The following is a 56,893-nucleotide window of genomic DNA, read 5'->3' on the forward strand; positions in this document are numbered from 1 at the left end:
GGGAATGCCGTGCAGCGGACCGCGCAGCTTGCCGGCCGCGCGTTCACGGTCGAGCTCGGTGGCGATGGCGACGGCGTCGGGATTGAGTTCGATGACCGCGTTCAGGCGCGGCCCGGCCTTGTCGAGGGCCGCGATACGCGCCAGGTAGCGCTCCACCAGCTTGCGCGAGCTGGTCTTGCCGGCCGCCATGGCCGCGCCCTGCTCGCGTACACCTGCCTCGAGCAAGGCGTCGGTGGCGCCGGCCGCGGCTGCCTTCGGCTTGGCCGCCATGGCCCCGCTCGCTCCGGCAACCGCACCCGCCGCCACGCCCAGCCGAACAAAATCCCTGCGATCCATGTGTCCCCCAATTATTTATAGTGAAGCAATAGGATAGCAGTGCTTGCCATTCGACACCATTTGCACCTGGACAGGCGGTGCGCGTCCGGGACAGCGAATGCTGGCGGCGAAAAAAAACGCTGCCATCGCGGCAGCGTTTTTTGTACAACGCAAGCAGGTGTCGATCAGTTACGGACGACGCGCTTGTATTCGTTGGTGCGGGTGTCGATCTCGATGGTGTCATCCTGGCTCACGAACAGCGGCACCATGACGATGTGCTGGTGGGCTTCGATGGCGTTCTCGATCTTGGCTTCCTTCAGGACGTTGCCCGAAGTATTGCCTTTGACCGCAGGCTCCGAGTAGACGACCTGGCGGGCGATCGTGGTCGGCAGTTCGACCGAGATGGCCTTGCCGTCGTAGAACACGGCTTCGCATTCCATACCGTCTTTCAGGTAGTGGAGCGCGTCGCCCAGGTTTTCTTCTTCGATTTCGAACTGGTTGTACTCTTCGTCCATGAAGACGTACAGCGGATCGGCGAAGTACGAGTAGGTTACCGGCTTCTTGTCGAGGACGACGACGTCGAACTTGTCATCGCCGCGGAACACGTTTTCCAGCGGTGCGTTGGTCAGAAGATTCTTCATCTTCCACTTGTAGGTGAAGCCCGTGCGGCTCGAGCCGTTGACATCGGAACGCAGGACGATAAAAGGCTTTTCATCAACCATGATGATGTTGCCGACACGGATCTCTTTTGCGGGTTTCATAAGATTAAAAGTAATCAAAAAAAGTGGTTGCAGTAACAGGGCATGATACCACGTAACGGGGGCCTTGCCTAACGAAGTGAGGAGGCGAAAGCAAGCAGGTTCGATGCGAGGTCGCCGTTTTCCAACATCTCGGCCTGCCATTCGGCTGCGCGTGCCTCAATCGCCGGCATCTCGGCCTTCAGCGCCGCCCACAAGCCGGGCCAGTCCGCGTCCGCGGCCGGGAGGGCGCTGTTCCAGCAGAGCGAGAACGCACGGGTTGCTGCCTGCGCAGCATAGCGGTCCAGGAAAGCGCGCAATTTCTTGTGGTGCAGGTTTTCATCCTGCGGATAGATATGCCAGACGAAGGGTTTGCCAGCCCACTGGGCGCGCACCCATGAGTCTTCCCCGCGCACGAAGTTCAGGTCGCAGGACCACAGGAGACGGTCGTAGTCGGGCTGCGACACGAAAGGCAGCACGCGCACGGTCAGCGCGCCGCGGGTGGCGACCGCGCCGGCCTCTGCCGCGGTTCCGAGGAAGTCCTCGACGGCGGCGCGCGCCACGCCCTCGGGCACCAGGCAGGTCAAGGCTCGCCCCCGGCCTGCCAGGCCGCGAACAGGGCGGCCACAGGGGCGTGCGGATAGCAGAACAGCGAAACCTTGAAGGCGTCCAGCTCGGCGGCGCCCAGGCCCAGGCGACCGAGAAACGCGCGCGCCGGCGCGGGCGTGGCCAGGAAGTCCTGGCGCAGGTCTTCCAGCGCGCCCTCGCGCAGCAGGCCGCCCGTCCTGTTCGTAAATCCCGGAAAGAAGAAGTGCTTGGTCAGCTTCAGGCGCGGATGCATCGAGGGCAGGCGGTGGCAGCCTTCGACCCACTCCTCGGCCGTCAAGCCTTCCAGGTTCAGCCAGACCGGGCGCGGCTCGCACCTGGCCATCGCCTCGATATAGCCAGGTGGAATGTCGCAGGCAAAGAATTCGATGACGATATCGGCCACGTCGCCTGGAGCGTAGCTGCCTTCCTGGCCTTGCCAATGGCGCACCACGACGCCGCCGACTTCCTGGCACGCGGCCGCGACGTCCACCTCCGGACAAATGCGGCGGAAGCTGGCCAGGTCGTCGACCCAGAGGGTGACGGCAAGGCCGTGCTCCGTGCACAACTGGCGTGCCAGGCGCCAGCAAATGCCGATGTCGCCATAGTTGTCGACGACCTTGCAGAAGATGGCGAGGGACAGCGGACGCGCTTCGAGGTGATGGGCAGACATGGTGGAGTTGGATAGGTGGCGTCGGCGGGCAAAGCCCTTCGAGGGGCCGGCACCGGCCGGCGGCAAGGGCGGGATTCTAACCGATCGGGCAGCGATCTTGCATGACGTCCATGGCTTGTCTTGAATATCGGCCGCGCGCGGCAGGGTTTTCCGGGCGCGGATTCCCGTTCATCTGCGTTAGCGCAAACCACACCAGCATATTGCGGAATGATCACCTGGAGGCTCAAACTTCGCCGCCGGCGTCCAGTCCAAATCCTACCTGCAGGGAGAGCGGACTCGGTCGTCCGCCCTGCACTGCGTCCGCTTTCCGACCTTACCGGGAGCGGGCGTCCACTTTCGCGGCCGCTTGCAGCGCGTGTAAGGGAAACGCAATCAGCCAGGCATGCCGTCGCGTGCGCGGGCTGGCGTCGTTGCCGGCTGCCGCACCCCAATGGAGGAGTCGAGCATGAATGAATTTCAGCAACCCGCAATTGGGCAAGCTCAGTACGCGCCGCAAAGCCTGTTCGGCGGCATGTTCGGTGCACCGCTCGGCGGCCTGATCGGCCGCGGCATCGGTGGCATCTTCGGCAACCCCAACCTGGGCAGCCGCATCGGCGAAGTGGCCGGCGGCATTGGTGGTGGCCTGTTGCCGTTCGGCGCAGACCCGTCCGCCATTGCTGCCCAGCCGCAGCAGCTGCAGCAGCTGCAACAGCTCCAGCAACTCCAGCAACTGCAACAACTCCAGCAACTGCAACAGCAACAGCAGCAAGCCCAGCTTGGCCAGCTGACGCCGCAAGGCGGCTTCTTTGGCGGCCTGATCAGCCAGTTCGGCAAACCTGCCGGCAACCTGATCGGCAACCTGGCCGGAAGCGGGACGCTGGGCAATATTATCGGCAGCGGCCTGTCCGGTCTGGGCAGCCTGCTGCCCTTCTCGGCCGATCCGCAAGGTGGCCAGGGCGCGGTAGTGCAGCAACTGCAGCAACTCCAGGTGCAACAGCAGCAATTACTGCAGGCGCTGCAACAGATCCAGCAGCAGGCAGCGGTGCTGCAGCAACAGCTGACGCAGCAACAGGTCAGCCAGCAACCGCTCGGCCAGCAACAGGGGCAGGGCCAGGTGGCGCCCCAGGGCTGGCTGGGCAACATGATCGGCAAGGTTGCGGGCCCAGCCGGCGGCTGGATCGGCAGCCAGTTCGGCCACCAGCAGCTGGGCAGGACGATCGGCGACTATGCCGGCCAGCTGGGCGGCATGCTGCCGTTCTCGGTTGACCCATGGAGCGCCTACGCCCAGCAGGTACAGCAAGCCCAGCTGGCGCAACTGGCGGGCCAGCAGACGGTCCACTGACCGGGCGCGATCCGCATTGTCCGGCCTCCTGCCGGCAACCAGCCTTCCCGCCGCCGGCGGGGAGGCTTCAATGGAGAACATTCATGCCAGTTTCCGCTACCACAGGCCCCGGCAGCCGCTACATCGTGCGTGCGGCGGGCGACGATGGCGCCCTTGCGCGCTTCCTCGACAGCATCGGCGCCGATCCGGCGCTGCACGTTCTCGAGACCATCGGCCCGGCCGCGGCGCCCCACACGCTCGTCGTCGAAGCCGATCCCGCCGCCATCGACCAGCTCAGGCAACGCACGCTCAACCAGTTGATGATCGAACCGGACCGCCCGCTGTCGCTGTTCTGACGCGCCTGGCCCACCCATCGAAAGGACAAGCATCATGCCCAAGAATCCCCAAGGCGGCCCCGGCGATCCGCAAGACCGGAGCGGCCAGCCGCCAGACGGCGCCGACAGGCTCGGCGACGGAGCCACTGCCCCCACCGCTGCCGCCGCCGCCGCCGCCGCCGCCGAGCAGCGTGGCCGCCCGGTGGCCGAACGCAAGAAGAAATACCGGTGGCGCCACGCCAGCCCGCGGTCCTGGGGGCCTTTGGCCTCTCCGGCGCCGGCCTGCCTCCCCTGCCCCTGGCCGCCGTCGAGCGGGCCCTGCGTGCCACACCCGAAATCGAGGTGGTCGACACTATCGGCACCCGGGGCAGCGTGGCGACCGCTGGACTCGACGGCGGCAGCGAGGGCATCCTGGTCGCACGCATGACCGATCGCCAGGCTGGAGAACTGCACCAGCGCGGCGGCGGCCGGCTGCTCGTCGAGCGCGACCAGCACCTGCACCTGCTCGATCCGATGCTGCGCCGTCCTGACCTGGTCAGCTCGCTCACGCCCTACACCGGCGCGGCGACCGAGGTCGCCATCACCGTGCTCGGCAGGGACGGCGCGCCGCTGGCCGACGCCGAGGTCTCGCTGTTCGGCGGCATGCTCCCGGCTGCGGCTGTTACCGACGCCAGCGGCACCGCACACATCCGCATGTATGGCGACGACCCGCGCGCGATCAGCGGGCTGTACGTGAAGCCCCGTGCCGACTACTGGAGCTTCTTCCAGCGCGATCCCGAGCTCGACCCGAACCAGGCCAACATCGTGGCGCTGCATCCGCTGTCCGAATCGCCGGCCTTGCAGAATTTCCCGCGCCAGCAAGCACTCGGCTGGGGCGCGCGCGCCATGCGCCTGGACGCCGTCCCGCCCCAGTTGCGCGGCCAGGGCGTAAAAATCGCTGTCATCGATTCCGGTGCGGCCACCAGCCACGCCAACCTGGCGCGCATACGCAACGGTTTCGACATCATCAACAAGCGCACCGACCCCGGCACCTGGACCGAGGACACCCTCGGGCATGGGTCGCACTGCGCAGGCGTGATCGGGGCGGCCGATATCGCCTGGGGCATTCGCGGTTTTGCGCCCGATGCCGAAATCCATGTCTGCAAACTCTTCCCCGGCGGCCAGGTCAGCCAGTTGATCGAAGCGCTGGAGTATTGCATCGAGCAGGGGATCGACGTCGTCAATATGAGCCTCGGTGGCGGCGCGCCCTCGGAGGCACTCGAACGGCAAATTGCGCGCGCCAAGGCGGCTGGCGTCGCCTGCATCGCCGCTGCCGGCAATTCCGGCGGTCCCGTCCAATATCCCGCCGCCTCGCCCAACGTGCTGGCGGTGGCTGCCATCGGCAAGCTCGGTGAATTCCCACCCGACAGCTATCACACCGAAACCCTCAGCTCCGATGTCGACGGGCTGGGCTATTTCACCGCGAAATTCAGCTGCTTCGGTCCGCAAGTGGACGTGTGTGCGCCCGGCGTGGCGATTGTCTCGTCGGTGCCTCCGAATAATTTTGCGGCCTGGGACGGTACCTCGATGGCGGCGCCGCATATAACCGGCCTGGCGGCACTCATTCTTGCGCACCGGCCGGAATTCCAGGGGCTGGGCGGCATGCGTTCACCCGAGCGGGTGGAACGCCTGTTCCAGTTCATTCGCCTGAGCGCGCGGCGGGTCACGCTGGCCGATCCGACACACATCGGGAGCGGCATGCCCGATGCGCTGGCGGCACTCGGTTTGTCGTCAGCGCCCAGCCCGCAGCTTGGCGCCTGGCAGCCGATGTTCGGTGAACTGGTGGGCGTCGGCAACGGCAACGGCGGTCGTGCGCCGCTCTATGCGGGGACGAATCCCTATCTGCTCGGCACTGCTCTGGCGACGCAGGGCTTGCAGCTGGGTCTTCCGCCTGGCGGCATGGGACTGTCTGGCTGGTGAGTTTGGCGGCTGGGGCGCGAGCGTGCACGCGCGCCTGGCGGTGCGCGAGCACGTTCGCGTGGCCGTGCGCGTGCACCTTCGCGTCGCCGTGCGCAAGCACCGCCACTGAACTGACATTGACACAGGGGGATGCCCATGCACGATGCCGGCACGAACGGCAGCCCTGGCTGACGCTGGTGCCGTATGCCGATCCCCCACGCGTGCGAGCGATGGCAAGGTCACGACGAGGACGAGGACGAGGAAACGCGTAACGGCGAGCGGGGGAAGATGCGTGCGCTACGGCGAATGCGCGAAGTCGAATGAGCGACGTCGAATGCGCGGAGACGAGTGCGCGAAGTCGCATGCGCGGAGACGAGTGCGCAAGGACGAACAGGCAAATAAGCGAGCAGGCGAAGACGAGCTGGACGGCAAAAAGCAAAAAACCGCTCGAAGGCGGCTTTTTGCTTTGACTGGCGTCCCCACGGGGATTCGAACCCCGGTACTCACCGTGAAAGGGTGATGTCCTAGGCCTCTAGACGATGGGGACCTAAAACTGTTTGCACTGCTCAGATACTGCTGCTGCCAAATTCTTGGCGTCCCCACGGGGATTCGAACCCCGGTACTCACCGTGAAAGGGTGATGTCCTAGGCCTCTAGACGATGGGGACCCTGGAACTACCGATACTACACATTGCGAATTCTTCTACGTGGTGGAGGTAAGCGGGATCGAACCGCTGACCTCTTGCATGCCATGCAAGCGCTCTCCCAGCTGAGCTATACCCCCCACGGGGAAACAACATCATACCATACTGCCTGTACTTCCACTACTGCTGCCGCTGGCGCAGCTTGGTGGCAAACCACTGCCAACCCTGGCGTCCCCACGGGGATTCGAACCCCGGTACTCACCGTGAAAGGGTGATGTCCTAGGCCTCTAGACGATGGGGACCCTGAACTACCGAACTACACTTCAACTTGGTGGAGGTAAGCGGGATCGAACCGCTGACCTCTTGCATGCCATGCAAGCGCTCTCCCAGCTGAGCTATACCCCCGTGCTGCTGAAGTGCGAGCATTATAGCGGGGGTTCTTGCATTACGCAAATACCGATTTGACGATCATCATGCGAACCGCAAACGGTGCCACACAAGCGGCATCACCAATGGAAATCAACAGCCGGATTCCGATCCCCCAGTCACAGGCCCTTTGCCACGCGCGCCAGTACGGTGTCGCGCCCGAACAGCTCGAGCACGGCATCGATGGCGGGCGTTTGCAGCTGGCCCGTGACGAGCAGGCGCAGCGGCATGGCGATCTGCGGCATCTTCAAGCCATTGGCCGCCAGCACTTCCTTGAGCATGGCTGCAATCGCCGCCTTGTTCCACTCGACCGTCTGGCAGCGCTCGGCAAACTGGGCCAGCGCCGGACGCACGGCGTCGGTGAGGTGCTGGGTCATGAGGGCCGCGTCCGGCTGCGGCTGGCGATAGAACAGCATCGCAGCGTCCGCCAGCTCGTTGATGGTGTTGGCGCGATCCTTGACCAGGGCGAGTACGGCCGGCAGCGCCGGCGCGCCGTCGAACTGCGCGCCCTCCATCTTGGTGCGTACCAGGCCGGCCAGGCGCTCGTTGTCGGCCGCCTTGATGTAGTGGTTGTTCAGCCAGGCCAGCTTTTCCGGATTGAACTGGGCGGCCGAGGCCGTCAAATGCTCGAGGTTGAACCACCCGGTGAACTGTTCCATCGAGAAGATCTCGTCGTCGCCGTGGCTCCAGCCCAGGCGCGCCAGGTAGTTCAGCATCGCTTCCGGCAGGTAGCCCTGCTCCGGGTATTGCATCACGCTGACCGCGCCATGGCGCTTCGACAATTTCTGGCCGTCCGGGCCGAGGATCATCGGCAGGTGACCGTACTCCGGCAGCTCGGCGCCCAGCGCGCGCAGGATATTGATCTGGCGTGGGGTGTTGTTGACGTGGTCGTCGCCGCGCAGCACGTGCGTGATCTTCATGTCCCAGTCGTCCACGGATACGCAGAAGTTGTAGGTCGGCGTGCCGTCAGGGCGGGCAATGATCAGGTCGTCGAGTTCCTTGTTGGCGATCGTGATCGGGCCCTTGACGACGTCGTTCCAGGTGACTTCGCCATCAAGCGGATTCTTGAAGCGCACGACGGGCTTGACGCCTTCGGGGACCGGCGGCAGGGTCTTGCCCGGCTCGGGACGCCAGGTGCCGTCGTAGCGCGGCTTTTCGCCAGCGGCACGCATGCGCTCGCGCATGGCCTCAACTTCTTCCGGCGAGCAATAGCACAGGTAAGCGGTGCCGGCTTCCAGCATGCCCTTGACGACCTCACGGTAGCGGTCCATGCGCTGCATCTGGTAGAACGGGCCTTCGTCGTGCGACAGACCCAGCCACTGCATGCCGTCCAGGATCGCCTGCACCGCTTCCGGCGTCGAACGCTCGAGGTCGGTGTCCTCGATACGCAGGATGAAGGTGCCGCCGAAGTGGCGGGCATAGGCCCAGGAATAGAGCGCGGTGCGCGCGCCGCCGAGGTGGAGGTAGCCGGTCGGGCTGGGGGCGAATCGGGTACGGACGGGGGTGCGGACGGTCATGGCGGAAAGCGGAATGATAAAACGGCTATTCTACCTCCATGCGCCCGCCACAGGCAGCGTCGACGTCGCGGCACATGGCGTCGGCGTGACTGCTGGCCGGCTGATTCTCGGCCTCGTTGAAGGTCGATCGCGGCACCGCGTTCGACCTGCCATCGCCCCGCCGGCTTGCGGTCCGGGCCTCTGGCAGCGCCCTCCCCGTTGCCACCGGCGCTCAGGATGCACTCCGACGTTCAGCCACTCGCCCAGCGCGCGTTCCGGCTGCGGCGTCGTATATCGTCAGCCCGGCGCCACGCCAACTGATTCTTCCACCAGCGCGCCCGGGCCGTCGCGCAGGCCGTCCACGTACTGCGCCAGCGCGCGCGCCGTGGGGTAGTCGTAGAGCAGCTCGGCGCTGACTGCCACACCACAGGCCGCTTCCAGTTCCAGCGCCAGCGGCACCGAAGCCAGCGAATCGATGCCGAGGTCGCCGAACGAGGTATCGGCATCGACCGCCGGCATCACCGCGTCGCCGGCGCCGCCTTCGCGGAACCATTTCAGAATGCAGCCCAGCACTCGCTCCAGGCTCGCTGCGGACACCTGTCCCGCAGCGTTGGCCGCTACCTGCCGTGATGCCTGTTCATGTCCGGCGGGCTCAAAAGATAGCGGCGACGGTGCTGCGACATCCTCCGCGCCGGGTTCAGCCCCCCGGTCCTGCTTCGTCACGCAGTTGGCAAATGGCGCGAGCATGGCCTCGTACTGACTGTCAGCCACAATCGGCGTCCGTTCGCGCGCCAGCATGGGGTCGATGCCTTGCGCTTCGCCGGGCGACACCGCGTCGCCGTCCCCGATGCTCGCCGCGTAGCCGGCAACCCGGGCCAGCACTGCCTCGGCCGCTGGACAGTTGCCTGCCTGCGCCGTTTCACTCTCGATGCGCCGGCGCAGGGCGTCCAGGCGCTGGCGTACCCAGTGCGCCGATTGCAGGGCGCCGCCGCGGTCAGCAGGGTCCAGGCCGCGAACTCGCCATTGCGTCCGTCCTGCCACTGCCCGGGGCTGGAGCAGGCAGCCTCTCCAGTTGCCGGGCAAGCGCGGGCGCGCCGAAGCGGCTGCCGACGGTATGCGCGAGGCGGTTGCCGGGCAGCCGCGCCAGCGCGCCAAGGTGGGCATACAGGACTTCGCTCGGCCCCTCGAGAATGCGCAGCGCACGGGCATCGCGCAGCAGTTGCGGCGCCAGGTTGTTCTCCAGGTAGCCGCGCCCGCCCAGCATCTGGACCAGGCGATCGGCACTTTCCCACAACAGTTCCGACAGCACGCACTTGGCTGCGCTGCAGGCATCGAGCGGCAGCGCCCCGCCCTCGTCGACCTGTGCCGCCAGAGCGGCGACGAGCGCCTCGCCCGCCGCGATGGCGCAGTCGAGCTCGTGCAAGTGCAGGCGCGTCGCAGGATTGTCGAGCAGCCGCCCTCCGGCCACCTCGCGCCGCGCGGCGTAGCGCGCCATCAGCTGGGCACAGCGTTTCATCGCGCCGACGCACAGCGCACCGATGCCGAGGCGGGCGAAGCCCATCGCGTCCTTGGCCACTTCCATGCCGCTGCCGGGCGCGCCCAGCACCTGCGCATCCGGCACGAACACGGACTCCAGGCGGACGGCGTTCTGGACGATGGCGCGCATGCCCATGGTGAGCGCTTCCGGCCCCTGGAGGAGCCCCGGCGCATCCTCCGGCACCAGCAGCGCGACCGTGCCCAGCGCCCTGCCCGCCGGGTCGAAGGCCCGGGCAAACACGGTCAGTCAGCACGCCGGCCCAGGAGGCCAGGCCGATCAGGTGCTTCTCGCCGCTGACGCGCCAGCCGCCATCCACCCGCAGCGCGCGGGTACCGATCGCGCGCGGGTTCGAACCCGCCTGGGGCTCACTCATCGCGAAGGCCGCCAGCTGGCGCCCGCCAGCGAGCAGCGGCAGCCAGCGCGCACGCAGCGCCAGCGGCGCATGACGCATCAGGGGACGCAAGCCGAGGCCGTTGTGCACGCCGACCAGGGTCGCCAGCGTCAGGTCGATCGCGGCCAGCTGCTGCATCACCCGCACCAGGTCGACGGTCGCCAGCGCCAGCCCGCCCGTCCCCAGCGGTGCCTGCAGGCCGAACAGGCCCTGTCGTGCGAAGTCGAGCAGCACATGCGGCGGCAGGCTGCGACGCTCGTCGGCCAGGCGCAAATCGAGGCGGCGCGGGGCGTACTCACGCAGCCAGCGGATCGCCGCGTCGGCGCGGCCGGCACTGCCTCCACCATGCGTGCTGCCGATATCGCCTGCGCCCGGTGCTCGCGCGGGGGCAGCAGGGGCAAGGCACCACCGAGCAGCAGCGCCTTGCAGCGGCCGCGCCGCAGCTTGCCGCTGGTCGTGCGCGGAAAGCCGCCCGGTGCGGCGAAGACCAGTGTATCCAGGGTCACGCCAATACCGTCGGTGACGGCTGCGCGGATGCGTCGCCCCAAAGCCGCCAGGTCGGCATGGCGCGCCAGCGTACGCGAGGCCTCGACCGCCAGCGCCAGCCGCTCGCGGCCCTCGCTCTCGACGGCGAAGGCTGCGCAGCTGTTCGGTGCCAGTTCCGGGAAGGCGCTTTCGACCAGCTCTTCGATATCCTGCGCGTGGAGCTTGCGCCCGTGGACGATGACGATGTCCTTGCGCCGCCCGGTGACGAACAGCTCGCCCTCGTGCAGGAAACCCAGGTCGCCGCTGCGCAGGTAGCGCATGCCGGGATCGACCGGGCCTGCGTCGGCGATACGCGCGCCGAACACGTCCTCGCTGTCCCGGGCTGGCCCGCGGTAGCCGCAAGCGACGCCCGGACCTGCGATCCATATTTCTCCAATTGCGCCTGGCGCCACGCGTCCACGGCGCAGCGGGTCGACGATCGCGACCTCCACGCCAGGCGCCGCGGGACCGCAGCTCACCAACACGCGCGCGCCATGGCCATCCCGGCCAGTCTCGCGCACCTCGCCCAGTTCGAGCGCGCTTGCTTCGAACGCGCGTATGCGCGGCTGCCTGGCGCGCGGCCCGCCGGCGACCAGCAGCGTCGCCTCGGCCATGCCATAGCAGGGAAACGGCGCGCCAGGACGCAGCCCGCAGCTTGAAAAGGCTGCCTGGAAGCGCTCGAGCGTGGCCGCACGCACTGGTTCGGCCCCGTTATAGAGTACCTCCAGGCTGGATAGGTCCAGGCCGCGCTTGCACTCCTCGCCCACCCGGCGCACACACAGGTCCCACGCGAAGTTCGGCGCACCGCTGCAGGTAGCGCGAAAGCGCGTGATCGCCTCCAGCCAGGCCCCTGGGCGGCGCAGGAAGGCGCCGGGCGCCATCAGTATCGAACGAAAGCCCAGCATCAGCGGCGCGCACACGCTGCCGATCAAGCCCATGTCGTGAAACAGCGGCAGCCAGCTGACCATCACGGTCGCCGGTCCGAAGCCGAAAGCGCTGCCGATCGCGCGCACGTTGGCATCGATATTCGCGTGGATGATCTCGACGCCCTTCGGCTGTCCGGTGGAGCCGGAGGTGTACTGGAGGAAGGCGACAGCGTCCACACATGCCGCAAACGTGGGAGGCGTCGCCCGGCCGCCGCAGGCTTCTTCGCGCAGCAGCGGCGTCGCACAGCGGGCGCGTTCGAGCGCGGCAGCCGTCGCTTGCTCGAGTTCGGGCGCGCATAACACCAGTGCAGGCGCGGCGTCCGCCAGCAGCGCCGCCAGGCGCGCGCCATCGCGCGGCCGATGCGCCGGCGCCGCCGGCACCGCCACCGCGCCGGCAAGCAGGCAGGCAGGCAAGGAAGGCGACGACGAAATCGATTCCCGACGGGTAGAGCAGCAGGACAGGCTCGCCGGGCTGCACGCGGTGGGCCAGGCGCGCCGCGAACGCATCCACCCGCGCGGTCAGCCCGGCATAGCTGATGTCCTCGACCTCGCCGCTCTCGCGCAGGAAGCTGTAGGCGACGCGTTGCGGCGTGCGCGCAGCGTGCAGGCGCAGTTGCCCCGGCAGCGTGCGACTGTGCGGCTCGCCCGATTCAGCCACGTGCACGCTCCCGCGCCACGGCTGGCGCGACGGTTCCACGCCCAGCGCCGCACCGGCGCCGCCGACGCTGGCACCGATCAGGCGCGCGCCGTGGCGCAGCTGCTCCGGCGTGTGCGCGGCCATGACCTGCAGGCGCAGGCGCGCGGCACCGAGCGGGACGCCGGGGAACTCGACCGCGTTGACGAACACGCCCGAGCGCGCCAGCGTGCGGCCCGCCAGGCGTGCCACCGATTCGCTGCCGATCCACAGCGGGACGATGGCCGACGGGATGCCGAGGCAGCGCATGCCGGTTTCGGCGAGGTGGGCACGCAGCGCGAGCGCATTGCGCAGCATGGCGGCGCGCAGCGTGTCGCCTTCGGCACCGGTGACGATGCGCAGCGCCGCCAGCACGCTGGCCGCCTGCAGCGGCGACAGGGCATTCGAGAACAGGTGAGGGCCTGCAAAAAGCTGCAGCTGGCGCTTGACCGCGCGCGAGGCGCTGGCGACAAAGCCTCCGTTCGACGCGAAGGTCTTCGAGAAAGCGCCCATCACGATGTCGACCTTGCCCAGCATGGACTGTTCGCCGACGCAGCCGCTGCCGCCCGGGCCGAGTGCTCCCGGGTCATGCGCCACGTCCACCAGCAGCGTGGCGCCGTATTCGCGGCACAGGTGCTGCATCAGCGGCAGGTCGGGCGCATCGGCATCCATGCTGAACAGGCCCTCGGTGACGACCAGGATGCCGTTCTCGGGATCGCGGGCGCGGATCGCGGCCAGCAGTTCGCGCACGTGGCCCGTGTCGAGGTGGCGATGCAGCAGCACGTTGCGGGTGGCGGCAGCGGCGCCCTGGCGCAGCGAGGCATGCGCCAGCTGGTCGATCACGACGTAGTCGCGGCCATTCACCAGCGCCGTGATGACCCCGAAGGCGGCGCCCCAGCCGGTCGGAAACAGGGTCACGTGTTCCTGCCGCAGCAGCGCGCCGAGCGCTTCCTCGAGCGCCAGCGAGTGGCGGCTGTTGCCAAGCAGGACAGCCGAGCCGGCGCTGTGCGGCCCGGATTCGTCCAGCGCGGCCATCGCGGCGGCGCGCACGGTCGGATGCGAGGCCAGCGACAGGTAATCCTGCGAGGCGAAGTTGATGCCATGCGTGGCCGGCAGGATGCCGCCCTCCTCGCACACGCTCGCCTCCGGCGCCGGCGCACCGTCCACCGCGCGGGCATACTGCCAGACACCGTGCCTGGTGCGCAGCTGGCACCAGGCATCGAGCGCTTCGGTACGGCGCATCAGGTCGGCACCGCGCGGCTGCGCGAACTGGGCGACGCTGCCGCGCAGCGCGCCGCAAGCGCCCAACTCGGCAATATCGTCGTCCCGCTCGAAGACCAGGGTTTCTTCGTGCACGGTACACCTCCTCGTTGACTGCTGATTGATCGGCAAGAACGTTCAGGCCGGGACGGGCGCCGCCAGCTGCTGCGCCTGGCGTGCCAGCAGCGCCCCGACCTGCTCGGGCGGCAGCGGACGGTGGAACAGGTAACCCTGGGCCTCGTCGCAGCGCATCGCGGCCAGGTCGGCCAGTTGTTCGGGCGTCTCGACCGACTCGGAAATCACTTTCAAGTCGAGCCGGTGCGCCATCGCCACGATCGCCTCGGCAATCGCATAGGAGCGCGTGCGCGGGCCCTGGCCGAGGCGGCGCACGAACAGGCCATCCATCTTGAGGATGTCCACGGGCAGCTCGGACAGGTAGTTCAGGCTGGAGTAGCCCGTGCCGAAGTCGTCGATCGAGACCAGCACCCCGGCCGCGCGCAATTCGCCCATGATGCGGCGGTTGGCCTCGAGATCCTCGATCAGGATGCCTTCGGTGATTTCGAGGTCGATGCAGCCGGCGGGCAGGCCGGTTGCGTCGACGATCTCCAGCACGCGCGCGGCGATGCCGGGGTGGCGCAGCTGGCGCGCCGACAGGTTCACGGCCGTCTTCACGCCCGGCAGGCCGGCATCGCGCCAGGCGCGGTTCTGGGCGCAGACGGTGCGCAGCACCCAGTCACCGATTGGGACGATCATCCCCGTCTCTTCGGCCAGCGGAATGAAGCGGCCCGGATCGATGCGCCCGTACACCGGATGCTGCCAGCGCAGCAGCGCCTCGACACCCTCGATGCGGCGCGTGGCCAGGTCGACCTGGGGCTGGTACTCGATATACAGTTGGCCACGCGCGAGCGCGTCGCGCAGGCCGTTCTTCAGGGTCAGCCTTTCGTTATGCGGGGCGCAAGCCGCGCTCGAATACATGCGCACGCTGTTCTCGCCCCAGGCACGCGCGCTGCGCATGGCGATGTCGGCGCGCTTGAGCAGGGCATCGAGGTCGCAGTCCTCGGCCGGGTACAGCGCCACGCCGACCGACAGCGTGACGAAACAGTCGCGTCCGCCGGTGGCGAGCGGCAGCCCGAAGCGGTCGAGGACTTTCTCCGCCACCTGGCGCGCGTCGCCCTCGTCGGCCAGGTCTTCGAGCAGCGCGACGAATTCGTCGCCGCTCCAGCGCGCCACGGTGTCGCAGTCGCGCAGGCAAGCGCGGATGATGGCGCCGACCTGCACCAGCAAGGCGTCGCCGGCCTCGTAGCCGAGGGCATCGTTGACTTCCTTGAACTTGTTGATATTCAGGAGCAGCAGCGCGACCGGACGGGCATTGCGGTCGGCCCGGTCCATCGCATGGCGCAGGCGGTCGCGCAGCAGGCGCCGGTTGAGCAGGCCGGTGAGCTGGTCGCAGCCCACGCCGTCGAGCATGCGCCCGACGCTGGCGCCCAGGTCCTCGCGTTCGTCCAGTGCATCGGGCGCGCCGCCACGCAGGGCCAGCATTCCGGTGGCCTCGTCCTGGCCATGGCAGATCACGCGATTGCGCCCGCTCGACTTGGCGAGATACAGCGCCTCGTCGGCGCGGCCGACGGCCAGGCCGATCGCCTCGCCCATCTGGTACTGGGCCACGCCGATCGACACCGTCAGCGCGATCTCGCTGCCGCCCTCGACGCAGCGCAGGTTCTCGATCGCCACGCGCACGCGCTCGGCCAGCACCGGGGCCTCGGCCGGACCGGTTTCGGGCAGCATCAGGAGGAATTCCTCGCCGCCGTAGCGGCCGAAACTGTCGCTGGCGCGCACGTGCGCCTGCACGACCCCGGCAAAGGCGCGCAATACGGTGTCGCCCGCGCTGTGGCCCCAGGTGTCGTTGATGCGTTTGAAAAAATCGATGTCGAGCAGGCACAGGCAGAACGGACGGCCGCTCCTGTCGCTGCGTTCCTTTTCATGTTCGATCAGGCGCATCAGGTAGCGCCGGTTGTGGCTGCCGGTGAGCTCGTCGCGGATCGCCAGCTCGTTGATCGTTCCCAGCGCCTGCTCCAGCTTGACGAAGCCCTGGGTCTTGGACAGCTCGAACAGCAGCGCGAACACCAGCACCACCACGAACAGGCCCAGATGGCAGACCAGGTACAAGAGCGCCATGTCCGAGACCGGATGGGCCGGCAGGGCCGCCGCCGGCAGCGAATACAGCACGCCGGCCGCGCCGCAGCTGAGCGCCAGCCAGAACAGGGCGCTGGCCAGGTCGCCGAGGAACATCGCCACCAGCGGCGCGGTGATCAGCCAGCTGGCGGTGGGCGCGCTGATCCCGCCCAGGTGGAAGCTGAGCCAGCTGAAATTGAAGAACAACGCGCACAGGAACAGTTCGCGCGCGGCCCAGATGCTGCCGCTGGCGCGCAGCAGCATCGGAGCGGCGAGCATGAAGAGGCAGCAGGCGAGGATCTCGGCGGCGGCCGTGCCGAAGCCCAGCATCCCGTAGGCGAGCGCATAAAAGGCCCCGCGGTGCCGGCCAGCAGCGTCGCGTTGACGACGTTCTCGGCGCGGGTGCGGACCGCGGCCGGCCCTTGCAGGATGGCGGCTGGAATGAACCAATGAGTTGCAACCAGGTAACGGTCGCTCCATCGCGCGCAGGTGCTGTTCATATGTCCTTGGTACGGCTTGGCAGCCGCATGGCGAATGAGGTCAAACGCCAGTGTAAAAAGGAAATTTTTTACAGACTTTATTTTTAAACAGATTCAACGCGGAAAAACATGCGCGCAACGCTTGACAAACAAAACGGTCGAGTTGGCGTGGGAGAAACTTCAGGCCTGCTTCAGGACGATCATGCGGCCTGCGCGCGCGCGCAGCTGGCCGCAGCCGCCATCGACCTCCTGCCCGGCCGAATCGCGCAGCTTGGTCAGTACGCCGCGGCCATGCAGGTGGGCGGCGATCTCCCGCGCGCGCTCCCAGCTCGGGCGGCGGAAAGCGAGGCCATCGATCGTGTTGTAAGGGATCATGTTGAGGATGGCGTACTTGCCACGCAGGAGAGCGACGATATTGTCCAGCTCATCCTGGCCGTCGTTCACCCCTTCCAGCAGGGTCCACTGGTACTGGATCGGATACCCGGTCTGGCGCGCGTAGCGCTCGCCGAACGCAATCAGTTCCTGGGGCGACAGGCGCGGCGCACGCGGCAACAGTTCGGCGCGCAGTGCCGGCTTGGTGGTATGCAGGGACAAGGCCAGCGCCGGCTTCACGCGCCCGGCAAGCAGGCGCTCGAAGGCGCGCGGGTCGCCGACGGTCGAAAACACCAGGTTCTTGTGGGCGATATTGCCCTCGATGCCCAGCAGTTCGATGGCCTCGAGCACATTGTCGAGGTTATGGGCCGGTTCGCCCATGCCCATGAAAACCACTTTCCTCACGGGCCGCAGGCGCCGCGCCAGTACCACCTGGGCGACGATCTCGCCGCTGGTCACTTGCCGCAGCAGCCCGTCGCGCCCGGTCATGCAGAACTGGCAGCCGACCGCGCAGCCCACCTGGCTCGAGACGCACACGCCATCGCGCGGCAGCAGCACGGTTTCGACCGCCTGCCCGTCGGCGAGGCCTACCAGCAACCGGGCCGAGCCGTCCGCAGCCGGATGCTCGCTGAGCACGCGCGCCAGATCAGCCAGTTCCAGGTCGAGCGCGGGCAAGGCCTCGCGCACCGCCTTCGGCAGGTAATCCGCGGGGCGGCGCCGGCCGCGATCGTGCGGCGCGCCCTGCACCCAGTCGCGCAGTACGCGCGCCCCGTGCTCCGGCAGCGCGCCCAGGCTTGCCAGCCGTGCGCGGATCGCCTCGATGCGCATGGACTGGCGACCTGCGTCAGTCGTTCTTGACGACGATGCTCGGGAACTTCGCCGACATGTCCTTTACGCGCTCGGCCACCTTGACCGCCACCTTGCGCGCGATCTCCTTGTAGACGGCGGCTACGGCGCCGTCTGGATCGGCGACCACGGTCGGGCGGCCGGAATCGGTCTGCTCGCGGATCGACATCGTCAGCGGCAGCGCGCCGAGGAAGTCGACGCCGAAATCCGCGCACATCTTCTCGCCGCCGCCGTGACCGAAGATCGCCTCGTTGTGGCCGCAGTGCGAGCAGATATGGGTGCTCATGTTCTCGACCACACCGATGATCGGAATGCCGACCTTCTCGAACATCTTGAGGCCCTTACGCGCGTCGAGCAGCGCGATGTCCTGCGGCGTGGTGACGATCACGGCGCCGGTAACCGGCACCTTTTGCGACAGGGTCAGCTGGATGTCGCCGGTGCCCGGCGGCATGTCGACGATCAGGTAATCGAGGTCGCGCCAGTTGGTTTGCTCGAGCAATTGCTGCAGCGCCTGGGTTACCATCGGGCCGCGCCAGACCATCGGCTCGTCCGGATCGATCATGAAGCCGATCGAGGACACTTGCACGCCATGGTTTTCCAGCGGCTCCATGGTCTTGCCGTCCAGGCTCTCCGGGCGTGCATTAATGCCGAGCATCATCGGCTGCGAGGGGCCGTAGATGTCCGCGTCGAGCACGCCGACACTGGCGCCCTCGGCGGCCAGGGCCAGGGCCAGGTTCACCGCCGTGGTCGACTTGCCGACGCCGCCCTTGCCGGAAGCGACCGCGATGATGTTCTTCACGTTCGGCATCACTTTCAGGCCGCGCTGCACCGCGTGCGAGACGATCTTGACCTGGACGCCGACGCTGACATTACCTACGCCGGGCAGCGCCTTGACCGCATTCACGGCGGCAGTGCGCAGCGAAGCGACCTGGCTTTTCGCCGGATAACCCAGCTCCAGGTCGAGGGCGACGTCTGGCCCCGTCACCTGGACGTTCTTGACCGATTTCGAGGACACGAAGTCCTTGCCCGTATTAGGATCGATGACCTTTGCCAGTGCGGCCTTGACGTCGTCTGCAGTGATGCTCATGTGTTTCTCCAATGTGATGGGCGCAGTGTAGCAAAAATTGACGAATCGGCTCTTGCCCGAATGGCAAATGCCGGTAAGCGCAGATAGGTTCTTGGAGCCATCCGCTGGTAAAATGTTTTTTTCATCTAACTCATAGCGTCGACCATGACCCGCAAGCTGTTCGTCACCACCGCCCTGCCCTACGCCAACGCCGCCTTCCACATCGGTCACATGATGGAGTACATCCAGGCCGATATCTGGGTCCGCTTCCAGCGAATGCAGCGCGACGGAGACAAAGAGCGCCAGGTGCACTTCGTCTGCGCCGACGATACCCACGGCACGCCGATCATGATCGCCGCCGAAAAGGAAGGCCTGAGCCCGCAGGAATTCGTCGCCAGGATCGCCGCCGGCCGCCCACAGTACCTGGACGGCTTCCACATTGCCTTCGACAACTGGTACTCGACCGATTCGCCGGAAAACGTGGAACTCTCGCAGGGCATCTACCGCAAACTGGTTGATGCCGGCCTGATCGTCACGAAAACCGTCGACCGCTTCTTCGACCCGGTCAAGGGCATGTTCCTGGCCGACCGCAACATCAAGGGCGAATGCCCGAAATGCCACGCCAAGGACCAGTACGGCGACAACTGCGAAGTCTGCGGCGCCGCCTACCAGCCCACCGAACTGGTCAACCCGTATTCCGTCTTCACCGGCTCGACCCCGGTCCTGAAGCCTTCCGAGCAGTACTTCTTCAAGCTGTCCGACCCGCGCTGCTTCCACTTCCTGAAGGAGTGGCTGAACACCCCGGGCCGCCTGCAGCCGGAAATGGTGAACAAAGTGTCGGAGTGGTTGGGCGAATCCGGCGAAAAGCTGGCCGACTGGGATATTTCCCGTGACGCACCCTATTTCGGCATCCCGATTCCGGACGCGCCGGGCAAGTTCTTTTATGTGTGGCTGGATGCGCCGGTCGGTTACCTGGCGTCGCTGAAGAACTATTTTGAAAAACAGGGCCTCGATTTCGACGCCTTCCTGAAAGACCCGAACGCGGAGCAGGTGCACTTCATCGGCAAGGACATCGTCTCCTTCCACCTGCTGTTCTGGCCCGCAATGCTGAACTTCTCGGGCCACCCGATCATCGACAAGCTGCGCGTCGCCGTCCACGGCCACCTGACGGTCAACAACGAAAAGATGTCGAAGTCGCGCGGCACCGGCATTTCGCCGCTGCGCTACCTGGAACTGGGCATGAACCCGGAGTGGCTGCGCTATTACCTGGCCTTCAAGCTGAACGCGAAAGTGGAAGACCTGGACTTCAATGGCGACGATTTCGTGGCCCGCGTAAATAGCGACCTGATCGGCAAGTACGTCAACATCGCCAGCCGCTGCGCCGGTTTCATCACCAAGAAATTCGACGGCAAGCTGGCCGCGAACCTGTCGGAGTCGGCCCGCGGCTGGATCGCAAAGGCCTTGACGGTCGACGGTGTGGAACGCCAGGCAGGCATCGCCACCGCTTTCGAGGCCCGCGAATATGGCCGGGCGCTGCGCGAGATCATGGAAATCGCCGACGTCACCAACCAGTTCGTCGACGAGAACAAGCCCTGGCTGCTGGCCAAGGACGAGACCAGGGTGGCGGAACTGCACGAAGTCTGCACCGTCGCCCTGATCCTGTTCCGCCAGCTGACGATCATGCTCTCGCCGGTGCTGCCGCAAGTGGCTGCGCGTGTCGCGGAATTCCTCGGCGACGCAGGCTTCAGCTGGGCCGACACCCAGGGCGAGGCCGTGACGGGCGCCATGCTCGGCCGCACGATCGGCGCCTACAGTCACCTGATGCAGCGCGTGGATGCCAAGATGGTCGAAAACCTGTTCGACAAGCCGGCTCCGGCGGGCCCTGCCGCCGTCGTGACCAGCGCCGGCCTGGCCGAAGCCGCCCTGGCCCCGGAGCAATCCGCGACCGAAGCGGCCGATATCGAAGAACTCGCACCCGAAATCTCGATCGACGACTTCACGAAGATCGACCTGCGCGTGGCCCGCATCGTCAACTGCGAACACGTCGAAGGCGCCGGCAAGCTGCTGCGCCTGACGCTGGACGTTGGCGAAGGCCGCCACCGCAACGTGTTCTCGGGCATCAAGTCGGCCTACAAGCCGGAAGACCTGGTCGGCAAGCTGACCGTGATGGTGGCCAACCTGGCGCCACGCAAGATGAAGTTCGGCGTTTCGGAGGGCATGGTGCTGTGCGCATCGAGCGCCGACGAGAAGGCGAACCCGGGCCTGTACCTGCTTGATCCGATGCCGGGCGCCACCCCGGGTATGCGTATCAGGTAAGCAAGACTTCGCAGGGTGCGCACGCCATTCGATGCCTGGCGCGCCCCGAAACCTGCCGCCACCGCCCCTCGATAGCGTTCCAGGGGCGCGCGGCGGCGTTATAATGCCGTTTTTTTGAAGAAACATCGCAGCCAGGAATGTCAGCGGATGTGTCGCACGCTCCCGGATGCTCCTTCAAACCCCTTGTTAGGCAGATAATAAATGACCGAATTGACTCCCCTCCGCCACATCCCTACCGCCAATGTCTTCCGCAAGGGCGACGTCTTCGTCCTGTTCGGCGAGCTGTTCGGCCGTGGCTATGTCAACGGCCTGATCGATGAGGCGCGCAAGTCGGGCATGACCATCGTCGGCATCACCGTCGGCCGCCGCGACGAGACCGGCGCCCTGCGCGCCCTGACTCTTGAAGAACACCAGGAAGCCGAGGAAAAGCTGGGCGGACGCATCATCAATGTGCCGCTGATGGCCGGTTTCGACATGGATGCGCCGGAGGGCGAGCAGAATCCAACGGAAATGCTCTCGGGTATCACCCTGAAGAGCTGGCAGGAAGACAAGCTGGACTGGGAAAAGATCGAGCGCTGCCGCGAAGCCGGCGTGCGCCGCTTCACCACCAACGCCGCCCAGGTGATGGGCGAGATCGACAAGCTGATCCCGGAAGGCGCGAACGTCTTCTTCGCCCACACGATGGCCGGTGGCATCCCGAAGATCAAGGCCTTCCTGGCCATTGCCAACCGCATCTACAAAGGCCGCGGCGACCGCTTCATGTCTTCGCGCGCCCTGTTGGAGAGCGACCTGGGCAAGCTGATCCTGATGAACTTCGACGAAGTCACCGCCAACACGCTGAAATACCTGATCGACGCCTCGAGCACGATCCGTGAACGCGTGACGAAAGCCGGCGGCGAAGTGCGCTACACGGCCTACGGCTACCACGGCACCGAGATCCTGATCGGCGGCAAGTACCAGTGGCAGACCTATACCAACTACACCCAGGGCTACGCCAAGATGCGCCTGGAAAGCGTGGCCCAGGCGGCCTGGAACCAGGGTATTGCCGCGACGGTCTTCAACTGCCCGGAAATCCGCACCAACTCGTCGGACATTTTCGTCGGCGTCGAACTGTCGCTGTTCCCCTTGCTCACCGCGCTCAAGCGCGAAGGCGGCGGAGAATGGGCTGAGAAACAATGGGCAATCTGCCAGGAGCTTTTAGGCGAAGGCACATCGCTGCAGTCGCTGCTCGACACCATCGAGAAATACAACAACGATGCGACCAGCGCCCACTTCCGCAATTTCGAAGCCTGGCCGATGGACAACACGCCCGAGCTGGCCGACGTGATGATCGGTACCTCGGAAGAGATCACCGCCCTGCACAAGGATCGCAAGGCCTTGATCACCGACCACCTGTCGGCCCTGGTGCTGGAAGGTGCCGGCCCGCTGATGTTCTATGGTGCATCCGAAAAGATTGCACCGGTTGTGTGGCTGAGCCACGACATCATCGCCCGTCAGCTCAACGCCCTGCATGCATAAACCTTGACGCCGGGACGGCTGGGCAGAACAATCTGCGTCGCCGTCCCGGCTTTACTTTTTCTTAGTCATTACAATGCCAAAATTCAGCGCTTACGTTTCCGACCACACCAAATTCATCGAGGAACTGAAGTCCAAAACGCCGGGCATGGAAGAGCGCCAGCAGGAAGGCCGTTCCCTGCTGTGGGACAAGGCCCCGATTTCGCTGGACGAACAGGAGCGCATCAAGCAATCGCGCCTGCGCCAGGGCGCCTATCCGTACCAGTCGAAGGTCTAAAGGACGGCAAGCATGCAGCCGGACCGGGCCGCGCAGGACGGGGCCGTGCAGGACGCGCCGGCTGATGCCGTGATCGACGATGCAGACCTGCCGGAGGACCAGGTGCCCGAGGGCGTGTCCGTTCCCGACTCCACTTCGCCCGACCTCGACGACATCGCCGCGGCAGCGATCGCGCGCCTGTATGGCGAGCCGCTGCTGCGCATGCCGAACGACCTGTACATTCCACCGGACGCGCTGGAAGTCTTCCTCGACGCCTTCGAAGGCCCGCTCGACCTGCTGCTGTACCTGATCCGCAAGCAGAACTTCAATATCCTCGATATTCCGATGGCGCAGGTGACCCTGCAATACCTGGAATATGTCGAGGAGATCCGGCGCAGCAACCTGGAGCTGGCGGCGGAATACCTGCTGATGGCGGCGATGCTGATCGAAATCAAATCGCGCATGCTGCTGCCGCGGCGCCAGGACGACCTCGTCGAGGATGTCGGCGACCCGCGTGCCGAACTCGTGCGCCGCCTGCTGGAATACGAGCAGATCAAGCTGGCCGCCCTGCAGCTGGGCGCCTTGCCGCAGGAAGGACGTGATTTCCAGCGCCCTTCGCTGCCCGTCGAGCAAGGCCTGGCGCCGCTGTTGCCCCAGGTCGAACCGCAGGATCTGCAGCGTGCCTGGCTGGACGTCGTGCGGCGCGCGCGCCTGACCCAGCACCACCGCATCGGACGCCAGGAATTGTCGGTGCGCGAGCACATGTCGGCCATCCTGCGCACGCTGCAGTCGCAACGCTTCGTCGAGTTCGGTGAACTCTTCGCCGGCCAGGGCTCGGTGCCGATCGTCGTCGTGCACTTCGTCGCCCTGCTCGAACTGGCCAAGGAAACGCTGGTTGAAATTACCCAGGCGGAACCGTTCGCACCGATTTACGTGAGGCTGGCATACTCGCCGGCATAAGCCCGCGCCTTGCCGCCTCCTCACCCTACCGTATCCATATCATGAAAATCATCTCGACCATTGACGAACTGCGCGACCAGCTGCGCGGCCAACTGCGCACCGCCTTCGTGCCGACGATGGGCAACCTGCACGAGGGCCACCTGTCGCTGATGCGCCTGGCGCGCAAGCATGGCGACCCCGTGGTCGCTTCGATCTTCGTCAACCGCCTGCAATTCGGTCCGAACGAGGACTTCGACAAGTACCCGCGTACCTTCCAGGCCGACGTCGAGAAACTGGAAAAGGAAGGCGTCTATGTGCTGTTCGCGCCGACCGAGCGCGACCTGTATCCGGAACCCCAGGAATACCGCGTGCAGCCGCCGGACACCCTCGGCAATACCCTCGAAGGCGAGTTCCGTCCAGGCTTCTTCAACGGCGTCTGCACGGTGGTGACGAAGCTGTTTTCCTGCGTGCAGCCGCGCGTGGCCGTGTTCGGCAAGAAGGATTACCAGCAGCTCATGATCGTCCGGAACATGGCGCGCCAGTTCGCCCTGCCGACCGAGATCATCGGCGCTGAAACCTGGCGCGCTGAAGACGGCCTGGCGCTGTCGTCGCGCAACATGTACCTGTCTCCCGAAGAACGCGCCGAGGCGCCGGCCCTGTACCAGGCGCTGAACTTCGTCGCCAATGAGATGCGCAACGGCCACCTCGACATCTTCTCGGTCGAGCGCGACGCCATGGCCCAGCTGGCCGCGCGCGGCTGGAAGCCGGACTATATTTCGATACGCAAGCGCGCCGACCTGCAAGCGCCGAACGCCGGCGACCTCGCCCAGGGCGCGCCGCTGGTGGTGCTGGCGGCGGCCAAGCTTGGTACCACGCGCCTGATCGACAACCTGGAAATCTGAGGCCGCGCCGACGAAGCAGCGTACCATTTTGCAAATAGGAATTAACGTTTTGCAACACCCGGCCCGGCGGTTTATACTAGGAGCGCCTAACATAACCGTCAGGGCAAGGGATGCGGCCACCCGACGCGGCGACGAAGACAGTACAACTGTACGGCAGGGAGCCGCAAGGCGGCTATGGCGGTCATGTTAGGCGCTCTCAGGCTATTGCTGCAAGGACCTCCTCCGTGACCGACATTTCCTCCCGCCCGCCCCGCAAGGGTCCGCCCCGTGCCACCGACCTGATCGCGCGCATCGCCGCCAGCGCTCCGGCACACGAGATGCGCGATCCTTATGACATCGGCGAGACCCTGTCGACGCTCGCCGGCACCGGCGAGCCGCTGACGATCTACCCGGCCGGGCTGGCCGAGCCGCTGTTGTGCCGCGTCGAGTCCGTGCATCCGGAAGACCCGCATTTCACGCTGGACATCGCCGATGGCGCCGTCATTCCTCCAGGCCGGGCGAGTTTCGTGGCTGCCCTCGCCGGCAACGCCAAGCTGCAGTTCGACCTCGAGGGCGACTGGGCCGCCCTGCCCGGCCAGCCCAACCTGGTGCCGGCCGTATTCCCCGACACCTGCCTGGTGCTCAACCGGCGCGCCTCGCCCCGTCTGGATACGCCGGTCAACGGCAGCTATGCGGCAAGCTTCACCCTGCTCAACAAACAGTTCGAACTGCCCCTGTGCGATTACTCGACAAGCGGCGTTGGCCTGCGTGCCACGCCCGACCAGGCGGCCGAGCTGTACCTGGGCAGGAAGCTGCGCAGCGTGCGCCTGCAGCTGGGACCGGCATTGACGATTGTCGCCGACCTGGAAATCCGCCTGCTACGCCCTTTCCGCAGCTTCCTGCTGGGCGAGCAGGTGCAGGTCGGCTGCGCCATCAGCAATATCGAGATGCAGATGCAGCAGACGCTGGAGCGCCTGGTGACCTCGAATCGGGGACGGCCCGCGGCTTGAGAAGAGCGCAGCCGCGGAGGCTGCTTCGCGAGAACCGTAGGGTGGAGTCCCGGCTCCACGTCGTCGGACGCAGGAAGGCTGCGCGGTGCGCAGGATGAGAGTGCGCGCGTTCCGGTCGGGTCTCAGATCTCGAACCGCTGACCTTGCACCGCGTGGCGTCATTGAAGCCGGGGCTTCAATGACGACTCCACCCTACGATTCGTGGCCCTGCATGCGCGATGTGAACGCATGGGGTCATTCAGTAGCCGTAGGGTGGGCTCTTGAGCCCACGCTGTCGTACTGCTGCATACCTCGGAAAACGCAAACATCCGACATGCAAGCGCTTCGGGTGATGCGTCGTATTTCGAACCGCGTACGTTGCACCGCGTGGGCTCAAGAGCCCACCCTACGATTCCTGGCTGCCCATGCGTGGGTTGAACGCGTAAGGCCATTCAGGCTGGGGGCCTGATGACAAGCCTTCCATCCTACGCCGTGACCGCCTGGGCCCAGGCCAGCGCCGACAGGTGCGCCTTGTTGACGTCGAGCGGGCTGAGCTCGAGCGAACCGGCCAGCGAACCGACCAGGTGCGAACTCAGTTCGCAGGCTTCCGCCAGCGCCAGGTATTGGCCGTACTTGCCTTCACGGCGCAGCAGCGCGTGCACGACCTCGGTCGGCAGCGGGATGGTGTCGAGCACTTCCTGCATCGGCAGGCCAAGCAGGCGGTCGAGCAGCGAAAACATGCCTGCCACGAACAGGTTCTCGCCCTCGCCCTTGCCCAGCGCGGCCTGGCCCAGCAGTTCGGTCAGGCGGCCGCGTACCACCGCCGTTTCCATCAGCACCGGCGAATAGCCGCTGGTGCTGGCGCTGGCAAGCAGCAGGGTCAGCCAGCGGTACAGCGGCGCATAGCCCATCAGGCTGATCGCCTGGCGGATCGACTGCACTTCGCGCCCGGCACCGAAGCCGGCCGAGTTGATGTTCCTGAGCAGCTTGTAAGTAAGCGCCGGGTCGCGCTTCAACACGCTTTCCAGCTTCGGGATGTCTTCGTTGTTCTGCACCATCTGCATCAGCTGCAGGATGACGGTCTGGGTCGGGTTCAGGCCCTTCACCGGGTTGCCGGGACGCGGGGTCAGGTGCAGCTTGCCCACGAACGCGTCCAGGCCCAGCGCCGCAGAGGCATCGTAGTCGACCCAGTTCGTCACCGGCCGGCCGACCATGCGCAGCGAAGACTGCCGGGCGGCTGCGTAGGTGCGCGCCTGGGCGCCGACGTCCACGCCCGAGAAGCGCATTTCGATGTGCGAGGCGTAGGGCGCGAGCGCCGGGGTGAGGTGCTTGACCTCGAGACCGCGGATCGAGACGCCGACGCCGCCGGCCCGCACCGCCTGCACGGCGGCGCGCGTGTCCGGATCCATCAGGTGGCGCGCCTGCAGGCTCAGCACGGTGCGCTCGGGCGGCAAGGCAAACAGGGCGTCGGTCGAGAGCATCGCCGGCACGGCATCGAGGAAGAGCAGCTTGTCGCGCAGCAGCCAGCCGTCCTCGTCGTCATTGAAATGCTCGGCCACGAAGCCGACGAGGGCTTCGAGGTCGGCGTCCGTTACTGCCCCTTCGCCGTGCTTCCACAGCAATTCGTAACCGATGACACGCTGCGCAGGATCGAGCAGCGGTTCGCGCACAATAAAGTTGGTGTGATGCATGGATCAGTCGCGGAAGTTTAGCAATGAGGTAGCAATGCGGGAGTGAAAACGGCGGCACTGCCGCCGTCCTCAGAAACCCAGGCTGTCGAGCAGGTCGTCGACCTGGCCCTGGTTGGCCACCACCTCGACGTTGCCCTCGGGCTTGATCTGGGGGCCGTTCAGGAGACCGTTATCGAGCTCGCGCTTGATTTCGCTCGGCGCGAAATCGATCAGCACCTGCACCAGCTGCTTTTCCAGGTCCTGGGCGATCGAGGTGATCTTGCCGATCACCTGGCCGGTCAGGTCCTGGAAGTCCTGGGCCAGCATGATGTTCATCAGCTCGGAGCGGGTGGCAGCCGCGGCGCGCTCGTTCTCGCGCATGACGGCGATGCTGCGCTCGGCCAGGGCGCGCCAGGCGCCGTCGCCGGCACCCTGCCCCCGCCGTCGAGCAGCGCCTGCCAGGATGCACGCAGCTCGGCGCTGCGGCTCTCGATGGCGTCCTGCAGCGGGCTTGCCGTATCGGTGGCGTCGAGCACGCGCTTGGCGGCCTGCTCCGACAGGCGTGCCACGTAGTCGAGGCGATCGCGTGCGTCGGGAATGTCGCTGGCGGCTTTCTCGACCAGCTTGTCAAGGCCCAGGCCGCGCAGGCTGTCGTGCAGCGTGCGCGTCATGTGGCCGACCCGGATCAGGACTTCGTCATGCGAAGCCTGATCGGCGATAGGCTCGACCATGCTCAGGCCTTTTCCATTTTCTCGAAGATCTTGTTCAGCTTCTCGTCGAGGGTGGCCGCGGTGAACGGCTTGACGACGTAACCGCTGGCGCCGGCCTGGGCCGCCGCGATGATGTTTTCCTTCTTCGCTTCCGCGGTCACCATCAGCACCGGCAGCTTGGCCAGCGCGGGATCGGCACGGATGTTCTGCAGCATGGTCAGCCCGTCCATGTTGGGCATGTTCCAGTCGGAGACCACGAAGTCGAACTGCTCGCTGCGCAGCTTTGCCAGGCCCTGGACGCCGTCCTCCGCTTCGTCGACGTTCGCGTAACCCAGTTCTTTCAACAGATTCTTGACGATGCGGCGCATCGTCGAGAAATCGTCAACAACCAGGAAACGCATCTTTGGATCAGCCATGAAATACTCCGTTGATTCTTCTACTAATGGTTAGTGTGGCTTGAGTCGCTGCAACAAGCAACCTCAAGAATAGCATTTTTGTTGCCGTACGGCGATAAAACAGGCCGAAAAGGGCGTAATCCGGATCAAACGCGCAACGCTCGTCCGCCGTGGGCGGCCAGGTGACCCAGCACCATAGCCGGCAAGGCGGTCAAGGCGCCGACTTCGTGGGCGCCGCCCAGGGCAATGGCCTCGCGCGGCATGCCGAACACGACGCACGAGGCCTCGTCCTGGGCAAAATTGTGCGCGCCCGCGTTCTTCATTTCAAGCATACCAGCAGCGCCGTCTTTACCCATGCCCGTCAGGATCACGCCGACCGCGTTCTTGCCGGCGGCCACGGCCGCGGAGCGGAACAGCACGTCCACCGACGGACGGTGGCGGTTGACCGGGTCGGTCTGCTCGATCCTGGTCATGTAGTTGGCACCGGAACGCACCAGCAGCAGGTGCGAGTGGCCGGGGGCGATATACGCGTGGCCAGGCAGCACCCGTTCGTTGCCCTGCGACTCGACGACGCTGATCTTGCACAGCGAATCGAGGCGTTTGGCGAACGAGGAAGTAAAGCCTTCCGGCATGTGCTGGGCGATCAGGATGCCCGGGCAGTCCGAGGGCATCTGCATCAGGAATTCGCGGATGGCCTCGGTGCCGCCGGTCGAGGCGCCGATGATGATCAGCTTTTCCGACGAAGTCAGCGGACTGCGCAGCGCCGGCAAGGCCGTCGTCTGCCCGCTCGCCTGCAGCGTGCGCGCCTTGACGCGGGCACGGCTGGCCGCCCGGATCTTGTCGGTGATGAGTTCGGTGTACTCGCGCATGCCGGACTGGATCGAGATCTTCGGCTTGGTGACGAAATCGACCGCGCCCAGTTCCAGCGCGCGCATCGTGATTTCCGAGCCGCGCTCGGTCAGGCTCGACACCATCAGCACCGGCATCGGGCGCAGGCGCATCAGCTTTTCGAGGAAATCGAGGCCGTCCATCTTCGGCATCTCGACATCGAGCGTGAGCACGTCGGGGTTGGTTTTCTTGATCAGGTCGCGCGCGACGAGGGGATCGGGCGCCGTGCCCACCACTTCCATGTCGGGCTGCGAGTTGACGATCTCGCTCATCACGCTGCGAATCAGGGCCGAGTCGTCGACGATCAGGACCTTGGTTTTCATTCGTAATCCTTCAGACAGGTCAGAACAAATCGATATCGCCGCCCACGGGCTCGACCTTGAGCCGCTTGGCGTAGTCGAGCTCGCGCTTGGCCAGCGTATCGTTCTGGGTTTGCATCAGTTTTTTGACCAGCACCTTGCCCGTGCGCGGGAAGAAATACACCTTGCGCGGGTGGATGTCGTTCAGGTCTTCGGCCAGCACGGGAATGCGCTCGGTCTTGAGGAAACTGGTGACGAAAGCGGCATTGCGTTCGCCGACGTTCATCGCCGTGAAGCCGCGCAGCACGGCGCCGCCGCCGAACACCTTCGCTTCCAGGTTCTCGCGGCGGGCGCCCGCTTTCAACAGGTCGTTGATCAGCACTTCCATCGCGAAAGTGCCGTAGCGCATCGACGCCGAGACCGGGCTGCTGCCGTCGCCGCTGTCGGGCAGCATGAAGTGGTTCATGCCGCCCAGGCCGCTGATGCGGTCGCGGATGCAGGCCGACACGCAGGAACCGAGCACGGTCACGATCAGCATGTTCTTCGCGGTGTAGTAATACTCGCCCGGCAAGATCTTGGCCGCATCGACATCGAAGGTGCGGTCATAGTAGACATTGGTGGCGAACTGGCTGTTCATGGATTTTCCTGTGGTGCGCGTCGGGTGCGATCTGCGGGTGCGTCAGGCGCGACGATCGCTGAGTTCGTAGACGGTCTTGCCGCGCAGGCGCAGCGCATTCGACACGTACAGGAAGTTTTCGGAGTGGCCGGCAAAGAGCAGCGCATGCGGCTTCATCAGGGGCACGAAGCGGGACAGGATCTGGCGCTGGGTGTTCTTGTCGAAGTAGATCATCACGTTGCGGCAGAAGATGGCGTCGAACTGTCCGCTCACGGGCCAGTTGTCACTCAGCAAATTGAGCTGGCGGAAGCTGACCAGCTGGCGCAATTCCTGGCGCACGCGCACCATGCCTTCGTGCCGGCCCTTGCCGCGCAAGAAAAAGCGCTTCAGGCGCTCTTCCGACATCTTTTCCACCCGGTCCAGGCCATACACGCCTTCGCCCGCCGTGGCCAGGACGTTGGTATCGATGTCGGTGGCGACGATCTGCACCGGCGGCGTGAGGGTATTGAAGGCCTCGCACAGCGTCATCGCGATCGAATACGGCTCTTCGCCCGTCGAACTGGCCGAGCACCAGATGGTCAAAGGGCCCGGCTCGCGTCCTCGCAGGGCCAGCACGTGCTCGGCCAGCAGCGGGAAGTGATGGGCTTCGCGGAAGAACGAGGTCAGGTTGGTGGTGAGCGCATTGGTGAACGCTTCCCACTCTTCCTTCATGCGCCCCGCTTCCAGGTCGTCGAGGTATTTCGCGAACGACACGATGCCGGTGGCGCGCAGGCGCCGCGCCAGGCGGCTGTAGACCATTTCCTGCTTGCTATCGGCCAGCGAGATGCCGGCCTGGCGGTAGATCAAGGCGCGCACGCGCTCGAAGTCGGCGCGCGTGAAATCAAATTCCTTGACGGTGTCGGATTTATGTAACGGCACGTTGCCTTAACCTTGAAGTCTTTGCCGGCGAGCCGGGTTCCATTGCTCGGTGCCGTTCGACTTACGCCGCGAGCTTGTTATCGATCAAACCCATTTCGGCGGACGACATCAGGCGGTCGATGTCGACCAGGATCAGCATGCGCTCATCCACCGTACCCAGGCCGATCAGGTAATCGTTGCTGAAGGCGGTGCCCATGTCAGGGGCCGGCTTGATCTGGTCCGGGGTGAGCGTGGTCACGTCCGACACGCTGTCGACCACCATGCCCATCACGCGCCCGCCGATGTTCAGGATGATCACGACCGTGAACTGGTCGTAGGTCGGGGTGCCGAGCTTGAACTTGATGCGCATGTCCACCACGGGAATGATGATGCCGCGCAGGTTGATCACGCCCTTGATGAATTCCGGCGCATTGGCGATGCGGGTGACGGCTTCGTAGCCGCGGATTTCCTGCACTTTCAGGATATCGATCCCGTATTCTTCCGAACCGAGCGTGAAGGCCAGGTATTCGCTGCCGGCGCCGTCGTGGGCGATCGTCTGGGTAATGGACATGATGCTTTCCTTGTTGTAATTCAAATGGAGGCCACTGCCTCGTCGGCCAGTTGGCGCGACGAGCGGACCAGGGCCGCCACGTCGAGGATCAGGGAGACGCCGCCGTCGCCCAGGATGGTGGCGCCGGAAATGCCCGCCACCTTGCGGTAGTTCGCTTCCAGGTTCTTCACCACCACATGCTGCTGGCCGACCAGGTCGTCGATCAGGAGCGCCGCGCGCTTGCCTTCGGACTCGAGGATGACGACGATGCCGTCGGCCGGCTCGAGCGACTGCGGTTCGATGCCGAAGAAGGCATGCAGCTTGAGCAGCGGCAGGTATTCGCCGCGCACCTTCAGCACCTGCCCGCGGCCGGCGATGTCGCGGATGTCTTCGCGGCGCGGCTGCAGCGACTCGACCACATACCCCAATGGAAGGATATAGATTTCTTCGCCGCAGCGGATGGTCATGCCATCCAAAATGGCCAGGGTCAGCGGCAGCGAGATCGAAATCGTGGTGCCGAAGCCACGCGCGGAGCGGATATCGACCGAACCGCCCATGGCCGTGATGTTACGTTTGACAACATCCATGCCGACGCCGCGGCCGGACACGTCGGTCACCACATCGGCCGTCGAGAAGCCCGGCGCGAAGATCAGCTGCCAGACTTCGGTGTCGCTCATGCTGCTTGATACGGCAAGCCCGTTCTGGGCCGCCTTGGCCAGGATGCGTTCGCGGTTCAGGCCGCCGCCATCGTCGGCCACTTCGATGACGATGTTGCCGCCCTGGTGGCCGGCCGACAGGAACAGGCGCCCCGCTTCCGACTTGCCGGCGGCAGCCCGTGCTTCCGGCATCTCGATGCCGTGGTCGATGCTGTTACGCACCAGGTGGGTGAGCGGATCGACGATGCGCTCGATCAGGCCCTTGTCGAGCTCGGTCGCGGCGCCGTGGGTGATGAAGTCGACCTTCTTGCCGAGTTTACCGGCGAGGTCGCGCACCATGCGCGGGAAGCGCGAGAACACGAAGTCCATCGGCATCATGCGGATCGACATCACCGCTTCCTGCAGTTCGCGGGTATTGCGGGTCAGCTGGGACACCGAGGACAGCAGGCGCTCGTGCAGCATCGGGTCGAGATTGCTGGAACGCTGCTCGATCATCGCCTGCGTGATGACGAGTTCGCCGATCAGGTTGATCAGCTGGTCGACCTTTTCGACCGAGACGCGGATCGACGACGATTCGGCGCCCTTCTCGTCTTTCTTGGCAGCCTTTTTCTCGACTTCCTGGAGCTCGGCGGCGACGGCGACGGCCTTGACGGCGGGCGGGCTCGTTTGCGCCATCGCACGGATCTGCTCGATCGGCTGGAAGAAGCCGTAGCCGCGCTCGTCGTCCGACGGCTCGGCGCTGGCGGGCGCGATCTCGTCGGCCGGGTCGAAGAAGCCGTAGCCCTGCTCGTCCTCGATGCGGGCGCGTTCCGCCGCTTCCAGCGCACGCTGCTCGGGCGTGAGGGGCGGCGCCTCGAAGATCTTCAGGTCTTCCGGGTCGAGCACGAACGAGCAGATGGCGATGATGTCGTCCAGGCTCTCGTGGGTGGTGATGACGAGCGCGGTGCGGCCGCCGTCGAGCGGGGTGACGGAGACCCGGCCCATCAGGCCGAGTTCGTCCACCAGCGCGTTGATGTCGCGCTGTTCGACGTTCGGCAGTTCGATCTTGAAGCGGCGCGCGCCTTCGCCCGTCTGCGCCTTCGGCTCGGCGTGCAGGAAGGACGGGGCAACGATGGAGGCCGCCGGCACCAGGCCTTCGGACAGGTCGTGCAGCATCATGCGCACGTTGGCGACCGTGTCCTGGTCGACGGCGGCGCCATTGCGGTGGCCGTCGAGCTGCATCTTGAGCGTGTCCTTGGCCGCCAGGAAGGCGTCCACGTGCTGGCTCGTCAGGGCCATCTCGCCCTTGCGGATGCGGTCGAGCAGGCTTTCGAGCACGTGCGTGACTTCGCTCATGTCGGTGATACCGAAGGTCGAGGCCCCGCCCTTGACCGAGTGCGCGGTGCGGAAAATCGCGTTCAGGTCCTCGGCATCGGGCGCACCGACGTCGACGCCGAGCAGCAGCCGCTCCATTTCGGCGAGCAGCTCTTCGGCCTCGTCGAAAAAGACCTGGTAAAACTGGCTGATGTCGATCGTCATGGTGAAATCCTGCGCATATTCCCGAGCATGTGCTGCTGCATCATCGCAATCAGCCGATCACTTTCTTGACGACTTCGATCAGGCGCTGCGGATCGAAAGGCTTGACCAGCCAGCCGTTGGCACCGGCCGCGCGGCCCTTCGATTTCATTTCGTCGGACGATTCGGTGGTGAGCATCAGGATCGGCACCTTCTGGTACTCGGGCAGGCCGCGCAGATGCTTGATCAGCGACAGGCCATCCATGCGCGGCATGTTCTGGTCGGTCAGCACCAGGTCGACGACCTGGTTCTTCGCCTTGTCGAGGCCATCCTGGCCATCGACGGCTTCGACCACCTGGTAACCGGCGGCTTTCAGGCTGAACGCCACCATCTGGCGCAGCGAGCTCGAATCGTCGACCGCGAGAATTGTTTTAGCCATGTTGTGCTCCTGCTGTTTTCTTGGGTTAGAGGGTGAACGAACTGTCAGAACAGTTCGATGTCGCCGCTTTCGAGATGCTGTTGTTCGACCGACTTGCGCAGCACGCTGCGCAGCTCGAGGGACTGGATCGCCAGCGCCATGCTGACCTTGCCCAGGCGCTCGACGATTTCCTCGCTGCATGTTTCGGGCCGGATGTCGGCATTGTGCTCGTCCAGGGTGCCGAGGAAGTCGCGCAGGCCGGCCACGCGCTTGAGCGTACGCTCAATCAGCTGGCTCGTCATGTCCTGGAACTGCATGCTCGTAATGGCCGTGTTGACGTGGGTGCCGATCTCGCTTGATGTCGCCGCCAGCGCGGCGCTGTCTTCGGCGGAGAGGGTGCCGCTGGCGAGCAGGCGGTCGATCGTCTCCTGGCGCGCACCGACGGCGCCATGGATGGCCAGGAAGCTGGCCGTCAGTTTTTCGACCGCTTCTTCGAGCAGCAATTCCGTCTGCAGCAGGTCGGTCTCGACCTCGCTCAGGTGGCGCCGCCCGTGCGTGGAGACGCCCGACAGCAGGCGCTTCACGTGCGATCCCAAAATCTTTTTTCTTGTCATGATCATCTCCAGGCCTCTTCCGGCTTTACTTCGCCGCCGCGGTCATCGCCGCCGCCGCCTTCGGATCGGCCTTGACATCGTTCGCGGGTACGTCGAGCGTGGCGGCGTCGCGCATGACCGCTTCTTCGGTACGCTTGTTCATGACGATGATGCTGATGCGCCGGTTGATCGGGTTGAACGGGTCGGCGCGGTCGAGCGGCGCGGCCGCGGCCAGTCCCACCACGCGCAGGATCTTGTCGTCGGACAGGCCGCCCACCACCAATGCGCGGCGCGAGGCGTTGGCACGGTCGGCCGACAGTTCCCAGTTGCTGTAGCCGGCATCGCTGAAATACGGCGTCGAATCGGTGTGGCCGGACAGGCCGATGCGGTTCGGCACATCGTTCAGCACCAGGCCCAGCACGTGCAGGATGTCGCTCGTGTAGGGCTGCAGCGTGGCTTTGGCCAACGCGAACATCGGACGGTTCTGCTCGTCCACGATCTGGATGCGCAGGCCTTCGCTGGTGATGTCGAGCAGCAGCTGGTTCTGGTATTTCTTCAGCAGCGGATTGGCTTCGATGACCGATTCGATCTTCGCCTTCAGCGCGGCCAGGCGCTCGCCCTCGGCGCGTTCCAGCACTTCCTTGGCGTCGTTCAGGTCGTAGGTCTTGTGGTTGGTCTGGGTGTCGCCTTTCTTCACCTGGCCGTTGCGGCGCGTCAGGTCCTCGCCGCCGCCCTTGATCACCGACGAGCTGTCGCCCGAGCCGGAACCGCCCGACATCGCCACTTTCAGCGGGTTCTTGAAGAATTCCGAGATACCGTCGAGGTCGCCCTTGGAGGTCGAACCAAGCAGCCACATCAACAGGAAGAAGGCCATCATCGCCGTCACGAAGTCGGCGTAGGCAATCTTCCAGGCGCCGCCATGATGCCCGCCAGCGGTCTTCTTGATCCGCTTGACGATAATCGGGCGCATTCCTTCATCGGCCATGGTGTTTCCGTGCAGTCAGGTTGAGTCGTCGAAAAGGCGTACGGGCGGCGAGCAGCGCTTGCTTACTTGCTCTTCGACTTCTTGATGTGCTCTTCGAGCTCAGCGAAGCTCGGGCGCTCGGTCGAGTACAGCACCTTGCGGCCGAATTCCACGGCCAGCGCCGGCGCATAGCCGTTCAGGCTGGCGAGCAGCGTGACTTTCACGCACTGGAACATCTTGCTCGATTCCTCGAGCTTCTGCTCGAGCAGGTTCGCCAGCGGACCGACGAAGCCGTAGGCCAGCAGGATGCCGAGGAAGGTACCGACCAGCGCCTTGGCGATCAGGATACCGAGTTCCGCCGGCGGGATGCCGACCGATTCCATGGTGTGCACCACACCCATCACCGCCGCCACGATACCGAAGGCCGGCAGGCCGTCGCCGAGCTTGGCGATCACGTGGGCCGGCACGGCACCCTCGTGGTGGTGGGTCTCGATCTCGTTGTCCATCAGGTTTTCGATCTGGAAGGCGTCCATGTTGCCCGACACCATCAGGCGCAGGTAGTCGGCCATGAATTCGATGATGTGGTGGTCGGCCAGCACGAGCGGATACTTCGAGAACAGCGGGCTCGCTTCCGGCGACTCGATGTCGCCTTCGATCGACATCAGGCCTTCCTTGCGCACTTTCGAGAGCACGTCGAACTGCAGCGACATGAGTTCCATGTACATCTCTTTGGTGTACTGCGATCCCTTGAGCACGGTCGGCAGCGCCTTCATGGTCGCCTTGATCGCCTTGTTGTTGTTACCGACAAAGAAGGCACCGAGGGCCGCGCCACCGATCATCAGGAGCTCGATCGGCTGGAACAGCACGGCCGCATGGCCGCCGGCCATGACGAAGCCGCCGAAGACGGAAGCGCAAACGATGACGTAACCGATAATGACTAACAAGACACAGCTCCAGAAGGCGGCCCGCCAGGCCTGAGGTAAGGTATGTTCCGAGACTAGTCGTCTCGGAAAAGTTTTTCCGTAGGGAACTACAATAGCGGGAGAATGGCCCACGGGCAAGTAAAACAGCCCGGATTGTCGCCTAAAAGTGCCAAATGTAGAGAGTTCGACCAGTATCTTGTAGATAGACAGATAAGGTCGGCGGACACTCCTCGATAGCGAACTCATAACTCATGAGCATGCTGCCAACACGCATCTCGCGCCTGGCCTTTTTCCACAGCGCCGGCATCGCCGCCGGTGACAGGTAGGCAAACACCACGTCGAACTGTGCGAAGTCGAGTTTTTCGTAGTCGCCGAGCAGGAAGCGGGCGCGGCTGCGCTGCAGGCGCGCCCGCAGCCAGCTCGCCAGCCAGGGCAGCGGCGCCAGTTCGATGCCGACCACGCGGGCGTCGAGCCGGCGCCGCGCCAGGTCCAGCACCAGGCCGCCGAGCCCGCTGCCGATGTCGATCACCGAGATCGCCCTGCCCTGCGGCAGCAGCTCGGTCACCACGCGCGCCCAGGCGCTGCGCCCGGACGGGTAGTACGGTACCTGGGTGCGGAAGGTCGACCAGTACAGCACCAGCATGAACAGGAACACCACCAGGAACACCCAGGGCGGCAGGCCGAGGCGGCCGGCACCCAGCAGGGCCAGCGGGAACAGCAGCGCGATCGCAATCCACCAGGGCGCCAGGCGCTAGCACCAGGTCAGCGCGGCGGCGAACAAGCCTTGCAGTAGTGCGGCGGCGGGATAGCCGGGCGCGGCACCGGCACGGGCGAGCACGAAGACGGCAAGCAGGGTCAGGGGAAAGGCGGCGCACTGGCACAGCAGCGCGCGGATCGACGGCGGGCGGAGGATACGGCGCAGGAAACCAGTCGGCGAAACGGCGCCGCCGGCATCGCCGGACGGCTGCCCGGACGAGTCAGGCTTCCGAAGCATCCTGCCGGGCGGCGGCTTCGGCGGCATCCTTGGCCTTGCGTGTCTTGCCCGCACGCGAAGGCATGTGGCACAAGCCGCACAGGTAGCCGCTGTTCAGATCGAGGGTATTGACGACGAACTTGCCCTTGCATTTCTCGCAAGGCGCCAGCTTGAGCATGCCGCTCTGGAAGAAACGCACCAGGGTCCAGGCGCGCGTGAGCGACAGCAGGGGCTCTTCGCCTGGCGCGGCGGGCATTTGTTCGAGGTAGAGCTTGTACGCCTTCATGACGGCCTCGACGCCAGTGGCACCGGCGTTCTCGACCAGGAAGTTGTAGATGTTGATGAACAGCGAGGAATGGATGTTCGGCTGCCAGGTCAGGAACCAGTCGGTGGAAAACGGCAGCATGCCCTTCGGGGGCGAGACCCCCTTCAGTTCCTTGTACAGCTTGATCAGGCGCTCGCGCGACAGCGAGACTTCGCTCTCGAGCAGTTGCAGGCGCGCGCCCAACTGGATCAGCTCGATCGCGAGCTGGATTTCCTGCGCTTCTGTTACGACGCTTTTTTTACTCATCCGACACTCCCGCTTCAGTCGTGATCATCCTACACCATCGGCCACAACTCAGCGGGACATCCGGGGCAAAAAAACATGCCTGGCGCATGAGCGCCGGGGCAATTACACGATTTCTTCGGCAGGCTGGCCGGCCATCAGGATGGCGGCGTGCGATTGTGCCAGCGCACGATCCTTGCTGTGGCTGGTCAGCATCGTCAGGATCGCGGTGTCGTCGAAGCGGAAGCGGGCCAGCATCATGTTGCCGCCGGCGAGCTTCAGGATCTGGGCATTGCTCATGCCTTCGATCAGGTCGGCGATGTCGGCCGAGATGCCCAGGCGGAAGATAGCGGTGACCTTGTCGGCACGGATCATTTGCTGAGCCAGCATCAGGTAGCTCAGGTTGGCATCACGGATTTCAGCCATCATGTCGTTTGCAGTCATTTTTATCTCCATCTTCCTGTTTGAACCTGGCGCAAGTATTTGCGGTTAATTCGTGTTGCCAGTGAGATAGATTCTGACTGTAGAGAAACTTTTGGGGAATCGGACGGACACTGTATTTTGCGTCCGGCAAAGACGACAGCATCCGTAGGAGTTTGTCTTACAAACCCTTGCAGATGGGGGATGCGCTCCTATGAAAAAGGAGGCGGAGATCATGTAGCGAAGCGCCCTGTTCCGACTTGCTCGATAGTTGCCGGAACGGCTCATGTGTTGGTTTACGTCAACTCATCCATGAACTTTAGGGTGATTTCCAACTTTTTTTCACCGTGCTTCCTGCTGCTCAAGCTCTTTAACGGCGGCCTCCGGAAGAACTTTAGGGGTGTTGAAAAATATTTTTGAAATATTTTTCGACCACGTCTTCTGCCCTTCTGTACCCTTAACGGCGGGTTCGGCGGGAACTTTAGGGTGTTCGACAATTATTTTTCGATACATTCCAAACATTCGCATGCACGGCGGGTACCGGCGTCAAAAGATGTTAAATCGTCATCCTCGATCGTCGGCGCTCGCGCTTTTCTTGTTACACTGCCGCCGAACGCCGTCCAGCGCACCCGACTTGATCCCATCCATATAAAGATATGAACAACAACATCACCCGCGCCGATTGCCTCGCGCGCGACGCCCAGGATCCGCTGGCGCCCCTGCGCGACCGTTTCGACCTGCCGCCCGGCACTATCTACCTCGACGGCAATTCCCTCGGCGCCCGCCCACGCGCGGCGCTGGTCCCGCGCCCAGGACGTGGTGGCGCGAATGGGGCCAGGATCTGATCAGGAGCTGGAACACGGCCGGCTGGTTCGACCTGCCCAAGCGCCTCGGCGACCGCCTGGCGCCCCTGATCGGCGCCGGTACCGGCGAAGTGGTCGTCACCGACACCACCTCGCTGAACCTGTTCAAGGCCCTGGCCGCCGCGCTGCAGATCCAGGCCCGGGGGCCGGCCAGCGCCCGCCGCGTCATCGTCACCGAACGCAGCAACTTCCCGACCGATATCTACATGGCCGAGGGCCTGACCCGCTGGCTCGAGCGTGGCTATTGCCTGCGCCTGGTCGACTCGATCGACGAACTGCCGGCCGCGATCGACGCCGACTGCGCCGTGCTGATGCTGACCCATGTGAACTACCGCACCGGCTACCAGCACGACATGGCGGCGCTCACCCGCCTCGCGCACCAGAACGGCGCCCTCGTCGTCTGGGACCTTGCCCACTCGGCCGGCGCGGTGCCGGTGGACCTGCGCGGCGCCGAAGCCGACTTCGCCGTCGGCTGCACCTATAAATACCTGAACGCCGGTCCCGGCGCTCCCGCCTTCATCTGGGTACCGCAGCGCCACCAGGCGCAGTTCGCGCATCCGCTCACGGGCTGGTGGAGCCACGCGAAACCCTTCGCCATGGCACACGGCTTCGAGGCCTGCGAGGGAATCGGCCGCGCGCTGTGCGGCACCCAGCCGGTGCTGTCGCTGTCGCTGGTCGAATGCGGCCTCGAGATTTTTGAAGAGACCAGCATGGACGCCATCCGTGCCAAGTCCCTGGCCCTGACCGACCTCTTCATCGCGCTGGTCGAAGCGCAGTGCGCCGGCCATCCGCTGGGCCTGGTCACCCCGCGCGAGCACGCGCGCCGCGGCAGCCAGGTCAGTTTCACCCATCCGCATGGCTATGCGGTGATGGCGGCATTGATCAAGCGCGGCGTGATCGGCGACTACCGCGAGCCGGAGATCATGCGCTTCGGCTTCACACCCCTGTACACCAGCTTTGCCGACGTCTGGGACGCGGTGGCGATCCTGAAGGAACTCCTCGACCGCGAAGACTACGACGTGGCCGCCGAACGCAGCAACGTGACCTGATCCTTTTCGAGAACCGCATGAACGACACCGATACCAAGCCGGCCGAGTGGCACGGCGCCAGGATGGATTTCAAGGAATCGATGAGCTATGGCGACTACCTGGGCCTGGACCAGGTCCTGTCGGCCCAGCACCCGCTCTCGCCGAACCACAACGAGATGCTGTTCATCATCCAGCACCAGACCAGCGAGCTGTGGATCAAGCTGATGCTGCACGAACTGGCGGCCGTGCGCGAGCAACTGCGTGCGGGCCAGCTCGATCCCGCCTTCAAGATGCTGGCGCGCGTGGCCCGCATCATGGACCAGCTGGTCCATGCCTGGGATGTCCTGGCGACGATGACGCCGTCCGAATACACGGCCATCCGCCCCTACCTCGGGGCCTCGTCGGGCTTCCAGTCGCACCAGTACCGCGCGCTCGAGTTCATCCTCGGGAACAAGAACCCGGCCCTGCTCGCCGTGCACGAGAAGCGCCCGCAGTCCCACGCCGTGCTGGCGCAGGAACTGCACGCGCCGTCCATCTACGACGAGTCGGTGCGCCTGCTGGCACGCGCCGGCTTTGCCATCGCCCCCGAACGCCTCGAGCGCGATACGACCCTGCCTACCGAGCATGACGAGTCGGTGAAGCTGGCCTGGCTGGCCGTCTACCAGGATCCGGACAAGCACTGGGGCCTGTACGAACTGGCCGAGAAGCTGGTCGACCTGGAGACGGCCTTCCGCTTCTGGCGCTTCCGCCACGTGACGACGGTCGAGCGCATCATCGGCTTCAAGACCGGCACCGGCGGCACGGCGGGCGTGAGCTACCTGCGCAAGATGCTCGATGTGGTGCTGTTCCCGGAACTGTTCGCGCTGCGCACGGCACTCTAAGCCTGACTGACCAACGGGGGCGCCATGGATTATGACGTACTGATTCTTTCCGGCCTGTGGAATTCGGGCCCGCAGCACTGGCAGTCGCACTGGGAAGCGCGCCATCCCGCGTGGCGGCGGGTGCAGCACCGCGACTGGAACGCGCCGCGGCAGGAAGAATGGGTGGCCGAACTCGATGCGGTCGTTGCCACCTGCAGCGGCGCGCCGGTACTGGTCGGACACAGCCTGGGCTGCATGCTGGCCGTGCAGTGGGCGCAGTCCGGTTCGCCCCTGCGCGCGGCCGGCGCCTTCCCGGTGGCGCCCAGCGACGTCGAAGCCGCCTCCTACCCGATCGACGCCAACGGTTTCACGCCGATCCCGATGGCGCGGCTGCCCTTTCCCAGCATCGTCGTGGCCAGCACGAACGACGAATACGTGACACGCGAACGCGCCCGGGCCTTTGCGGACGCCTGGGGCAGCCGTTACCTGGAGATCGGCGACGCCGGCCATGTGAACGCCGACAGCGGCTACGGCGACTGGCCCGAGGGAGAGCGCATGCTGCAGGACTTCCTGGCGCAGCTGCGCGGCTAGCGTCCACCCAGCCGTGCGCGCCGTGGGCCGAGGCGCGCTATCATGGCGGCTGCATAACCGGGCGCAACCATGGTTCCTCCGCCACCTCCGCTCTCCAGAGCACTGTCGCTCTACCTCGACTGCTGCCGCCTGCTCGCGGCCGTGCTGGTCGTGGCCAGCCACCTGGAACCATACGGGGTCATTGCAGACGGTAACGCCTGGTGGCTGAAGCTCGGGCGCGAAGCCGTCATTGTCTTCTTCGTGCTGTCCGGTTTCGTCATCGCCTACACCACCGAACAGAAGAACCCGACCCTGCGCGACTATTGCCTGGCACGCTGCACGCGCATCTATTCGGTGGCCCTGCCCCTGCTGCTGCTCGCCTTCGGCGCGGCGGCGTTCCTGTCGCTGGCCAAGCAGGCGCAGTTCTACCAGCTCGCCAAGCCCTGGCTCTACCTGCCGCTGCACCTGCTGTTCATGGGAGAACTCTGGACCATCTCCGAGCCGCCGCCACTGCTGGCGCCCTACTGGTCGCTCGGTTACGAGGTCTGGTATTACGTGCTGTTCGGCGCCCTGTTCTACCTGCGCGGCAGGCGGCGCCTGGTGGCAGCCACCTCGGTGCTGCTCTTCGTCGGGCCGAAACTGTGGCTGCTGCTGCCGGTGTGGGCGAGCGGGGTGCTGCTGTATCGCTGGCAGCGCAGTGAAACGCCGGCGCACACGCTGGCGCGCCCGCTGGCGCTGCTCGGCTGGTGCGCAACGCTGGCGCTGCTGGTGCTGTTCAAGCTCTCCGATCTCGATACCGCGCTGCGCGCCTATGCCAATGCCCACTGGCCCTTCCCCGGCCTGCCCCTGAAAAGCGCCGACCGGGTACTGGCCGACTACCTCGTGTGCCTGCTGGTGCTGGCCAACTTCCTGTGCGCGAAGAGTGTCGGTTTCACGGGGCTGCTGCGCGTGGAAAAGCCGATACGGGCGCTGGCCTCGTATACCTTCACGCTGTATCTCGTGCACGCCCTGGTCATGCGCCTGTGGCTGATATTGTATGCGCACCAGCGCTCGGACCCGGTCGACGTGAGCGCCCTGATCGTGCTGATCGTGGCCTCGACCTGGGTGATCGGGCACATCACGGAGCAGCGCAAGGCCTGGTTCGGGGGTCTGTTTGCCAGGCTCGCGGCGCGCCCTACGTAGGGTGGGCTCTCGAGCCCACGCGGATCTGCGGCTGCGTTCCACGACATCTCTGATCAACCGCCGTAGCGCGTGGCACAAGTGCCCACCCTACGAGCCCCGCCGTTCACCGTTGACGATGCAGACGAAAAAAAACCGGGCCCGCAGGCCCGGTCTTGCATGATACGGTGACGCTTACCTGGCGCCCGCCAGCAGCATCTCGTTCATGCGTTTCACGAATGCCGCCGGGTCGGAGAGGCTGCCGCCTTCGGCCAGCAGGGCCTGGTCGAACAGGATGTGCGACCAGTCGCCAAAGCGCGGGCTTGCCGCGTCCTCGTACTTCAGGCGCGTCACCAAGGGGTGGTTCGGGTTGATCTCGAGGATGGGCTTCGATTCCGGCGCATTCTGGCCGGCGGCTTTCAGCATGCGTACCAGGTTGGCCGACAGCTCGTGCTCGTCCGCCACCAGGCAGGCCGGCGAATCGGTCAGGCGGAAGGTCACGCGCACATCCTTGGCCTTGTCCGCCAGCGCGCCCTTCATGCGTTCGACCAGTTCCTTGTACTGGGTCTCGGTCTCCTCGTGTTCCTTCTTCTCGGCTTCGTCTTCGAGCTTGCCGAGATCGAGGCCGCCCTTCGCCACCGACACCAGTTCCTTGCCGTCGAAGTCGTTCAGGAAGGACAGCATCCATTCGTCGACGCGGTCCGTCATGAGGAGCACTTCGACACCCTTCTTGCGGAAGATTTCCAGGTGCGGGCTGTTCTTCGCGGCGGTATGGCTGTCGGCGGTGACGTAATAGATCTTGTCCTGGCCTTCCTTCATGCGCGATACATAATCGCCGAAGGACACGGTCTGGTCCGCGCTGTCCACATGGGTCGAGGCGAAGCGCAGCAGCTTGGCGATGCGGTCCTTGTTGGCGCTGTCCTCGCCAATACCTTCCTTCAGTACCTGGCCGAATTCCTTCCAGAAGGTCAGGTACTTGTCCTTGCCTTCCTGCTCCTCGGCGTTCGCCATTTCCTCGAGCATGCCCAGCACGCGCTTGGTCGAGCCTTCGCGGATCACGCGCACGTCGCGCGACTCCTGCAGGATCTCGCGCGAGACGTTCAGCGGCAGGTCGGCCGAATCGATCACGCCCTTGATGAAGCGCAGGTAGGTCGGCATCAGCTGCTCGGCGTCGTCCATGATGAAGACGCGCTTGACGTACAGCTTGATCCCGCCGCGCTTGTTGCGGTCCCACAGGTCGAACGGGGCGTGGCTCGGCACGTACAGCAACTGGGTGTACTCGCTGCGGCCTTCCACGCGGTTGTGGGTATAGGCCAGCGGGTCCTGGAAGTCGTGCGAGACGTGCTTGTAGAACTCGTTGTACTGCTCCGCCGTGACCTCGCTCTTGCTGCGTGCCCACAGCGCGCTGGCCTGGTTGACGGTCTCGAATTCGTCCTTCAGCACCGTCGCCTTCTTCTCCTCGTCCCACTCTTCCTTCTGCATCAGGATCGGCAGCGAGATGTGGTCCGAATACTTGCGGATGATGGATTTGAGCTTCCAGTTCGACAGCAGCTCTTCCTCGCCCTCGCGCAGGTGCAGGATGACGTCGGTGCCGCGGCTCTGCTTCTCGATGGTCTCGATGCTGTAGTCGCCCTCGCCGCTGGACTCCCAGCGCACGCCGTCGGAAACGAAGGCGCCCGCGCGGCGGGTATTGACGATGATTTTCTCGGCGACGATGAAGCCCGAGTAGAAGCCCACGCCGAACTGGCCGATCAGGGCCGCGTCCTGCTTCTGGTCGCCCGAGAGCTTGCTGAAGAATTCCTTGGTGCCGGATTTGGCGATCGTGCCCAGGTGCGAGATCACTTCGTCGCGGCTCATGCCGATGCCGTTATCGGAGATCGTGATCGTCCTGGCATCCTTGTCGAAGGAGACGCGGATCTTGAGTTCGTGGTCGTTGCCGTACAGGGCGTCGTTATTGATCGCCTCGAAGCGCAGCTTGTCGGCCGCGTCGGACGCGTTCGAGATCAGTTCGCGCAGGAAGATCTCCTTGTTCGAATACAAGGAGTGAATCATCAGTTGCAGCAGCTGTTTTACTTCAGCTTGAAAGCCAAGGGTTTCTTTTTCGGCGGACGCCATCTTGTTCCTCGTGGTGATACGGGTTGACGATAAGGTGCTACGGATTGCAGCAATATTGGGTGAGTAGATCGGTTTTCAAGAGGTCTGTTATACAAGAAATCTTACAAAAACCTCAACACTGCAGATCACCCGGTGGCGCAGCCGTCCCGCCTTGTCACGACAAGGGAGCTAGACCCTGGATCCGGCCGCGACGGGTGACGGCGCCAGCATGCGCCGTGCCGCCAGGTGCACGACCAGCGCGCAGCCCAGTGCCAGCGCAAAGGCGCTTCCGAGCGCGCCCGGGCGCAGCTGCAGCGCCAGCGTGACGCAGAACACGGAAAAGCCGAAGTAGCCGGCCACCATGCCGCGTAGCAGGGCCACGGCGCTGGCGCGGCCGCTGCCGGCATGGGCAAAGCCCACCAGCACGGTGCTCATCACGGGGAACATGGCGAAAAACCGGACAGGCGCGCGCCCAGTTGCGTCGCGGCGGCAGTAACGGCCAGCACCAGCAGGGTCGCGGCCAGCATGCGCCACGGCAGGTCGTTGCGCCGCGCGCCGCTGACACCTTCCTCGACCTGCGGGAACAATCTTGAAGCCAGCAGGCAGGCACCCCACACCAGCACGAACGCGACGCCAGGGGCGGACGCGCCGCCTGCAGCGCCGCCACGGCACCCCATAGGCGAGCAGGGCCACCAGCATCGAGCCGGCCACCTGGAAACGGCTCGAGGCCCGTGGCATAGGCGATGCTGAACACGAGGATGGCGAGCACCGCCAGCAGGGTGCCTTCGGCGGCATGCGCCCCGAAGGCGGCGCCCTGTTCCACGCTCAGAGTGAAGAGGATGGGCCCTGCGACGATGGGAAAGGCCGACAGCCAGCCGGCCACTTGCGGCCCCCAGCGCCGGCCGGCCAGGGTGACGAGATAGATCAGGAAGGGAACCAGCGTGAGTTTGAGTGCGAGCACCGGGGTCATGGCCTGGATTCTCCAGTCGAACCGCCCCGCGGGGCAATCCATGATGATAACACCGGGCAATATCGGTTTGGCAACTTCAATCCCTTCGGTGCAGCCGGGTCCACCGTGCAGCGACGGCAGTCAAGGCGGGGCCTCGAGAGGGCGCGCCCCGTTCAGTTTCGGTGTGCAGCAGGGCTTTCAAGTCGTACAATACCGGTCTCATTCACCGCATTGGAATTTTCATGTCCGTCTACGACAAACTCAAGGAACTGAACATCACCCTGCAGCCGGCCGCCGCACCAGTCGCCGCCTATGTCATGTATGTCCAGACCGGCAACCTGATCTTCGTTTCCGGCCACATCGCCAAGAATGCCGACGGTTCCGTCAACGTCGGCCAGCTCGGCAAGGACAAGACCACGGCGGACGGCCAGGCGGCCGCGCGCGCCATCGCGATCGACCTGATGGGCACGCTGCAGGACGCCTGCGGCGGCGACCTGACCCGCGTCAAGCGCATCGTCAAGCTGATGAGCCTGGTGAATTCGACCCCGGACTTTACCGAGCAGCACCTGGTGACCAACGGCGCCTCGGAACTGCTGGGCGAAGTCTTCGGCGACGCCGGCAAGCACGCCCGTAGCGCCTTCGGCGTGGCCCAGTGCCCGCGCGGCGCCTGCGTTGAGATCGACCTGGTCGTCGAAGTGGCGTAACGCCTGCTTCTCGACCAGCACCTGGCGGCGCGGCCGGGCCATCCGCCCTCCTGCGCCGCCAACGACAGGGCGTCCTACCCGGCGCGCCCACCCGGCCGGCAAGGCCCGCGCTTTCCCTCTTAGCGAGACCAGCATGAACAACGAGACGTCGCAACCCATCGAGTGGCAGTTTTCGCAGCGTGCGCAGCAGCTGCAAAGTTCCTTCATCCGCGAGATCCTGAAGATCACCCAGCGCCCGGAAATCATCTCCTTTGCCGGCGGCCTGCCTTCGCCGGCGACTTTCCCGGTCGAGCGCATGAAGGCGGCCTACGACAAGGTGTTATCGGAGACCGGCAAGGTCGCGCTGCAGTACGGCCCGACCGACGGCTATGCGCCGCTGCGCGAGTGGATCGCCAATTCGCTGTCCACCGAAGGAGTGAGGATCGTGCCCGAGCAGATCCTGATGACCTCGGGCTCGCAGCAGGCGCTCGACCTGATCGGCAAGGTCCTGATCGACGAAGGCAGCCGCGTGCTGGTCGAAACGCCGAGCTACCTCGGCGCACTGCAGGCCTTCTCGGTCTACCGCCCGGAGTTCGCCTCGGTCGCCACCGACGACGACGGCCTGGTGCCGTCCTCGATTGCCGATGTGGCCGGTTCAGGTGACAAGCGCGCGCGCCTGCTGTATTCGCTGCCGAACTTCCAGAACCCGACCGGCCGCAGCCTGTCGCTGGCGCGCCGCCGCGAACTGGTCGACACCTGCGCCCGCCTCGGCCTGCCGCTGATCGAGGACGATCCCTATGGCGCGCTGTCGTATTCGGGCGTGCCGATGCCGAAGATGGTGGCGATGAACCCGGACGGCGTCATTTACATGGGCTCGTTCTCGAAGGTGCTGACGCCCGGCATCCGCCTCGGCTACGTCTGCGCGCCGCTGCCTTTGGCGCGCCGCCTCGAGCTGGCCAAGCAGGCGGCCGACCTGCACACCGCCCAGCTCACCCAGATGGTGGTGTACGAGGTGGTCAAGGATGGCTTCCTCGACGAGCACATCCCGACGATCCGCACCCTGTACGGCAACCAGTGCCAGGCCATGCTCGATGCGATGGCCGAGCACTTCCCGGCCCAGGTGACCTGGACCAAACCCGATGGCGGCATGTTCATCTGGGTGACGCTGCCGAAACAGATCGACGCCATGAAGCTGCTCGACACGGCCATTGCCGCGCGCGTGGCTTTTGTTCCGGGCGCGCCCTTCTACGCGACCGACCCGGCCAGCAACACGCTGCGCCTGTCGTTCGTCACCGTACCGCCGGAACGCATCCGCGAAGGCATTGCGATCCTCGGCAAGCTCATCGCCGCCATGCTCTAAGCCGCCCCCGGGCTGGCCGCCATCGGCCAGCCCAGCCCAGCCCGCGCCTGCCCGCGGCGGTCTCGCGTTCCCGGTTGCGCTGTTGCAACAATGGGAACTGACCTCAAGGCAACAATAAATAGCCCGACGACCGACATCGGGGTGTGATTTTGAACGCCATCAAACTGTCCCCGACGACACCGCAATGCCCCATCTCGCCTCAGCAGCCGTCGCGCCTGCCCGTCCGGCTGCCATCCTGCTCGTCGACGACGCGCCGGCGCAACTGGGCGCGCTGCGCTCGATGATGCTGGAACAGGGTTACCAGAGCTTCATTGCCAACAGCGGCGAACGGGCGCTGCCATTGCCCGGCGCGCCCTGCCCGACCTGATCCTGCCCGACCTGATCCTGCCCGACCTGATCCTGCTCGACCTGGTGCTGCCCGGCCTGGACGGCATCGAAGTCTGCCGCCGCCTGAAGTCCCACCCGGCCACGAGCGAAATTCCCGTGATGTTCATGAGCGCGCGCACCGGGACAGAGGACGTCGTCACGGCCTTCGAGTGGGCGCCGCCGATTGCCTGCTTAGCGCCTGTCGGCCTTGGCCCGTGCCAGATGCATGCGCAGGTCGTCGAAGCTGACGGCGCCGCGGCGCGCGGTGTCGATGTCGTCGAAATGCCGGGCAACGAAGCCGAAGCCCTTCGCCTCCTCAGGCGACAATTGTCCATCGCCATTCAGGTCGGCCGCCTTGAACTGCGCCTCCAGCTTCGCCAGCGCCTGCGCACGCAGCGCCGCGCCTGCGGCTGCTGGCGGCGTATCGCGCGGGCGGTTGCGCAAGGCCGGCGGGAGCTGGCCGTCGGCGCCGATCGGCGTCTGCTCTTGCACCGCGGCGGCAGCCGGGGCTAGCACTGACGCCGCACCCAGGAACAGGAAAATGACAGGCATGATCTTCATTGTGCCACCGATACGCTGTTGTAGAAGGCGCGCAGGTCGGCCTTCTGGAGGCGGCGCACGCGGTCGTCGAGATAGCTCATGTGTCCACTGTCGTAGTTGCGGATCTGGACGCCCGCCCCCGCACCCAGCCGCGCCAGGTCCAGCTCGGTCTGGTAGAACGGCGTGGCCAGGTCATGGTAGCCGCTCATGGCCATCACTTTCAAGGCGGGATTGAGCGTCAGGGCGGCGGCCAGGTCCGGGATCGTATCCGGCAGCGTCTTGCCGTCGTGGCTGAAATTCCATTGCGGCAGGACGTTGTTGGAACTGATGTAGGGCGTGGATGCGGTATAGCGCAGCTCGGTCTCGAGATAATTGTGGATGGTGCCGACGAAAGCGTTGTTGACCAGCGTGAGCGAAGGGTCGCCGCCGGCCGCCAACGCACTGCCGCCGGGCGCCTTCACCCTGGCGTCGTAGCGCCCGATCACCTGCCCCGGCAGCAGGCGTGCGCGGTAGCCTCCCGGCGTCATCGAAAAATCCTGGCGCCAGGTCTGCGTCGACAGGCCGGTATAGGCTTGCAATTGCGCCAGCGTCGCCCCGCTTGGCGCCGTTCCGCTGGCGATGTAGGCATTGACCTCGCTGCGGTAAGAGCCGGCGGCGAAGGCGCGCGTTTGCTGCAGTACTGACGAGAAGTCGCTCGGCAGGCTGCCGTTCTGGTGGTAGTAGGACACCGCTGCATAGCTCGGGATATAGCCCTCGCAGCTGACCTGCCCCGGATTGAACATGCCGCAGTTGCTGTTGTAGTTCATGGCGGCCGACTGCAGCATCACGCCGGCGACGCGCACCCCGGCACTCTCGAGCAGGTTGGCCAGCACGGCTGTGCGCGGCGCGCCATAGGATTCGCCGAACAGGTAGACCGGCGACGCCTGCCGGTTGTTGGCGACCAGAAAGCGGCGGATAAAATCGCGGAAGGCTTGCGCGTCCCGGTCGACACCCCAGAACTGGGCGTTGGTATAGGGCGCGATCGCCTGGGAATAACCGGTGCCGATGGCGTCGACGAACACCAGGTCGGAGTGGTCCAGCAGCGTTTCCTGGTTGTCGACCAGCTGTCCGGCGGCAGGCGGCGGCACGGTTGCCGGGAAATTCGTTGCCAGCCGGCGCGGACCGAATGCGCCCAGATGCAGCCAGATCGAGGCCGAGCCCGGGCCGCCGTTGTAAAAGAACGTGACCGGCCGCTGCGTTGCCGGCTGCGCGCCGGCGGTGTAGGCCACATAGAAGAACGATACGGCCGGCTGCCCGGTCTGCAGGTCCGTCGCCGTCAGGTGGCCGGCGCTGGCCGTGTAATCGAGCTGTTTTCCGTCCAGGGTCATTCTCGCCTGAACCTTGGATGCGCCTTCCTGGGCGCTCGCGAGCGCGCTTGTCGCCGCGCCTGAATAGCCGACCGGATCGGCATAACTGCCCGGCAATGCCGCTACCGGCGGCGGCTGCGGCGCCGGATCGCTCCCGCCGCCCCGCCGCACGCCGCCAGTGTGGATGCGAGCAGCAGGCCCGCAAGATGGGGAACTCCGCCGGGGCGGCGCGACTGTCGGGCAGCAGCTTGATGGGCCATGATTGTCCTGGTGGGATAACGGCAAGGATGACCTTGATTATCCACGGACTATGAAATAACTCAACAGCAATCGGCGCGCGGAGGCTGGGATCAGACGGCTGGGGTCAGGTCTGACAAACGGACACGAGCTCTGCCTTTAGCCGCGATATGTGCATCGTACAGCTGAGATCGTGTCCGAATGACAGACCTGACCCCAGGGTTCTCCAAACGGACACGAGCTCTGCCTTTAGCCGCGATATGTGCATCGTACAGCTGAGATCGTGTCCGAATGACAGACCTGACCCCAGGGTTCTCCACGAGCTTCGCGCAGGCAAAGGATCAAACGGCTGGGGTCAGGTCTGACAAACGGACACGAGCTCTGCCCTTAGCCGCGACATGTGCACCGTACAGCTGAGATCGTGTCCGAATGACAGACCTGACCCCAGGGTTCTCCACGAGCTTCGCGCAGGCAAACGCTTCAGGAGGATTTCACGGTTTCGGGCGGGCCGCTTCGCGCACGAGGCCATCCAGGGCTGTATCGCTCAAGGCCTGCAAGTCCTTGAGCGCGGCACCGGAAGCGGTCTTGCTCCCTGTTCCTTCACCAACAATCCGGTAGCGGCCGGCTTCACGATACACGGCGAAGTAGAAGGGACCGGCGGGATTGCCTGCAGCCGAGACAATGACCGCCATCGTCGCGTCATCGCAGCCGTAGACAAGCCACTTTGTTTTTCCGAAGGTTTTTTCCGTTGGCCCGATCGTGCAGCTTTTCTGGCCGCCTGCCTGGCTGGCGGGTTCGCCTGCCGACGCGTTCAACATGACGGCGAAGACCAGTATCAGTGCGCACAGCTTGTTCATCCGCTTCCTTCATCGTTAGCGCGTCGATCGGATCGGCACGTCCGCTCCCCGTCCAGTGCGGACGGGCCATCGGGTTGCCAGTTTAGTCGATAGCTTGCCTGTAGGGAAATATTTTCGAATCGCGGCCAGGCGTTCAAGGCTGGCGCGGATACCCCGTGATCTCGGCAATGTCCCGGTACAAAGGCTGCAGCTGCTTGTACATCCTGCGGTACACGCGCCGGTACAGGCGGTCATAGATGGCCCGGTTGCCTTCGATCGGCTGAAACACGCGCCCTACCCGCGTCATCGCCGCCACGGCGCTGGCGAAATCCGGGTACAGGCCGAGCCCGACGGCCGCGTCGATCGCCGCGCCCAGTCCCGAGGTTTCGTACACGTGCGGGCGCGCCGTCGGTAAACCAAAGATGTCGGCGGTGAGCTGCATGGCCGCGTCGCTTTGCGAGCCGCCCCCCGACACGCGCAGTTCCGTGATGCGCACGCCGCTCCGCTTTTCGATGCGCTCCTTCCCTTCGCGCAGCGCGTAGGCCAGGCCTTCGAGGATGGCGCGGTAGACGTGGGCGCGGGTATGCACGTCGCCGAAGCCGATGATGGCGCCCTTCGCTTCCCGTCCGGGCACGCGGATGCCGGGCGTCCAGTAGGGCTGCAGCATCAGGCCCATCGAACCCGGCGGCACCGATTCGGCCAAGGCGTCGAACAGCTTTTCGGGCGCGATGTCGTCGGACAGGGCGCGCTGCTGCTCGGGATGGCCGAACTGCTCCTTGAACCAGTTCACCATCCAGTAACCCCGAAACACCTGCACTTCCAGGCTGTAGGTGCCGGGCAGCGCACTTGGGTAGGGCGGCACGAAGGGCGTCACCTCGACGTAGCGGCTGCTGGTGGTGTTGATGGTCGCAGTGGTACCGTAGCTCAGGCACCCAACGTGCGGCTCATTGCAGCCGGCGCCCAGCACCTCGCAGGCCTTGTCCGCGGCGGCGGCGAACAGCGGCGTGCCGGCCGGGATGCCGGTGGCACCGGCCGCCTGACTGTCGACCGTGCCGAGGCGCGTGCCGGGGGCAACCAGCTCGGGCAGCATGCGCGCCTCCACCGCAAGCGCCTGCCACTTCCAGTCGCGCGCGCCGGCCCAGCGGTGGCGCTTGTAGTCGAAAGGCAGGTAGCCCACCTGCGAGCCGCTGGAATCGGCGAAGCGCCCGCACAGGCGCCAGTTCAGGTAGCCCGACAGCAGCAGGAACTTGTCGGTCGCGTTCCACACCTGGGGCTGGTGGGCGCGGATCCAGTTGATCTCGGCCTCGCCGCGGAAGTAGTCCACCGTGTTCTTCACCCGCGCGAGGCGGAACGCCGTGCGCCAGAAGGCGCCGATCGGCGGCACGGTGTCGGTGCGGCGCTGGTCGAGCCAGGTAATCGCCGGGCGCAGCGGCTTGCCGTCGCGGTCCAGGTTGACGACCGTGCCGCGCTGGGTCGTCACGGCCACGGCCTGTACGAGCGTGCGGTCGACACCGGGCTGGGTCCAGAGGCCCTGGCAGGCGCTGCACACGGCCTGCCAATAGCCTTCCGGTTCATGCTCGGCCCAGCCGGGCTCGCGCGAAAAATAAGCTTCCAGCATGACCTGGGACTTGGCGACGATGTTCCCGTGCAGGTCGAACAGCAGCGCGCGCACGCTTTGGGTGCCGTTGTCGATGGCGAGGATCAGGGGTTCAGGCTTCATGCGTGGTGCTCGTGCCTGCCGCTGTGGGCAGGCTGTAATGGTTGTTCCAGAGCGACCTGTAGCGTGCCGCTTCCTCGTCCCAGCGCGCATCGAGCCAGCCCAGCTCAGGCTGGCAGATGGCGCGGATGCGCGGCAGGTGTTGCAGCCCTCCCCCACGCAGCAGCAGGCCGAGGCGGGTGCGGCGCAGCAGCAGGTCGTCGAGATGCTCGACGGCTTCTAGGCGCGCGGCCCAGCGCAGCTCGGCCCACAGGGTTTCCGTGCCCGGAATCGCTTCGAGTTCGCCCGGCTGCGCCGCGTCGACCAGGGCTTGCGCCGCCTCGCCATGGCGGCCGGCCAGGCGCCGCAGCACCGGTGCCGCCAGCCTGGCCTCGGTGTGCGGCAAGGCGACCGGATCGAACACGGCGCACGGCGCCAGCGCGTCAAGCCAGCCCGGCAGCTGGCCCCGCGCCTGGCGCAGCACGTCCAGCGCGATCGCGCGGAAGGTCGTCAGCTTGCCGCCGGTGACGCCGACCAGGCCGTCGCCGCACCAGATGGCATGCTCGCGCCCCGCCTTCGATGGCGCGTCGACCGGTCCGCTGTCGACGACCGGACGCACACCGGCGTAGGTGGCGAGGATGTCGCCCTCGTTCAGCGCCAGCTCGGGGAATTGCGCATGCAGGGCCGCCATCAGGTAATCGACTTCGGCGCGCGTGATGACCGCTTCCCGCTCCAGGCCGTCGCCGTGGTCGACGTCGGTGGTGCCGACCAGGGTCGCGCCCTCCCGGGAAAGGCGAACACGGGGCGGCCGTCGCTTGATGCATCAGGCTGATCGCCTGCGCCAGCGGCAGGCGCCAGGCCGGCAGCACCAGGTGGCTGCCGCGCAGCGGGCGCAGGCGCGGTGCCTTGCCGGTGCTAGAGTCCAGCCGGCCCGCCCAGACGCCGCCGGCATCGATGACGAGCCGGGCGCGTACTTCGTAGTCGTTACCCGCAACGGCGTCACGCAGCCGGGCGCCGGCAACCCGCCCGCTATCCGAGACCGGGGACTGCACCGCCAGGTAGTTGACCGCGACGCCGCCATGGCGGCGTGCTTCGCCCAGCGTGCGCAGTACCAGGCGCGCATCGTCGGTCTTCGCGTCCGTGTAGATCACCCCGCCCTGCAGGCCAGCGCGCACGGTGTTCGGTGCGAGCAGCGCGAAGTCGGCGGCGTCCAGCCAGTGCGGCTCGCGCCGGCCGGCGAACAGGTCGTACAGTGCCAGCCCGGCCAGCATGGTGCGGCGCTTCTTCGGGCTGCTGCCGTAGTCGGGAAAGGCAAAGCCCTGGCGCTCGACCAGGCCGGGCGCATCGCGCAGCAGGGCTTCCCGTTCGCGCACGGCTTCGCGCGTGAGTCCCGGGTGGCCCTGCGCCAGGTAGCGCAGGCCGCCGTGGACGAGCTTCGAGGAGCGGCTCGACGTGCCCCAGGCGAAATCGTGCGCCTCGACCAGCAGCGCGCTGAGTCCACGCCGCGACGCTTCCAGCAGGATGCCGGCGCCGGTGATGCCGCCGCCGACGATGAGGATGTCCCATTCGCGCCCGAGCAGCGCCGGCAGCCCGGCGCGCCAGCCGCGCTGCCAGGACAGTGCGCCGTGTGTTCGCACGTCCGCCTTCACGGCGCCACCAGTTTGCCCGGGTTCATGCGCCCGTCCGGGTCCAGGGTACGGAACAGCGCCCGCATCGCTTCCAGCCCCAGTTCGCCCTTTTCCGCCGCCAGCCAGGGCGCGTGGTCGACGCCCACGCCGTGCTGGTGGCTGATCGTGCCGCCTCCTGCGACGATTGCCTCCGACACCGCGCCCTTGAGCGACCGCCAGCGCGCCAGATCGGTCTCGTAGTCGCCGGAGAGGCGGTAGACGAAGGTCGAGTAGACGCTGGCGCCTTGCGGATACAGGTGCGACAGGTGGGTGTAGGCGTGCACGCGTTCGCCGTGCTCGCCCAGGGCAGTAGCGGCGGCACGCTCGATGGCGTGCATCACGCCATCGATGCACGGCCAGTCCGCCGCCGTTTCGACAGTATCGATCGCATAGCCGTGGCCCCAGGCGTTGTTGCGCAGGTAGACATTGCGAAAGCGTCCCTGGCGCCAGCGCTCGCCCATGCCGCGCCCGAGGTGCACGCCGCGCTGTCCGCGGGTGATCGCCAGCGCGGCGCGCAGTGCCGCTTTCGCAGCTGTCTTCTCGCCGCTGGTGCCAATCAGGAGCATGCACTTGTCCTGGCGGCAGCCGCGCCAGCCCGGTAGCGTTCCAGCAGCGCCACCTGCCCCTTGTGGCCGGCCAGGGCCAGCATGGTGGTGGTTTCCATCGGGTTCGACAGGCGCAGCATCGACAGGCCCAGGCGTGCCTGCGCCAGCGTGCGCACGGCCGCCGCGGCCCGTTCCCAGTCAGGGAAAAGACGGCGTGGAAAGCTTCGAAGGCCGGCAGTTTGGTCACGCGCACGGTGACTTCGGTGAGGATGCCGAGCCGGCCTTCGGAGCCGAGCACCATCTCGCGCAGGTCGATGCCGGCGGCCGAGGCGGGAAAGGTCGGTATCTCGAGCGTGCCGCCCGGGGTCTCCAGGCGCCCGCCGGCGAACATGGCTTCGATGCGGCCGTAGCGCAGCGATTGCTGGCCGGACGAACGCGTCACCACCCAGCCGCCCAGCGTCGAATACTCGAACGATTGCGGGAAGTGCCCGAGCGTGTAGCCATGGGCGCGCAGTTGCGCCTCGAGGTCGGGGCCGGTGACGCCGGCACCAAAGGTGGCCAGCTGCGATTCACGGTCGAGCGATATCAGCGCGCGCAGGCGCCGCATGTCGACGCACAAGGCCGGACGCGTCGCATCGAGTACATTGACATGCCCTGCCACGCTGGTGCCGCCGCCATAGGGAATCACGACCGCGCCGCAGGCGGCCGCATAGTCCAGCAGCGCGCGCACCTCCTGCCCGCTCTCCGGGCAGGCCACGCCGTCCGGCACCGCGCCAAGTCGTCCGTGGCGCAGGCGCAGCCAGTCCGGCAGGCTCTGGCCCAGCGCGTGCAAGGCCCGCGCCGGACGCGCCGTGTCGACCAGCGGGTGGGGCGGCAGGCGGCTCGCCTTGACGCCTTCGCATGCCTGCACGAAGCTGGCGTCCCGCGGCCCCGTCCCCGGTCCGATGCGCGCCGCCAGAAAACCCAGCGCATCGTCGTTCAGCGCCACCTCGACCGACTCTTCTCCCCAGCCATTCCACCGTCTCATGCAGGTTTCCCTTTATACTTTTGTCATTGCCGCCAGCGTAAGCGAGAACCCGCCCTGCGTATTGCTCTTTATGACAACACCTTGTCCGATTGCGTCACCCGCGGCGCCCGCTGCGTCAACCCGGCGCGTCACCCGCGCCTACCTGCAGCCGCTGCTCGATACGGCGTCCGCGCGCGGGGTCGCGGCCGGCGAGCTGGCACGCGCCTGCGGCCTGGACCCGGCACTGCTGGCGCCGGAGGTCGAGGAACTGGCGGCCGCCGATTACCTGGCCCTGCTCGACGCGGGTGCGCGGCTGACGAACGACCAACACTTCGGCCTGCACGTGGGCGAGCGCGTGCGTCCGGGCACCTACACCGTGTACGGCCTGGTGCTGCTGGCCTGCCGCGACCTGGGCCAGGTGCTGGAACAGACCCTGCGCTACGAGGCGCTGGCGCACGACCTCGGGCGCTCGCGCCTGGCCGTCG

The 56,893-nt window shown here is 65.7% G+C and carries 48 protein-coding genes, 5 tRNA genes and 10 pseudogenes (2 of these 63 only partly in view); 18 read left to right on the plus strand and 45 right to left on the minus strand.

What is annotated here, in order from left to right; all coding sequences use genetic code 11:
- The 4 genes and pseudogenes from G4G28_RS15880 to G4G28_RS26545 all read right to left on the minus strand — a co-directional run.
- A protein-coding gene (locus G4G28_RS15880; RefSeq protein ID WP_183107573.1) for an amidase crosses the window boundary here: on the minus strand, positions 1–336 show its 5' portion. The gene continues 1,269 nt to the left of window position 1, outside the view; only the first 336 of its 1,605 coding nucleotides appear in the window; its start codon is at positions 334–336; its stop codon lies beyond the left edge, outside the window.
- Between the two features lie 164 nt (positions 337–500).
- Positions 501–1,076, minus strand: coding sequence for an elongation factor P (locus G4G28_RS15885; protein WP_136218665.1), 576 nt, complete (start codon positions 1,074–1,076; stop codon positions 501–503).
- A gap of 68 nt (positions 1,077–1,144) precedes the next feature.
- Positions 1,145–2,310: pseudogene (earP, locus tag G4G28_RS15890) on the minus strand (elongation factor P maturation arginine rhamnosyltransferase EarP).
- A gap of 313 nt (positions 2,311–2,623) precedes the next feature.
- Positions 2,624–3,292: a hypothetical protein gene (locus tag G4G28_RS26545; protein ID WP_229425123.1), complete on the minus strand. Its 669-nt coding sequence runs from the start codon at positions 3,290–3,292 to the stop codon at positions 2,624–2,626.
- Between G4G28_RS26545 and G4G28_RS26550 the strand changes: the two genes are divergently transcribed.
- The 3 genes from G4G28_RS26550 to G4G28_RS15905 all read left to right on the plus strand — a co-directional run bounded on the left by G4G28_RS26550 (position 3,278) and on the right by G4G28_RS15905 (position 5,904).
- Positions 3,278–3,631: a hypothetical protein gene (locus tag G4G28_RS26550; RefSeq protein ID WP_229425124.1), complete on the plus strand. Its 354-nt coding sequence runs from the start codon at positions 3,278–3,280 to the stop codon at positions 3,629–3,631. The two genes, G4G28_RS26545 and G4G28_RS26550, sit on opposite strands and share 15 nt — an antisense overlap.
- Positions 3,632–3,714: 83 nt before the next feature.
- Complete coding sequence (locus G4G28_RS15900; RefSeq protein ID WP_182989005.1) at positions 3,715–3,966, plus strand: hypothetical protein; 252 nt, start codon at positions 3,715–3,717, stop codon at positions 3,964–3,966.
- Positions 3,967–4,173: 207 nt separating this feature from the next.
- Complete coding sequence (locus G4G28_RS15905) at positions 4,174–5,904, plus strand: S8 family serine peptidase (protein ID WP_229425125.1); 1,731 nt, start codon at positions 4,174–4,176, stop codon at positions 5,902–5,904.
- Positions 5,905–6,354: 450 nt separating this feature from the next.
- Here G4G28_RS15905 and G4G28_RS15910 read toward each other — a convergent pair.
- The 14 genes and pseudogenes from G4G28_RS15910 to apbC all read right to left on the minus strand — a co-directional run bounded on the left by G4G28_RS15910 (position 6,355) and on the right by apbC (position 18,716).
- A tRNA-Glu gene (locus G4G28_RS15910) sits at positions 6,355–6,430 on the minus strand.
- Positions 6,431–6,474: 44 nt separating this feature from the next.
- A tRNA-Glu gene (locus G4G28_RS15915) sits at positions 6,475–6,550 on the minus strand.
- Between the two features lie 40 nt (positions 6,551–6,590).
- Positions 6,591–6,666, minus strand: a tRNA-Ala gene (locus G4G28_RS15920).
- Between the two features lie 86 nt (positions 6,667–6,752).
- A tRNA-Glu gene (locus tag G4G28_RS15925) sits at positions 6,753–6,828 on the minus strand.
- A 27-nt stretch (positions 6,829–6,855) separates the two neighbouring features.
- Positions 6,856–6,931, minus strand: a tRNA-Ala gene (locus G4G28_RS15930).
- A 140-nt stretch (positions 6,932–7,071) separates the two neighbouring features.
- On the minus strand, positions 7,072–8,469 hold the full coding sequence (gene gltX, locus G4G28_RS15935) for a glutamate--tRNA ligase (RefSeq protein WP_182989006.1): 1,398 nt from the start codon (positions 8,467–8,469) through the stop codon (positions 7,072–7,074).
- Between the two features lie 276 nt (positions 8,470–8,745).
- Complete coding sequence (locus G4G28_RS15940) at positions 8,746–9,330, minus strand: acyl carrier protein (protein WP_210283264.1); 585 nt, start codon at positions 9,328–9,330, stop codon at positions 8,746–8,748.
- A 112-nt stretch (positions 9,331–9,442) separates the two neighbouring features.
- Positions 9,443–10,225, minus strand: coding sequence for an acyl-CoA dehydrogenase family protein (locus G4G28_RS15945; RefSeq protein WP_183107575.1), 783 nt, complete (start codon positions 10,223–10,225; stop codon positions 9,443–9,445).
- A gap of 67 nt (positions 10,226–10,292) precedes the next feature.
- Positions 10,293–10,622 (minus strand): annotated as a pseudogene (locus G4G28_RS29365) (acyl-CoA dehydrogenase family protein); the annotation flags it as partial.
- Positions 10,514–12,334, minus strand: coding sequence for a fatty acyl-AMP ligase (locus G4G28_RS29370; protein ID WP_374039807.1), 1,821 nt, complete (start codon positions 12,332–12,334; stop codon positions 10,514–10,516). The pseudogene G4G28_RS29365 and the gene G4G28_RS29370, both read right to left, overlap by 109 nt.
- A pseudogene (locus G4G28_RS26560) lies at positions 12,291–13,742 on the minus strand (aminotransferase class I/II-fold pyridoxal phosphate-dependent enzyme); the annotation flags it as partial. The gene G4G28_RS29370 and the pseudogene G4G28_RS26560, both read right to left, overlap by 44 nt.
- 156 nt (positions 13,743–13,898) lie before the next feature.
- Positions 13,899–16,262 carry a diguanylate cyclase domain-containing protein gene (locus tag G4G28_RS15960; protein WP_229507678.1) on the minus strand — a complete coding sequence of 788 codons (2,364 nt, stop codon included), beginning with the start codon at positions 16,260–16,262 and terminating at the stop codon, positions 13,899–13,901.
- Positions 16,263–16,591: 329 nt separating this feature from the next.
- Positions 16,592–17,611 carry an RNA methyltransferase gene (locus G4G28_RS15965; protein WP_183107577.1) on the minus strand — a complete coding sequence of 340 codons (1,020 nt, stop codon included), beginning with the start codon at positions 17,609–17,611 and terminating at the stop codon, positions 16,592–16,594.
- 16 nt (positions 17,612–17,627) lie between these two features.
- Positions 17,628–18,716 carry an iron-sulfur cluster carrier protein ApbC gene (apbC, locus tag G4G28_RS15970; RefSeq protein ID WP_182989009.1) on the minus strand — a complete coding sequence of 363 codons (1,089 nt, stop codon included), beginning with the start codon at positions 18,714–18,716 and terminating at the stop codon, positions 17,628–17,630.
- A gap of 144 nt (positions 18,717–18,860) precedes the next feature.
- On the opposite strand from apbC, the gene metG reads away from it, so the two are divergent.
- The 6 genes from metG to G4G28_RS16000 all read left to right on the plus strand — a co-directional run bounded on the left by metG (position 18,861) and on the right by G4G28_RS16000 (position 25,612).
- Positions 18,861–21,011 carry a methionine--tRNA ligase gene (gene metG / locus G4G28_RS15975; RefSeq protein ID WP_182989010.1) on the plus strand — a complete coding sequence of 717 codons (2,151 nt, stop codon included), beginning with the start codon at positions 18,861–18,863 and terminating at the stop codon, positions 21,009–21,011.
- A 201-nt stretch (positions 21,012–21,212) separates the two neighbouring features.
- Complete coding sequence (locus tag G4G28_RS15980) at positions 21,213–22,529, plus strand: hypothetical protein (RefSeq protein ID WP_182989011.1); 1,317 nt, start codon at positions 21,213–21,215, stop codon at positions 22,527–22,529.
- 73 nt (positions 22,530–22,602) lie between these two features.
- Entirely contained in the window at positions 22,603–22,803 is a 201-nt protein-coding gene (locus G4G28_RS15985) for a DUF3460 family protein (protein ID WP_182989012.1), read from the plus strand.
- 12 nt (positions 22,804–22,815) lie between these two features.
- A complete protein-coding gene (locus G4G28_RS15990; protein ID WP_182989013.1) occupies positions 22,816–23,742 on the plus strand; it encodes a ScpA family protein in 927 nt (308 codons plus the stop codon).
- A gap of 41 nt (positions 23,743–23,783) precedes the next feature.
- Entirely contained in the window at positions 23,784–24,623 is an 840-nt protein-coding gene (gene panC, locus G4G28_RS15995) for a pantoate--beta-alanine ligase (RefSeq protein WP_182989014.1), read from the plus strand.
- A gap of 224 nt (positions 24,624–24,847) precedes the next feature.
- Positions 24,848–25,612 (plus strand): PilZ domain-containing protein, encoded by a 765-nt coding sequence (locus tag G4G28_RS16000; protein ID WP_229425127.1) that lies wholly within the window; start codon positions 24,848–24,850, stop codon positions 25,610–25,612.
- Between the two features lie 464 nt (positions 25,613–26,076).
- Here the strand turns inward: G4G28_RS16000 and G4G28_RS16005 are convergent, their stop codons facing one another.
- From G4G28_RS16005 to flhD, 16 genes and pseudogenes are all read right to left on the minus strand, one after another.
- Positions 26,077–27,282 carry an EAL and HDOD domain-containing protein gene (locus tag G4G28_RS16005; protein ID WP_183107578.1) on the minus strand — a complete coding sequence of 402 codons (1,206 nt, stop codon included), beginning with the start codon at positions 27,280–27,282 and terminating at the stop codon, positions 26,077–26,079.
- A gap of 69 nt (positions 27,283–27,351) precedes the next feature.
- Positions 27,352–27,992, minus strand: a pseudogene (gene cheZ / locus G4G28_RS16010) (protein phosphatase CheZ).
- 2 nt (positions 27,993–27,994) lie between these two features.
- Positions 27,995–28,387 carry a chemotaxis response regulator CheY gene (gene cheY, locus G4G28_RS16015; protein ID WP_182989015.1) on the minus strand — a complete coding sequence of 131 codons (393 nt, stop codon included), beginning with the start codon at positions 28,385–28,387 and terminating at the stop codon, positions 27,995–27,997.
- Positions 28,388–28,512: 125 nt separating this feature from the next.
- Entirely contained in the window at positions 28,513–29,577 is a 1,065-nt protein-coding gene (locus tag G4G28_RS16020) for a chemotaxis response regulator protein-glutamate methylesterase (RefSeq protein ID WP_182989016.1), read from the minus strand.
- A gap of 19 nt (positions 29,578–29,596) precedes the next feature.
- Positions 29,597–30,190: a chemoreceptor glutamine deamidase CheD gene (gene cheD / locus G4G28_RS16025; protein ID WP_182989017.1), complete on the minus strand. Its 594-nt coding sequence runs from the start codon at positions 30,188–30,190 to the stop codon at positions 29,597–29,599.
- 42 nt (positions 30,191–30,232) lie between these two features.
- Positions 30,233–31,087: a CheR family methyltransferase gene (locus G4G28_RS16030; protein WP_182989018.1), complete on the minus strand. Its 855-nt coding sequence runs from the start codon at positions 31,085–31,087 to the stop codon at positions 30,233–30,235.
- A gap of 61 nt (positions 31,088–31,148) precedes the next feature.
- Positions 31,149–31,637 (minus strand): chemotaxis protein CheW, encoded by a 489-nt coding sequence (locus G4G28_RS16035; RefSeq protein ID WP_182989019.1) that lies wholly within the window; start codon positions 31,635–31,637, stop codon positions 31,149–31,151.
- Positions 31,638–31,657: 20 nt separating this feature from the next.
- Positions 31,658–33,790: a chemotaxis protein CheA gene (cheA, locus tag G4G28_RS16040; protein WP_182989020.1), complete on the minus strand. Its 2,133-nt coding sequence runs from the start codon at positions 33,788–33,790 to the stop codon at positions 31,658–31,660.
- Positions 33,791–33,839: 49 nt separating this feature from the next.
- Positions 33,840–34,205, minus strand: coding sequence for a response regulator (locus G4G28_RS16045; protein ID WP_136218645.1), 366 nt, complete (start codon positions 34,203–34,205; stop codon positions 33,840–33,842).
- A 44-nt stretch (positions 34,206–34,249) separates the two neighbouring features.
- Entirely contained in the window at positions 34,250–34,798 is a 549-nt protein-coding gene (locus tag G4G28_RS16050; protein WP_182989021.1) for a chemotaxis protein, read from the minus strand.
- A gap of 25 nt (positions 34,799–34,823) precedes the next feature.
- Positions 34,824–35,762 (minus strand): flagellar motor protein MotB, encoded by a 939-nt coding sequence (gene motB, locus G4G28_RS16055; protein ID WP_182989022.1) that lies wholly within the window; start codon positions 35,760–35,762, stop codon positions 34,824–34,826.
- Positions 35,763–35,824: 62 nt separating this feature from the next.
- Positions 35,825–36,685: a flagellar motor stator protein MotA gene (gene motA / locus G4G28_RS16060; protein ID WP_182989023.1), complete on the minus strand. Its 861-nt coding sequence runs from the start codon at positions 36,683–36,685 to the stop codon at positions 35,825–35,827.
- A gap of 139 nt (positions 36,686–36,824) precedes the next feature.
- On the minus strand, positions 36,825–37,331 hold the full coding sequence (locus tag G4G28_RS16065) for a class I SAM-dependent methyltransferase (protein WP_308600791.1): 507 nt from the start codon (positions 37,329–37,331) through the stop codon (positions 36,825–36,827).
- A gap of 84 nt (positions 37,332–37,415) precedes the next feature.
- Positions 37,416–37,658, minus strand: coding sequence for a hypothetical protein (locus tag G4G28_RS28470; protein WP_308600793.1), 243 nt, complete (start codon positions 37,656–37,658; stop codon positions 37,416–37,418).
- Complete coding sequence (flhC, locus tag G4G28_RS16070) at positions 37,642–38,208, minus strand: flagellar transcriptional regulator FlhC (RefSeq protein ID WP_182989024.1); 567 nt, start codon at positions 38,206–38,208, stop codon at positions 37,642–37,644. The genes G4G28_RS28470 and flhC overlap by 17 nt, the downstream gene beginning before the upstream one ends.
- A 102-nt stretch (positions 38,209–38,310) precedes the next feature.
- On the minus strand, positions 38,311–38,628 hold the full coding sequence (flhD, locus tag G4G28_RS16075) for a flagellar transcriptional regulator FlhD (protein ID WP_182989025.1): 318 nt from the start codon (positions 38,626–38,628) through the stop codon (positions 38,311–38,313).
- 632 nt (positions 38,629–39,260) lie between these two features.
- On the opposite strand from flhD, the pseudogene kynU reads away from it, so the two are divergent.
- The 4 genes and pseudogenes from kynU (at position 39,261) to G4G28_RS16100 (ending at position 43,107) form a co-directional block, all read left to right on the plus strand.
- Positions 39,261–40,516, plus strand: a pseudogene (gene kynU, locus G4G28_RS16085) (kynureninase).
- Between the two features lie 17 nt (positions 40,517–40,533).
- Positions 40,534–41,376, plus strand: a complete 843-nt coding sequence (kynA, locus tag G4G28_RS16090) for a tryptophan 2,3-dioxygenase (protein WP_182989028.1) — start codon at positions 40,534–40,536, stop codon at positions 41,374–41,376.
- Positions 41,377–41,400: 24 nt separating this feature from the next.
- Positions 41,401–41,946, plus strand: a complete 546-nt coding sequence (locus tag G4G28_RS16095) for an alpha/beta hydrolase (RefSeq protein ID WP_183107580.1) — start codon at positions 41,401–41,403, stop codon at positions 41,944–41,946.
- A 69-nt stretch (positions 41,947–42,015) separates the two neighbouring features.
- A complete protein-coding gene (locus tag G4G28_RS16100) occupies positions 42,016–43,107 on the plus strand; it encodes an acyltransferase (protein WP_182989029.1) in 1,092 nt (363 codons plus the stop codon).
- 171 nt (positions 43,108–43,278) lie between these two features.
- Here G4G28_RS16100 and htpG read toward each other — a convergent pair whose 3' ends face one another.
- The 3 genes from htpG to G4G28_RS16115 form a co-directional block, all read right to left on the minus strand.
- Positions 43,279–45,198, minus strand: a complete 1,920-nt coding sequence (gene htpG / locus G4G28_RS16105) for a molecular chaperone HtpG (RefSeq protein ID WP_182989030.1) — start codon at positions 45,196–45,198, stop codon at positions 43,279–43,281.
- A gap of 168 nt (positions 45,199–45,366) precedes the next feature.
- Positions 45,367–45,615 carry a hypothetical protein gene (locus tag G4G28_RS16110; RefSeq protein ID WP_210283265.1) on the minus strand — a complete coding sequence of 83 codons (249 nt, stop codon included), beginning with the start codon at positions 45,613–45,615 and terminating at the stop codon, positions 45,367–45,369.
- On the minus strand, positions 45,612–45,800 hold the full coding sequence (locus G4G28_RS16115; RefSeq protein WP_183107582.1) for a hypothetical protein: 189 nt from the start codon (positions 45,798–45,800) through the stop codon (positions 45,612–45,614). The genes G4G28_RS16110 and G4G28_RS16115 overlap by 4 nt, the downstream gene beginning before the upstream one ends.
- A 568-nt stretch (positions 45,801–46,368) precedes the next feature.
- Here G4G28_RS16115 and G4G28_RS16120 point away from each other — a divergent pair.
- The 4 genes and pseudogenes from G4G28_RS16120 to G4G28_RS28480 all read left to right on the plus strand — a co-directional run.
- Complete coding sequence (locus tag G4G28_RS16120; protein ID WP_182989032.1) at positions 46,369–46,830, plus strand: RidA family protein; 462 nt, start codon at positions 46,369–46,371, stop codon at positions 46,828–46,830.
- Positions 46,831–46,963: 133 nt separating this feature from the next.
- Complete coding sequence (locus G4G28_RS16125) at positions 46,964–48,169, plus strand: PLP-dependent aminotransferase family protein (protein WP_182989033.1); 1,206 nt, start codon at positions 46,964–46,966, stop codon at positions 48,167–48,169.
- Positions 48,170–48,353: 184 nt separating this feature from the next.
- A complete protein-coding gene (locus G4G28_RS28475; protein ID WP_229425128.1) occupies positions 48,354–48,536 on the plus strand; it encodes a hypothetical protein in 183 nt (60 codons plus the stop codon).
- 44 nt (positions 48,537–48,580) lie between these two features.
- Positions 48,581–48,646: pseudogene (locus G4G28_RS28480) on the plus strand (hypothetical protein); the annotation flags it as partial.
- Between the two features lie 81 nt (positions 48,647–48,727).
- Here the strand turns inward: G4G28_RS28480 and G4G28_RS16135 are convergent.
- The 8 genes and pseudogenes from G4G28_RS16135 to G4G28_RS16160 all read right to left on the minus strand — a co-directional run bounded on the left by G4G28_RS16135 (position 48,728) and on the right by G4G28_RS16160 (position 56,429).
- On the minus strand, positions 48,728–49,096 hold the full coding sequence (locus G4G28_RS16135; RefSeq protein WP_183107583.1) for an EF-hand domain-containing protein: 369 nt from the start codon (positions 49,094–49,096) through the stop codon (positions 48,728–48,730).
- Complete coding sequence (locus tag G4G28_RS16140) at positions 49,093–50,442, minus strand: S10 family peptidase (RefSeq protein ID WP_229507679.1); 1,350 nt, start codon at positions 50,440–50,442, stop codon at positions 49,093–49,095. The genes G4G28_RS16135 and G4G28_RS16140 overlap by 4 nt, the downstream gene beginning before the upstream one ends.
- A 707-nt stretch (positions 50,443–51,149) precedes the next feature.
- Complete coding sequence (locus tag G4G28_RS16145) at positions 51,150–51,515, minus strand: hypothetical protein (protein WP_182989036.1); 366 nt, start codon at positions 51,513–51,515, stop codon at positions 51,150–51,152.
- A gap of 133 nt (positions 51,516–51,648) precedes the next feature.
- Positions 51,649–53,214, minus strand: coding sequence for an FGGY-family carbohydrate kinase (locus tag G4G28_RS16150; protein ID WP_183107584.1), 1,566 nt, complete (start codon positions 53,212–53,214; stop codon positions 51,649–51,651).
- Positions 53,204–53,674: a glycerol-3-phosphate dehydrogenase C-terminal domain-containing protein gene (locus tag G4G28_RS28485; protein ID WP_229425646.1), complete on the minus strand. Its 471-nt coding sequence runs from the start codon at positions 53,672–53,674 to the stop codon at positions 53,204–53,206. Before G4G28_RS28485 ends, G4G28_RS16150 begins: the two co-directional genes overlap by 11 nt.
- 93 nt (positions 53,675–53,767) lie before the next feature.
- Positions 53,768–54,010 (minus strand): annotated as a pseudogene (locus G4G28_RS28490) (FAD-dependent oxidoreductase); the annotation flags it as partial.
- Positions 54,011–54,092: 82 nt separating this feature from the next.
- Positions 54,093–54,839 (minus strand): annotated as a pseudogene (locus tag G4G28_RS28495) (FAD-dependent oxidoreductase); the annotation flags it as partial.
- Positions 54,836–56,429: pseudogene (locus G4G28_RS16160) on the minus strand (FAD-binding oxidoreductase). The pseudogenes G4G28_RS28495 and G4G28_RS16160, both read right to left, overlap by 4 nt.
- Before the next feature lie 70 nt (positions 56,430–56,499).
- Here G4G28_RS16160 and G4G28_RS28500 point away from each other — a divergent pair.
- Positions 56,500–56,893 (plus strand): annotated as a pseudogene (locus tag G4G28_RS28500) (AraC family transcriptional regulator ligand-binding domain-containing protein); its annotated part runs 203 nt beyond the window's last position; the annotation flags it as partial.

It is taken from the genome of Massilia sp. Dwa41.01b, assembly GCF_014171775.1.
GTDB lineage: Bacteria > Pseudomonadota > Gammaproteobacteria > Burkholderiales > Burkholderiaceae_D > Telluria.

Excerpts from the sequence above, each read along its gene's own strand:
- gltX (WP_182989006.1), bottom strand. The coding sequence starts at position 8,469 with ATGACCGTCCGCACCCCCGTCCGTACCCGATTCGCCCCCAGCCCGACC.
- G4G28_RS16125 (WP_182989033.1), top strand. The coding sequence starts at position 46,964 with ATGAACAACGAGACGTCGCAACCCATCGAGTGGCAGTTTTCGCAGCGT.
- cheA (WP_182989020.1), bottom strand. The coding sequence starts at position 33,790 with ATGACGATCGACATCAGCCAGTTTTACCAGGTCTTTTTCGACGAGGCC.
- flhD (WP_182989025.1), bottom strand. The coding sequence starts at position 38,628 with ATGACTGCAAACGACATGATGGCTGAAATCCGTGATGCCAACCTGAGC.
- metG (WP_182989010.1), top strand. The coding sequence starts at position 18,861 with ATGACCCGCAAGCTGTTCGTCACCACCGCCCTGCCCTACGCCAACGCC.
- G4G28_RS16150 (WP_183107584.1), bottom strand. The coding sequence starts at position 53,214 with ATGAAGCCTGAACCCCTGATCCTCGCCATCGACAACGGCACCCAAAGC.
- G4G28_RS15900 (WP_182989005.1), top strand. The coding sequence starts at position 3,715 with ATGCCAGTTTCCGCTACCACAGGCCCCGGCAGCCGCTACATCGTGCGT.
- G4G28_RS16140 (WP_229507679.1), bottom strand. The coding sequence starts at position 50,442 with ATGACCCTGGACGGAAAACAGCTCGATTACACGGCCAGCGCCGGCCAC.
- G4G28_RS16005 (WP_183107578.1), bottom strand. The coding sequence starts at position 27,282 with ATGCATCACACCAACTTTATTGTGCGCGAACCGCTGCTCGATCCTGCG.
- G4G28_RS15965 (WP_183107577.1), bottom strand. The coding sequence starts at position 17,611 with ATGCGCATCGAGGCGATCCGCGCACGGCTGGCAAGCCTGGGCGCGCTG.
- apbC (WP_182989009.1), bottom strand. The coding sequence starts at position 18,716 with ATGAGCATCACTGCAGACGACGTCAAGGCCGCACTGGCAAAGGTCATC.
- G4G28_RS16020 (WP_182989016.1), bottom strand. The coding sequence starts at position 29,577 with ATGAAAACCAAGGTCCTGATCGTCGACGACTCGGCCCTGATTCGCAGC.
- G4G28_RS15985 (WP_182989012.1), top strand. The coding sequence starts at position 22,603 with ATGCCAAAATTCAGCGCTTACGTTTCCGACCACACCAAATTCATCGAG.
- G4G28_RS16095 (WP_183107580.1), top strand. The coding sequence starts at position 41,401 with ATGGATTATGACGTACTGATTCTTTCCGGCCTGTGGAATTCGGGCCCG.
- G4G28_RS15960 (WP_229507678.1), bottom strand. The coding sequence starts at position 16,262 with ATGCTGGGCTTCGGCACGGCCGCCGCCGAGATCCTCGCCTGCTGCCTC.
- cheY (WP_182989015.1), bottom strand. The coding sequence starts at position 28,387 with ATGGCTGATCCAAAGATGCGTTTCCTGGTTGTTGACGATTTCTCGACG.
- motB (WP_182989022.1), bottom strand. The coding sequence starts at position 35,762 with ATGGCCGATGAAGGAATGCGCCCGATTATCGTCAAGCGGATCAAGAAG.
- panC (WP_182989014.1), top strand. The coding sequence starts at position 23,784 with ATGAAAATCATCTCGACCATTGACGAACTGCGCGACCAGCTGCGCGGC.
- G4G28_RS28470 (WP_308600793.1), bottom strand. The coding sequence starts at position 37,658 with ATGCTTCGGAAGCCTGACTCGTCCGGGCAGCCGTCCGGCGATGCCGGC.
- G4G28_RS16050 (WP_182989021.1), bottom strand. The coding sequence starts at position 34,798 with ATGACAAGAAAAAAGATTTTGGGATCGCACGTGAAGCGCCTGCTGTCG.
- G4G28_RS16145 (WP_182989036.1), bottom strand. The coding sequence starts at position 51,515 with ATGAACAAGCTGTGCGCACTGATACTGGTCTTCGCCGTCATGTTGAAC.
- G4G28_RS16045 (WP_136218645.1), bottom strand. The coding sequence starts at position 34,205 with ATGGCTAAAACAATTCTCGCGGTCGACGATTCGAGCTCGCTGCGCCAG.
- flhC (WP_182989024.1), bottom strand. The coding sequence starts at position 38,208 with ATGAGTAAAAAAAGCGTCGTAACAGAAGCGCAGGAAATCCAGCTCGCG.
- G4G28_RS15885 (WP_136218665.1), bottom strand. The coding sequence starts at position 1,076 with ATGAAACCCGCAAAAGAGATCCGTGTCGGCAACATCATCATGGTTGAT.
- G4G28_RS15980 (WP_182989011.1), top strand. The coding sequence starts at position 21,213 with ATGACCGAATTGACTCCCCTCCGCCACATCCCTACCGCCAATGTCTTC.
- kynA (WP_182989028.1), top strand. The coding sequence starts at position 40,534 with ATGAACGACACCGATACCAAGCCGGCCGAGTGGCACGGCGCCAGGATG.
- G4G28_RS16035 (WP_182989019.1), bottom strand. The coding sequence starts at position 31,637 with ATGTCCATTACCCAGACGATCGCCCACGACGGCGCCGGCAGCGAATAC.
- G4G28_RS15990 (WP_182989013.1), top strand. The coding sequence starts at position 22,816 with ATGCAGCCGGACCGGGCCGCGCAGGACGGGGCCGTGCAGGACGCGCCG.
- G4G28_RS16135 (WP_183107583.1), bottom strand. The coding sequence starts at position 49,096 with ATGAAGATCATGCCTGTCATTTTCCTGTTCCTGGGTGCGGCGTCAGTG.
- G4G28_RS28475 (WP_229425128.1), top strand. The coding sequence starts at position 48,354 with ATGCCCCATCTCGCCTCAGCAGCCGTCGCGCCTGCCCGTCCGGCTGCC.
- htpG (WP_182989030.1), bottom strand. The coding sequence starts at position 45,198 with ATGGCGTCCGCCGAAAAAGAAACCCTTGGCTTTCAAGCTGAAGTAAAA.
- G4G28_RS29370 (WP_374039807.1), bottom strand. The coding sequence starts at position 12,334 with ATGCGTTCGCGGCGCGCCTGGCCCACCGCGTGCAGCCCGGCGAGCCTG.
- G4G28_RS16100 (WP_182989029.1), top strand. The coding sequence starts at position 42,016 with ATGGTTCCTCCGCCACCTCCGCTCTCCAGAGCACTGTCGCTCTACCTC.
- cheD (WP_182989017.1), bottom strand. The coding sequence starts at position 30,190 with ATGAACAGCCAGTTCGCCACCAATGTCTACTATGACCGCACCTTCGAT.
- G4G28_RS16120 (WP_182989032.1), top strand. The coding sequence starts at position 46,369 with ATGTCCGTCTACGACAAACTCAAGGAACTGAACATCACCCTGCAGCCG.